This window comes from Aquipuribacter sp. SD81 (genome assembly GCF_037153975.1).
GTDB lineage: Bacteria > Actinomycetota > Actinomycetes > Actinomycetales > JBBAYJ01 > Aquipuribacter.
Genome location: NZ_JBBAYJ010000015.1, coordinates 57,154 through 102,427 on the forward strand (window position 1 = coordinate 57,154; position 45,274 = coordinate 102,427).

The following is a 45,274-nucleotide window of genomic DNA, read 5'->3' on the forward strand; positions in this document are numbered from 1 at the left end:
TGAAGACGACCACGGGCACCCCGAGCGCCACGGCCCTCGTCGTCGGCCGCGAGGCCCTCCGGCCCGGCGCCCTCCTGGACGCCCTCGCCGGCTACCGGAAGGACGACGCGTGAGCGAGCACAGAGCCGCACCCGAGCTCGACCTCAAGGCCATGCGCCGCGGCGTCGTCACAGCCGCCGGCTACGACGAGGACGTCGCCCGTTGGGTCCGCGGCTCCACTCCCGACGAGGTGGAGGCCGACCTCGCCGCGTTCGTGGCCGCGTCGGGCCTGCTCCGCGACGTCGGACCGGAGGACTCCGGCCAGGGCTCTCGCCGGCCGCCGCAGATGCGGCGCCTGCCGGGCCTCGGCGACGCCCTCCGAGGCCTGGCCTCCGACGGCGGCCGCAACCGCGAGGTGACGGCGGGGGTCCGCCGATGAGCGCCCTCGACCCCTCCGACCCGCACACCTTCTGGCGCGCCGTCCGCGTCCTCGCGCGCTACGCCGATGTCCGACTCCGACTCGACACGTCCGGCTTCAGATGCCAGGGCGACACCGCCAGTTCGCCAGCTTCTCCACTGCCTGTCGGTCGTTCTTCAACCCTAGACGCCTCAAGTAGCCGGCAGGACCGCTCGTCATGCCCCAGATGTCCCTCATCGAGTGCGGGCGCTTACTAGCCTTCCACCATGGCAACCGTGAGCGACCTCGCCCCTGGGTACAACCTGTCCCGAGCGTGGATGAAGCGCTTGAGCGTCCTTGACTGGGTCTACGACAGAGGCGGCGACGCTCCAGGTACGTTCGTGCCACTTGCGGACCTCCTTGGCGGGGAGCCGAAGGCGGCGCAAGCACTCGCTATGGAGATTGAGGAACTCGGGCGCCGAGGTTGGCTGACGGTTGCCGCCACGTACGATCTGCCAGACTGGTCGTGCGCGCTGACCGTCGCGGGACTGGAATTCCTGGAAGAGGTGCGCAAGCGTCGCGGCGACGTGATTCCTCGTCGTCGCAGCGCTAGGGATGCACTTCTTCACTGGTTGTTCGCCATCAGATGCCAGGCCGCGCCAACTCCCGCCAACGTGAGGGAGTTCGCAACGAGTCCATATGGTTCATATTACGGGCACGCCTTCAACGAGACCGAGATAACTCAGGCCATCGAGTACCTCATGAAATCGGGTTACGTCATGGCCACCAGGGCCATGCGAGGCGACATCCTCCATCCCTCTATCACCGCCCAAGGTGAGCAGTTGCTCGAGCAGGGGCTATCGGTCAACGCGGTCCCGCCGAAGGACGCTGCTGACGACGCGCCACCTCCGCTCCACATACACGTCAACGGTTCGAACAACAACGTGGCCGCCTTCAGCCCCGGCGCCTCTCAGTCCGTCAGATTGAGCCAGGAGAATCAGCGCCAGATTCTCGCCGTAGCGGACGCTCTCACTGACACCATAGAGCTTCTCGGCCTCAAGGACGAGCAGCGCGATGAGGCACAGCGCGTCTCAGACTCCCTGAGAGGGGAGATTGCTTCGGCCGCCCCCGCGGTCAGTCGATTGCGGCAACTCCTGTCGAAGGCGCAGGACGTCGCGGTCTCGGGAACGGGCACCGCTGTTGGACAAGCTGTAGTGGCATTAGCGCAGCAGGCACTTGACGGTATGACTAACGTATGACCTCTTCAACCTCGCGCGCCCAATGGTGGGGCATATCTGGCATTGCCCTCCTTGGCCTACTGGTGGCCGTCAGCGCCATGGCAGACAACGCACCCGCACGCTTCCTAACAGCCCTTCTCCTCATCGTCGCTTGCGGACTAGCGTTGCTGGCGCGACGGATGACCAATTGGCCACGGTATGCGCTTGGCATAGTTGCCAGCGTCATCGCGGTGGCCGGAATAGTGGTCGGCGTCAGCGGGTGGCCGAACTCGGAAGAGGATGGATCCGGCAACGCACTAACTGAGGCAGTGCCTCCGCCTGAGATCATCACAGCGGCCGCGCCCGACGAGGGACCAGAGGAGTCAATCGGCGTTGAGACGCCCGCCGAGAGTATGCCGGGAGAAGTGACGATAGGCCTGGCCGCTGAGGAGTTCACCATTGAGGCCGGCGGCACCCATACGTTCTTGGATGGTGCTGTCGTTGTTGGCGCGCCCAATGTCTTCTCCAACTGGAGCCAGATCCGAGCGACCACGAACGTCGAGGAGTGCCCGAAGCAGAATATGGATGCAGGGCAGAGCTCCGTGCTCGAAGCGGAATCTGAGGGGATCAGGTTCTGGGCACGCGTTACGGTCCTCGACATCGCCACCAACACGGCCGTCGCCGTGCGAGTCGAGGAGGACACCGTCTGGGATCTCGTGGTGGGGCGTTGCTGACCTGCCTGGTCCGGTGTTGTGCATAGCAGACCAGCCCTCTCGCCCCGCAGCAGCCCAAAAGGTCCAGCTAGCCAAACGTCGCCGTTCAGCGCCTAGATGGCGTTTACAGCCGCGCACGAGCCACGACACGTTGCGCCCACAGTGTGCATGTCTCAGAGGCCACGGGTTGTGTTCAGGCCCCGAGGTCGTTTCGGCCCCACGAGACCATGGCGAAACCCACGCTGCTCAGGACGCTCGCCAGCATCCATGGGGACCATGCGGGTCCTGCGACGTCAAGGACCTGATCGATGAAGAGCGTCAGTCCGGCACCACCGAGCGTTCCCCCGAGCAGAAAACGCCTCTGGGCAGAACCTGCCGGCGTCAGTCGCTCGAGCGATTCGGCCACGCGGTAATGAACCGCCGTGGGGTCGTCGGCGCCTACTCGCTTGGCGATGCGGCGGGCTGCGCGTCCCAGTCGACGCTCGAAGGCCGCAACAGCCTGTGCGCGATACTCATCCCCGGTCACTCAGTCTCCCCTAGCGTTCGAAACGGATAACGGACAAGGCTCCGCCTTGGGAGCCTGTGTCCCCGTCGCTCTCGGGGAGTGGTGCGGTCGATCAACATGAGTGGAACTGCGTTGCGGGAAGAACACTAGTTGCAGCCGCACCTCCGGTCAAGCCCGAGCCTGTACCGCTGAAGGGTCTTCGTTGGCGGGCCGAGCATGAGCAGGTGGTGCCCGCCGGCCGCGACGACCTCCAGCGCGCGCCGGCCCATCGGCTGCCCCACCACGTCGCACAGGTCCCCGCCGGGGACGGGCCCGGAGCCGGTCGGCGCGACCAGTTGTGGCGCCGGTGGAGGCGGGGGCCGCTCCTCGCCGCGGTGCAGGGCGACGGCGTCGCGCAGGGTCGTCACCCCGTGCACCCGGACCCCGGGCACGAGGGCCGCCTCGGCGGCGGCGGACGCGGGCACGACGACGTCGCGCACCCCGGCCCGCCGCAGGCCGAGGACGGCCGGCAGGACGCCCGGGGTGCGGCGCACGCCGCCGTCCAGCCCGAGCTCGCCGACGTGGCCCATACGGGCGACGTGCTCCGGCACCTCGCCCATCGCGCCGAGCACGGCGACGGCCACGCCCAGGTCGAACGCCGTGCCGCTCTTGGGCAGGCCCGCGGGCGACAGGTTGACGGTGAGCCGCTGCTGCGGCGCCGTCCAGCCGCTCGCGGTGAGGGCCGCGCGCACGCGGTCACGGGCCTCGAGGACCCCCGCGTCGGGCAGGCCGGTTACGATCCACTGCACGAGGCCCTGGCTCACCTGCGCCTCGACCTCGACCGGGTGCCCGTCCAGGCCCAGCAGCGCCGCGCAGACCGTCCGGCCCAGGCGCGTGCCGCTCACCCCACACCCCGCACGTGCTCGACGTCGGCCTGCCCGTCGGGACCGAGCTGCACCGCGACGACGTCGACCCGGACGCCGCCGGCGTGCCGGACCCGGTCGGCGGGGCTCTGCTCGCCCCACCACACCCCGAACAGCCGGCGCAGCCGGCGCACCTTGCCCGGGCCGACGGACTCCAGCGCGCTGCCGCAGCGCCCGCCGCGCCGGGTGCGCACCTCGACGACCACGACGTCACCGTCCGGGTCGAGCGCGACGACGTCGAGCTCACCCGGGCAGTCGCGGGCGCGGCTGCGCCAGTTCGCGTCGAGCACCCGCCAGCCCGCCGCGACCAGCCGGTCGCGGACGAGCTCCTCCCCCAGCCGGCCCGTCGCCGCCTTGTCCGCCTGCGTCGTCATACGGGCAGCCTCGCCCGCTCGGGCCCCGCCTGGGCGGGACGGCGGCGGCCGCTGTGGACGGCCGGGCACCCGGTGGGCTGTGAGGACGTCGCCGGAGCGTCGGCACGTCCGAAGCCGAGGTCCGGGGCCCAGGGCCCAGGACCCGGGGCTCAGGACCCGAAGTCGCCCTTCGGCACCTGCAGGTCCGACTTCGCCATCTCCTCGACGTTCACGTCGCGGAAGGTGACGACACGGACGTCCTTGACGAAGCGCGCGGGGCGGTACAGGTCCCACACCCACGCGTCGGCGAGGTGCACCTCGAACCACACCTCGCCCTCCGCGCCCCGCGGGGTCACCTCGACCCAGTTGGCCAGGTAGAAGCGGCGCTCGGTCTCCACCACGTAGCTGAACAGCCCCACGACGTCGCGGTACTCGCGGTACAGCTGCAGCTCGAGCTCGGCCTCGTACTTCTCCAGGTCCTCCGCGCTCACGGGCCCATCGTGGCACCGCGAGCGCCCCCGCCCGTCCCCGGCGCGACCGAGCCGACGTCGAGGGGGCCGTTCAGACTGCTCAGTCGCGTCGCTGCTCCACCCAGTGCTCCTCGAGCCAGTCGCTCTCCTCGGGCGTGAACAGCCGCGAGCGGATGAGGAACCGCACCCCGCGCGGCGCCTCGAGGCTGAAGCCGGCCCCGCGACCCGGCACGACGTCGATCGTGAGGTGGGTGTGCTTCCAGTACTCGAACTGCGGGCGCGACATCCACACGTCCACGGGCCGCTCCACGCCGACCTCGACCGTTCCGAGGTGGACGTCCGACGGCCCGGTGAGGAAGTCGCCGTCGGGGTAGCACATGGGCGAGCTGCCGTCGCAGCAGCCGCCGGACTGGTGGAACATCAGCGGGCCGTGCTCCTCGGTGAGCTCGCGCAGCAGCGCGGCCGCCTCGTCGGTGACCGCGACCCGCTCGACCGTCGTGCTCTCCACGGGACCTCCTCGTCGTGGTGGGGGCGGTGCCCCGACGCCGCCGCACGGGCGGCGGCGCCGGGACGCCGGTGGACCGGGGCCGGCCGGTGCCGGCCGGTGGGACGCGACCGTCAGAAGAAGCCGAGCTTGTTGGGCCGGTAGCTCACGAGCAGGTTCTTCGTCTGCTGGTAGTGGTCGAGCATCATCGCGTGGTTCTCGCGGCCGATGCCGGACTGCTTGTAGCCGCCGAACGCCGCGTGCGCGGGGTAGTCGTGGTAGCAGTTCGTCCACACCCGGCCGGCCTTGATGTCGCGCCCGGCCCGGTAGGCGGTGTTGATGTCGCGGGACCACACGCCGGCCCCGAGGCCGTAGAGGGTGTCGTTGGCGATCTCCATGGCGTGGTCGTAGTCGCGGAACGACGTCACCGACACGACCGGGCCGAAGATCTCCTCCTGGAAGATCCGCATGTCGTTGCGGCCCTCGAAGATCGTCGGCGTCACGTAGTAGCCGTCGGTGAGGTCGCCGCCGAGGTCGGCGCGCTCGCCGCCGGTGACGACGCGGGCGCCCTCGGCCTTGCCGATCTCGATGTAGGACAGGATCTTCTCGAGCTGGTCGTTGCTCGCCTGCGCGCCCATCATCGTGTCGGTGTCGAGCGGGTTGCCCTGCTGCACGTGCTTGGTGCGCTCCGTCGCGTCGGCGAGGAACTTGTCGTAGATCGACTCCTGGATGAGGCCGCGCGAGGGGCATGTGCACACCTCGCCCTGGTTGAGGGCGAACATCGTGAAGCCCTCGAGGCACTTGTCGTAGAACTCGTCGTCGGAGCGGGCGACGTCCTCGAAGAACACGTTGGGGCTCTTGCCGCCGAGCTCGAGGGTGACGGGGATGAGGTTGTTCGAGGCGTACTGCATGATCAGCCGGCCGGTCGTCGTCTCGCCCGTGAAGGCGATCTTGGCGATCCGGCTGCTGGACGCCAGCGGCTTGCCGGCCTCGACGCCGAAGCCGTTGACGATGTTGAGGACGCCCTCGGGGAGCAGGTCGCCGACGAGCGTGACCCACTCCATGATCGAGGCGGGCGTCTGCTCGGCGGGCTTGAGCACGACGGCGTTGCCCGCGGCCAGCGCCGGGGCGAGCTTCCACGTCGCCATGAGGATCGGGAAGTTCCACGGGATGATCTGCCCGACGACGCCGAGCGGCTCCTTGAAGTGGTAGGCGACCGTGTCGGCGTCGATCTGCGACAGGTGCCCCTCCTGGGCACGGAGCACACCCGCGAAGTACCGGAAGTGGTCGACCGCGAGCGGCAGGTCGGCGGCGAGGGTCTCGCGGACGGCCTTGCCGTTGTCCCACGTCTCGAGGACGGCGAGGCGCTCGAGGTTCTCCTCCATGCGGTCCGCGATCCGGTTGAGGACGACCGAGCGCTCCGCGAGCGACGTCCGGCCCCACGCCGGTGCGGCCTTGTGCGCGGCGTCGAGGGCGAGGTCGATGTCCTCGTGGGTGCTCTGCGCGACCTCCGTGAACGCCTTGCCCGTGACCGGGCTCGGGTTCTCGAAGTAGCGCCCGCGGACCGGCGCGACGAACTGCCCGCCGATCCAGTTGTCGTAGCGGCTGTCGTAGGCCGCGATGCTGCCCTCGGTGCCGGGGGCGCTGTAGACGGTCATGGCTGCGTGCCTCCCTGTGGTGGTCGGCGCCCTCGCCGACCTCGTCACGGACGCTAGGTCGGGGACGGTTGCACGACCGTTGCACGGGCTGCGGGCCTGCTCCGGACGGGTGAGGCTCCCGGGTCGGCCCGTCCCGCGGCCCAGGACCCGGGGCTCAGAACCCGCGGCGCAGCGCGTCGAGCCGCGCGACGGCCTGCGACCGGCGCGGCGAGGCGTACGGCAGCTCGCGCACCAGCCGCTGCCACGCCTCGACGTCGTCGCGGCCGCCACCGGAGGCCCACCGCCACAGCGTCTCGGTCGAGCCCGAGCGCAGGACGGTGCCGCGCAGGCCGGCCTCCAGCTCGTGCCGGGCCCGCAGCGCGACGGGTGCCTCGCTGCCCGGCAGCAGCGGCCCGGCGTACAGGTCGAGGGCGCGGCGGTGCGCCCCGCGCGCGAGGGCGCTCGCGACGGCCTCGGCGTCGGTGCGGACCGGCAGCAGCAGGCGGTAGGGCCGGGCGGCGACCGCGTCGCGACCGAGCACGCGACGCAGCACCGCCCGCAGCCGCGACACCTCCGCGCGGACCGTCACCGGGGACAGCAGCTGCTCGCTGAGCGACTCCGCGAGGACGTCGCCGGTGACGCCGGCGGGCGCGGCGGCGAGGACGAGGAGGATCTCCGCGTGCCGCGGGGTCAGCGTCACGGACTCCTCGCCGACGTGCAGCGTCGGCGTGTCGGTGCCGAGCACCTCCAGCCAGGCCCGCGGCCGGGCGGGGCTCGCGCGGACGGGCCGCTCGCCGCCCGCGAGGCTCTGCTCGACCGCCGCGACGGCCGCCCGGACGAGCGCGAGGGCGTACGGGGAGGCGACCTCGGGGCCGCCGGTCACGTCGACGGCGCCGACCACGCCGCCGGCGGCGTCGTGCACGGGCGCGGCCGAGCACGTCCACGGGTGCACCGGCAGCGCCCAGTGCTCGCCGGAGACCACCTGGACCGGCTGGTCGAGGGCGAGCGCGGTGCCCGGGGCGTTCGTGCCGGCGTGCGACTCGTCCCACAGGGCGCCGGGGGTGAACCCGAGCGTGTCGAGGTCGCGCCGCACCCGGCCGTCGCCCACGACGTGCAGCAGGCGGCCGTCGGCGTCGGACACCGCCAGCACGTGCCCCGCGTCGGCGACGTCGACGAGCAGGCGCTCGAGCAGCGGCATGGCCGCCGACAGCGGGTGCTCGCGCCGCAGCTCGGCGAGCGTGCCGTCGTCGATGTCGACGTCGAGGGCGGGCCGCTCGGGGTCGACCCCCGCGGCGCGGCTGCGCCGCCACGACGCCTCCACGAGCGGCCGGACGGCTCCCGGGGCAGGCGGAGCACCGCGCTGGTCGGGCGGGGCGCTGGGCCCGGCCCGGTGGGCGGCGTCGTGCACCTGGCCTCCGCTCCGGCGGGGAGACGACCGGCGTGGGCGCCGGGTGGGACCTGTCGAGGACTGGCCGGCTCAGTCTCGCACGGCGGGTGCGAGCCCGTCAGGGGTCCGCGGACCCGGGGCACCCGGCCGGGCGCCCTCGGCGAGGACCCTGAGGTTCCACGAGCGCCGGTGGTGCCCGCACGGCCCGTGCAGGCGCAGGGCGGCCAGGTGCTCCGGCGCGCTGTAGCCCTTGTTGTGCTGCCAGCCCCAGCGCGGGTCGCGGTCGCCGAGCTCGCTCATGAGGCGGTCGCGCGTCACCTTCGCCAGCACCGAGGCCGCCGCGACGGCCGCGCAGCGGCGGTCGGCCTTCGGCATGAGGTCGACGGGCGGGCCGGCCGGGGCGGCCAGGCCCGACAGCTCCCACGGCACCTCGGGGACGTGCGGCGCCCGGATGCGGCGCGGCCCGGCGTCCACGCCGTCGGACGGCTCGTCGAGCCCGTCGAGCAGGTCCCCCTGGACGTCCGTCGGCTGCGGCCGGTGCAGCCAGTCGTAGGTCCCGTCGAGCAGGAGCCGCTCGGGTGGCACCGGGAGCGAGGCCAGCGCCCGGAGCCCGGCCACGCGCAGGGCGAGCAGGATCCCCCAGGCGTCGATCTCGTCGTTGTCGGCGTGACCGACGGCCCAGGCGGGCGCCCAGCGCTGCAGGCGGGGCACGAGCCGCTCCCGCTGCAGCGGGGTGAGCCGCTTGGAGTCGTCGAGGCCGGGCGGGGCGGAGCGGGTGGCGGGGTCGACGACGACGACCCCGACGGTGACGGGCCCGGCGAGCGCGCCGCGGCCGACCTCGTCCATGCCGCCGACCCACGCGAGCCGGTGCTCGCGCATGGCCGCGCGCGCGAGGCGCAGCGACGGGCGGGACGTCGGGGCGAGGGGTCGGGGGCTCATCGCGCCCAGGATGTCAGGAGACGCCCTCGAGGCCGCCGACGCCGTCGAAGACCTCCTCGGGTGTCGGGAGGGTGCCGAAGCGGTCGAAGGGCCACATGACGAGGACGGCGCGCCCGACGACGTTCTCCAGCGGGACCATGCCGCCCCCGGGCTGCCCGAGCTGGTAGCGGGAGTCCTCCGACACCGAGCGGTGGTCCCCCTGCACCCACAGGCGCCCCTCGGGCACCTCGACGGCGAACTCGAGCGTCGACGGCTCGTCGCCGGGGAACAGGTAGGGCTCCTCGATCGGCTCGCCGTTGACGAGCAGGCGCCCCTCGTCGTCGCAGCACTCGACGGTGTCGCCGGGCAGCCCGATGACGCGCTTGATGAGGTGCTCGCCGGAGTTCGCGGGCAGCAGCCCGACGAAGGTGAGCGCCCGCACGTGCGGGGGCGGCTCCTCCGCCAGCGGCGGCAGCCACCCGCCGGGGTCGACGAACACGACGACGTCACCGCGCTCCAGCGTGCCGGGTCCGGGCTCGAGCTTGCTCACGAGCACCCGGTCGCCGACGAGGAGGGTCTCCTCCATCGACTCCGAGGGGATGTAGAACGGCTGCACGAGGAACGTCTTGACGACGACCGCGATGGCGAGGGCGACGACGACGGTGCCGCCGACCTCGGCGAGGTCACGTCGGACCCGTGCCCACCCCCTGGGCTGCTCCCTCACGCCGTCCTCCGGCTCGGTCCCGTCGCCGCTCCCCCGCGGAGCGTCGTCCTGGCCGCCCACCAGGTCGTCCCACCCCGGTTCGGGCGTACCGGCGTCGCCCGAGGGCGCCGCCGGGTAGGGAGGCTCCTGTCGCGGCACGCCCGGTCGGCTCAGGCCGAGGGCGTGGTCTCGCGGCGCTCGCGGATGCGCGCGGCCTTGCCGCGACGCTCGCGCAGGTAGTACAGCTTCGCGCGGCGGACGATGCCGCGGCTGGCGACCTCGACGTGGTCGATGACCGGGGAGTGCAGCGGGAACGTGCGCTCCACGCCGACCCCGAAGCTCACCTTGCGGACCGTGAAGGTCTCCCGCACGCCGCCGCCCTGGCGGCGGATGACGACACCGGTGAAGACCTGGATGCGCGAGCGCGTGCCCTCGACGACCTTGACGTGCACCTTGACGGTGTCGCCGGCGCGGAACTCGGGGACGTCGCTTCGCAGCTGGGCGCTGTCGAGGGAGTCGAGGGTGTGCATCGGGTGCCTTCCCGGTCGGTGCCGCAGGCCACCGGCCTCGCCGGGCAGAGCCCGGCCTACGAGGTGCTGACGAGTGTGGGACGGGCTGGTGCGCCCGGACGTGCGCGGTCTCCCCCTGCGGCAGGTGGACCGGCCCGCAGAAGGATGCCACAGCCCGCGCCCGCGACGTGAATCCCGACCGACGGCCCGGTGGCGCTCAGGTGCCCGCGCGGGCGAGGACGCCGTCGCGGGGCACCCAGCCGAGCGCCGCGAGCGTGGCGAGGTCGTGACGGTCCAGGTCGTCGACACCGCGGCCGGCGAGCAGGTCGGGGCGGCGCTCCGCGGTGCGCCGCAGCGAGGAGTCGCGCCGCCAGCGCGCCACCCGGGCGTGGTCGCCGCTGGTGAGGACCGCGGGCACGTCGAGCCCGCGCCACGAGGCGGGGCGGGTGTACGCGGGGGCCTCGAGCAGGCCCGCGCTGTGGCTCTCCTCCACGACGCTCGCGGCGTTGCCGAGCACGCCGGGCAGCAGCCGGCCGACGGCCTCGACGACGACGAGGGCGGCCGCCTCACCGCCGGCGAGCACGTAGTCGCCGATGCTGAGCGGGGTGACGCGGTGGTGCCGGGCGGCGTCGTCGAGCACGCGCTCGTCGATGCCCTCGTAGCGCCCGCACGCGAGCACGAGCCACGGCTCGGTGGCGAGGGCGGCGGCGCGCGCCTGGTCGAAGCGCTCCCCGGCGGGGCTCATGACGAGCAGGTGCGGGACGGCGTCGTCGCCCAGCTCGGCGCGGCCGTCGGCGCGGACGGCGTCGAGGGCCTCGCCCCACGGCGGCGGGGTCATGAGCATCCCGGCGCCCCCGCCGAAGGGGGCGTCGTCGACGGTGCGGTGCACGTCGTGGGTGAAGGTGCGCAGGTCGTGCACGTGCAGGCCGATCTGCCCGCGCTCGACCGCGCGCCCGACCAGCGACAGGCGCAGGGGGGCGAGGTACTCGGGGAAGACGGTGAGGACGTCGAGTCGCACCGCTCAGCCGTCCCCGGCCGGGTCCTCGAAGAGCCCGCCCGGCGGGTCGAGCGTGACCGTGCCGCCCGCGACGTCGACCTCGGGCACGAGCGCGGTGACGAAGGGCACCCGGACGGCGGGGCCGCCCGCCGCGGGGCGCACGACGAGGAGGTCCTGGGCCGGGCCGTGCTCGAGGCCGGTGACGGTGCCGAGTCGGTGCCCGCCGATGGAGACCGCCCGCAGCCCGACGAGGTCGGCCACGTGCCAGGCGTCCGGCTCGGGCGCGTCGTCGGTGGCGTCGACGAGCAGCTCGACGTCGCGCAGCGCCTCGGCGGCGTCGCGGTCGGCGACGCCCTCGAGCGCGAGCAGCCAGCGGCCCTGGTGGGTGCGGGCGCCCGCCACGACGAGGTCGCCGACGTCGGGGTCGGTGGCGAGGACGGCGCCGGGCGCGAGCCGGCGCTCGGGGTCGTCGGTGCGCAGCAGGACCGTCACCTCACCGCGCAGGCCGTGGGCACGCCCAAGGCGGCCGACCACGAGCCAGCGCGGCTCGTCGTCGGCCGCCTCGGGGGTGGGGCCGGTCGTGCTCAGGGTCGGCTCAGCGGCCGTCGAGGTCGACGATGTCGACGCGGACGGGCCCATCCTCGCTCAGGGCGTTGACGACCGTGCGGATGGCCGTCGCGGTGCGCCCGGCGCGGCCGATCACGCGGCCGATGTCGTCGGGGTGCACGCGCACCTGCACGAGCGGGCCGCGGCGGGTGCCGCGCTCGACGACCTGCACGTCCTCCGGGTGGGAGACGATGCCGGTGACGAGGTGCTCGACGGCGTCCGCCAGCACGTCAGGCGCCCTCGGTGGAGGCCTGCCCGCCCTCGGCCGGGGTCTCGGCCGGGGTGTCGGCCGGGGTCTCGGCGGTCGCCTCGGCCGCGGGCTCCTCGGCCTTGGCGGCGGCCTTGCGGCGCGGCGTCGTGGCCTCGCGGGCGTCGCCGCCGTCGGCCTTGGCGTCGCGCATGGCGGCCTCGTACGCCACCTTCTTGTCCGCCTTGGGGGCGGCGACCTTGAGCGTGCCCTCGGCGCCGGGCTCGCCCTTGAAGGTCTGCCAGTCGCCGGTGATCTTCAGCAGGTTGAGGACCTGCTCGGTCGGCTGGGCGCCGACGGACAGCCAGTGCTGCGCGCGCTCGCTGTCGATCTCGATGAGCGAGGGCTCCTCGGTCGGGTGGTACTTGCCGATCTCCTCGATCGCCCGGCCGTCACGGCGGGTACGGGAGTCGGCGACGACGACGCGGTAGAACGGCGCGCGGATCTTGCCCATGCGCTTGAGACGGATCTTGACTGCCACGAGCTGGTGGTCTCCTGAGTCTGGTGTGGGCGCGGGCCCGGCGACCGCGGGTGGGGACCGGGTCGAGGCACGCAGGTGGACACGCACCGGACGGGTAGAGGGCCGTGGCGGCGCGGGTACAGCCGCCTAGTGTGCCACGACGGCGGGGCCGCGCGGGTCCGGCGGCTCGGCCCCGCCGCCGCGCACGAGGCGGCCCCGGAGCACGACCGCCCGCGGGTGGGCGAGCACGCCCGGCTCGGTGACGGGGTCGGCGTCGTGCACGACGAGGTCGGCGGACGCGCCCTCGGCGAGCCCGTCGCGCCCGAGCCAGCGCCTCGCGGCCCACGAGCCCGCGCCGACGGCCACGAGCGGCGGCAGTCCCGCGCCGACCAGCTCGGCGACCTCCTGCGCGACCAGGCCGTGCGGCAGCGAGCCGCCGGCGTCGGTGCCGACGAAGAGCGGCACGCCCGCCTCGTGCAGGTCGCGGACGTTCTGCAGCCGACGGGCGTGCAGCGCGCGCATGTGCGCGGCCCAGCGGGGGAACTTGTCCTCACCGCGCGCGGCGAGCTGCGGGAACGTCGCGATGTTGACGAGCGTCGGCACGACGGCGACCCGCTGGTCGGCGGCCGCGGCGACGGTGGCGGGGCCGAACCCGGTGCCGTGCTCGATGCCGTCGATGCCCGCGGCGAGCAGGTCGGGCAGGGCGTCCTCGGAGAAGCAGTGCGCCGTCACGCGGGCGCCCTCGGTGTGCGCGGCGTCGATCGCGGCCGCGACCACGTCGGCCGGCCAGAGCGGCGCGAGGTCGCCGAGGTCGCGGTCGATCCAGTCCCCCACGAGCTTGACCCAGCCGTCGCCGCGGCGGGCCTGGTGGCGGACCTCGGCGACGAGGGCGTCGGGCTCGACCTCGGCGGCGTAGTTGCGGATGTAGCGCCGCGGCCGCGCGACGTGCCGGCCGGCGCGGACCACGCGCGGCAGGTCGGGGCGGTCGTCGAGCCAGCGGGTGTCGGCGGGCGAGCCCGCGTCGCGCGCGAGCAGGGTGCCGGCGTCGCGGTCGGTGAGGGCCTGCCGCTCGGTGGTCTCCCGGTCGACGGCGCCGTGGGCGTCCAGGCCGATGTGGCAGTGGGCGTCGACGAGACCGGGCAGGACCCAGCCGTCGACCGTGACGACGTCGGTCCCGGCGGGCAGGTCGGGGCGCTCGAAGGTGACGCTGCCGCCGTGCACCCACGCCTGGCCGCGCACGTCGTCGGCGTCGACGCGGACCGGTCCGGTGAGGTGGAGGACGGGGGCGTCCCCGCCCGCGCCGCCGCTAACCGGACCGGCCACGTCACCTGCCCCGGAAGGCGTCGGGCAGCGACGCGGGGTCGAACGACTGCCCGCCCTGCTCCGAGAGGCCGAAGGCCGCTCCCGAGCCCGAGCCGGCCGCGGCGCCGCCGCGCTGGCCGAGGCCCGCCTCCTCCGCGGCGCGCTTGGCCGGGTTGCCGGAGCGCGAGCCCTTGCGCGCCGCGGCCTTGCCCTTCTTCTGCTTGCCGCGCTTGCCGGGCCCGACCATGCCGGGCACGCCGCCCGGCATACCGCCGCCCGGCATGCCCGGCAGGCCCGGCATCCCGCCGCCGCGGCGCATCTGCCGCATCATCTTCTGCGCCTGCGTGAAGCGCTCGACGAGGCCGTTGACGTCGCTCACCTGCGTGCCGGACCCGCGCGCGATGCGCGCCCGGCGCGAGCCGTTGAGGATCTTGAGGTCGTCGCGCTCGGCGGGCGTCATGGACCGGACGATCGCCTCGACGCGGTCGAGCTCGCGCTCGTCGAACTGCTCGAGCTGCTCCTTCATGTCGCCCATGCCGGGGAGCATCTTCAGCATGTTCTTGAGCGGGCCCATGCGCCGCACGGCCTGCATCTGCTCGAGGAAGTCCGAGAGCGTGAAGTCCTCGCCGCGCTCGACCTTGCCGGCCATCTTCGCGGTCTGCTCGGCGTCGAAGGCGCGCTCGGCCTGCTCGATGAGGGTGAGGACGTCGCCCATGTCGAGGATGCGCCCGGCCATGCGGTCGGGGTGGAACACCTCGAAGTCGGTGAGCTTCTCGCCGGTGGAGGCGAAGAGGATCGGCGAGCCCGTCACCGTCACCACCGACAGCGCCGCGCCGCCGCGGGCGTCGCCGTCGAGCTTCGTCATGACGACGCCGGTGAGGGAGACGCCCTCGTCGAACTGCTTCGCGGTCTCCACCGCGGACTGCCCGATCATCGCGTCGAGGACGAACAGCACCTCGTCGGGCTGCACGGCGTCGCGGATGTCGGCGGCCTGCTGCATGAGGTCGGCGTCGACGCCGAGGCGGCCGGCGGTGTCGACGACGACGACGTCGTGGCCGCGCGAGCGCGCGAGCTCCACGCCGCGCCGGGCGACGTCGACCGGGTCGCCGACCCCGTTGCCCGGCTCGGGCGCGAAGACCGCGACGCCGGCGCGCTCGCCGTTGACCTGCAGCTGCGTGACGGCGTTGGGCCGCTGCAGGTCGGCGGCGACGAGGACGGGGCTGTGCCCCTGCTCCTTGAGCCAGTGCCCGAGCTTGCCGGCGAGCGTCGTCTTACCGGCGCCCTGCAGGCCCGCGAGCATGATGACGGTCGGCGGGTTCTTGGCCAGCCGCAGCCGTCGGGTCTCCCCGCCGAGGATCGCGACGAGCTCCTCGTTGACGATCTTGACGACCTGCTGGCCGGGGTTGAGGGCCTTGCTGACCTCCTCCCCCAGCGCGCGCTCGCGGACGCTCGCGGTGAACTGGCGGACCACCGGCAGCGACACGTCGGCGTCGAGCAGGGCGAGGCGGATCTGCCGGACGGTCGCGTCGACGTCGGCCGGGGAGAGCCGGCCCTTGCCCCGCAGGGACTTGAACGTCGAGGTGAGGCGGTCGGAGAGCGAGGCGAACAAGCGGGTCCCCATCGGTGGGAGCTGGTGGACGGCGGTGCCCCAGGGTAGCCGCCCGGCGCGAGGGCGCGGCGGCTACGTGCTCGCGGCGCGCTCGGGGTCCGCCGCCTCGACGAGCGCGGCGACGAGCTCGGCGACGCGCGGCGGCGCGAGCGGCCCGCCCGCCGCGGCACCACCCGTCCCGGCGGCCCCGCCCGCCTCGGCGACGTAGAGCACGTCGACGGCCTGACCGGCGTGGGTGGCGACGTGGGCGGAGCGGACGTCGGCGCCGCGGTCGGTGAGCGCCCGCCCGAGCGAGGCGAGCAGGCCGGGCCGGTCCCGCGAGCGGACCTCGAGCACGGTCGCGGTGGTGCTGGCGCCGGGCGCGACGACGACGACCGGGCGCTCGTCCTCCCGCCCGGGCCGGCGCAGCCGCGCCGAGGCGTCGCGGCGCTCGAGCCGCGCCAGCAGCGCGGTGTCGCCGTCGGCGAGGCGCTGCAGGTCGGTGCGGAGCACGGCGGGGTCGGGGACCTCGCCACCCGGCTCCACCCACCACGTGTCGACGGCGGTGCCGCCGACGGTCCGCACGAGGGCGGAGCGGACCGCGAGACGGTGGACCGCGAGGACGCCGGCGATGTCGGCGAACAGCCCCGGCCGGTCCGGCGCGACGACCGTGACGGTCGTCAGGCCCTCCACCGGTGCGAGCGCGATGCGGCTGCCGCCGTCGCGGGCGACCTCGGCGACCAGCGCCTCCTCCCCCGGCGTGAGGGGGGCTGGCCCGAGCGGGTCCTCCCCGCGCATGACGGCCCTCGCGCGGCGCACGAGGTCGTCGACGAGCCGGGCGCGCCACGGGCTCCACGCCGCCGGCCCGGCCGCGAGCGCGTCGGCCTCGGTGAGCGCGCGCAGCAGGGTGAGGACGTCGCCCCGGCCGCCCACCGCGGCGACGAGGTCCTCGACCGTGCGGGGGTCGTCGGGGTCGCGCCGGGTCGCGAGGTCGACGAGCGTGAGGTGCTCGGCGACGAGCCGCTCCACCACGTCGCAGTCGGGTGCGGCCAGCCCCACGCGCTCGGCGACCCGACGCGCCAGCGGCGCCCCGGTGCGGGCGTGGTCGTGCGCGCCCGGCAGCTTGCCGAGGTCGTGCAGCAGGCACGTGAGCAGCAGCAGGTCGGGCCGGGAGACGTCGCGCAGCAGCCGAGCCGCCTCCACGCACGCCTGCACCTGGTGCCGGTCGACCGTCCAGCGGTGGACGGCGTTGCGCTGGGGCCGGTTGCGCACGCCCTCCCACTCCGGCAGCCAGCGGACGACGAGGCCCTCGAGGTCGAGCGCCTCCCACACGCCGGGCAGGTGCTCGCCGGCGCCGAGCAGCTCGACGAGCGCGTCGCGCGCGTGCGTCGGCCACGGCTGCGGCAGCTCCGTCGTCGCGGAGGCGAGGTGCTGCACCGTGACGGGGCTGAGCGGCAGCCCCGCGCGGGACGCGGTCGCGGCCGCGCGGAGCGCGAGGGCGGGGTCGCGCTCCGGGCTCGTGCCCGTGCCGAGCACGACCTCACCGTCGTGCTCGACGAGCCCGTGCCCCAGCGGGCGCAGCCGCGGCCGCCGGGGGCCGGGCCGCCAGCGCCGCTGCGGCAGCGCCTGTCGCGCCCGCCTCACCGTGACGTCGACGGCGTAGGCGACCCCGCGCCCGGCGTCGGCGAGGTGCGCGAGCAGGCGGTCGGCGTCGTCCTCCCCCACGACCGCGGCGACGGCGTCGTGCTCGGGCAGCACGAGCCGGTCCCCGGGCCGGCCCGTGACGACGTGCAGGGCGTCCCGCACGTCGAGGAGGTACGTGTGGGCGGCGTCGATCGCGCGGCCGTGCGGCCGGTCGGTGAGCCACGACGCCGCGAGGGCCCGCAGCGTCGTGACGTCGCGCAGGCCGCCGCGGGACTCCTTGAGGTCCGGCTCGAGCAGGTGGGCGAGGTCGCCGTGTCGCTCCTTGCGCTCGGCGAGCGCGTCGAGCACCTGCGGCAGCCGGCGGCGCGCCCCCTGCCGCCAGTCGGTGAGGAGCACCGTGCGCACGTGCTGCACGAGCGCGGCGTCCCCGGCGACGGGGGTGAGGTCGAGGAGGCCGACGGCGGCGGCGAGGTCGGCCGCGGCGACGTCCCGGCACTGCGCGGTGGTGCGGACCGAGTGGTCCAGTCGCAGCCCCGCGTCCCACAGCGGGTACCACAGCGCGTCGGCGAGGGCGGCGAGCCGCTCGGTCGGCAGCCGCCTGCCCTCGTGGAGCAGGAGCAGGTCGAGGTCGCTGACCGGGCCCGCGTCACCTCGGGCGAGGCTGCCGACGGCCGCGAGCGCGACCCCGCCGGGCGGGTCGGCCGCGAGGCCCGTCGCCTCCAGTGCGTCGTCCCACACCTCGCGCAGCCGGCCGAGGAGCAGGTCGGTGTGCGCACGACGCCGGGCCGGGCCGGCGAGCTCGGACCGGACGGCGAGCTGCAGCAGCTCCCGGCCCAGGCCGCGGGTGCGTGAGCGGGTGACGTCCACGGGTCCTCCCTCCAGGGACTCGGGCGGGCGTGCAGCGCCCCCGGACCCGGCGACGTGCCGGGGCCGGGGGCGCGTGGTGCTCAGAGCGCGTCGGGGCCGCGCTCGCCGGTGCGGACGCGGACGACGTCGTCGACCGGGCTCGCCCACACCTTGCCGTCGCCGATGCGACCGGTCTGCGAGGCCTTGACGATGACGTCGACGACGTCGGCCGCCCCCGTCTCGTCGACGAGCACCTCGATGCGGACCTTGGGCACGAGGTCGGAGGTGTACTCCGCCCCGCGGTACACCTCGGTGTGGCCGCGCTGCCGGCCGTAGCCGGACGCCTCGGACACCGTCATGCCCTGGATGCCGAACGCCTCGAGGGCGTTCTTCACGTCGTCGAGCTTGTGCGGCTTGATGACCGCGGTGACGAGCTTCATGCGGAGACCTCCGTCTTGGACGTCGTCGGGGCCTTCGGGCTGAAGCCCCCGGTGCCGATGCCGCTGAAGGTGTACGCGGACTCGGCGTGCTCGGTCGAGTCGATGCCCTCGGCCTCGGCGTCGTCGCTGATCCGGAAGCCGATCGTCTTCTCGATCGCGAAGCCGATGATGTAGGCGAGGACGAAGGAGTACGCGAGCACCGCGAACGCACCGAGCGCCTGACGCGGCAGCAGCTCCAGGCCGCCGCCGTAGAAGAGCCCGGCGGGGTAGCCGTCGTAGGCGGCCGCCGCGGACGGGGCGGCGAACAGGACGATGAGCAGCGTGCCGACGAGGCCGCCGACGAGGTGGACGCCGACGACGTCGAGGGAGTCGTCGAAGCCCAGCTTGTACTTCAGCCCGACGGCGAAGGCGCAGACGACACCGGCGATGAGGCCGATGAAGATGGCGCCGACCGGGGTCACCGCGCCGCAGGCGGGGGTGATGGCGACGAGGCCCGCCACGACGCCGGAGGCGGCCCCGAGGGACGTGGAGGCGCCGTCGCGGAGCTTCTCCACCAGGAGCCAGCCGAGGACCGCGGCACCGGTGGCGACGAACGTGTTCACCCACACGTACGCGGCGATGCCGTCGGAGGTGAGGAAGCTCGCGCCGTTGAAGCCGAACCAGCCGAACCACAGCAGGCCCGCGCCGAGCATGACGAGCGGGAGGTTGTTCGGTCGCATGGGCTCCTTGCCGAAGCCCCGGCGCTTGCCGAGCACCAGCGCGAGCGCGAGGGCCGCCGCGCCCGCGTTGATGTGCACGGCGGTCCCGCCTGCGAGGTCGATCGCCTCGATGCCGTCGGCGATCCAGCCGCCCTCGCCGTCCTGGAACGCGAAGACCCAGTGCGCCACGGGGAAGTACACGACGGTCGCCCAGATGCCGGCGAAGACCATCCAGGAGGAGAACTTCGCGCGGTCGGCGATCGCGCCGGAGATGAGGGCGACGGTGATGACGGCGAAGACGCCCTGGAATGCCGCGAAGGCGATGTCTGGGTAGGAGCCGGACGCGACGTCGCCGATGGCCTCGGCCTGCAGCTGGTCGCTGCCGGGCATGAGGCCGGCGAAGCCCCAGTACTCCGTGAAGTTGCCGATGAGCCCGGCGTTGCTGGTGCCGAACGCGACGGAGTAGCCGTACAGCACCCACAGCACGCTGATGAGCCCGAGGGCACCGAAGCTCATCATCATCATGTTGAGGACGCCGCGGTGGCGGTTCATGCCGCCGTAGAACATCGCGAGGCCGGGGGTCATGAGCAGCACGAGGGTCGCGCTGATCAGGATCCAGGCGGTTGTGCCTGTGTCCACCATGTGGTTGTCACCTTCCGAGTCGCGGGACGGGGCAGGTCCGTCCCGTGCCGATCAGTGGGGCAACCGTGGTCCGCGGGTGTTTCGGCGTCGCGCGCCGTCCGTTACAGGCACGTGACGAGCGGGGCCGTCGTGTGAAAGGTGTGTGTCGGACCGCGCGGTCGGGAACTCAGCGCGGCGCGTGCTCCTCGAGGAACTCGTACACCTCGGTGTCGTCCACGCCCGGGAACGTGCCGGGCGGCAGCGTGGCGAGCAGGTGGGAGTGCGCGCGGGCGCTCGGCCACGCGTGGCCCTCCCACCGCTGGGCGAGCTCGGCGGGCGGGCGACGGCAGCACGTGGGGTCGGGGCAGCGCGAGCGGGAGCGCTCGGTGGTCTCCCGACCCCGGAACCACCTGACGTGGGCGTACGGCACGCCCACGGCGACGGAGAAGTCGCCGTCGGCCGCACCGGGGCCGAAGGGGCCGGGCCGGCGGTCGAGGTGGGCGGTGCACCAGTACGTGCCGGTCGGGGTGTCGGTGTACTGCCGGTACGGCGCGGAGCCGTCGCTCGCGCCGAAGACGACGCGGACCGTCCAGTGCCGGCAGACGGTCTGGCCCTCGATCGCGCCCGTCGCGTCCGTGGGGAAGCGGACGCCGTCGTTCTCGTACGCCTTGTGCACGACGCCGCTGCGGTGCACCCGCATGAAGTGCACGGGCAGCCCGAGGTGGCGGGTCGCGAGGTTGGTGAAGCGGTGGGCCGCCGTCTCCTGCGAGACGGCGTAGGAGTCCCGCAGGTCCTCGACGTCCAGCTCGCGCCGGGCCTTCGCGCGCTGCAGCAGGGGCACGGCGGTGCGCTGCGGCACCATGAGCGCCGCGGCGAAGTAGTTGACCTCGACCCGCTGCCGCAGGAAGTCCGCGTAGCTCGTGGGCTCGGTGTGCCCGAGCACCTGGTGCCCGATCGTCTGCAGCACGACGGTGCGCGCGTCGTGCCCGGCGACCGAGCCGTCGAGCGGGACGTAGAAGCGCCGGTGGCGCATGTCGGTGACCGAGCGCACCGAGCGCGGCATGTCGTCGACGCGGTGCACGCTGAAGCCGAGGTGCTCGGCGAGCTCGCCGATGACGCGCTGCGACAGCGGTCCCGCGGTGTGCCCCACCGCGGTGAGCAGCCCGTCGGCGGCGGCCTCGATGTCGGGGTAGTAGTTGTCGCGGCGCCGCATGTCCTCGCGCAGCTCCCGGTTGGCCCGGCGGGCCTCCTCCGGCGTCGCCGCGGTCTCGGTCGCGCGCCGCACGACCTCGCCGTGCAGCCCGAGCAGCGCCTCGAGCACCTCCGTCGGCGTGCGGGGGCCGACGCGCACCTCCGGCAGCCGCAGCGAGGCGTACAGCGGGCTGCGCTGCACGCGCTCCCACGCGATCTCCAGCGCCGCGCGCCGGGTCGGCGGCTCCGCGCCGACGAGGTCGGCCACCTCGACGCCGAGCGCCTCGGCGAGCGCGCGCAGCAGCGACAGCTTGGGCTCGCGCCGCCCGTTCTCCACGAGCGACAGCTGCGACCCGGCCCGCCCGACGCGCCGGCCGAGGTCGTCGAGGGTGAGGCCCTGCTCCCGCCGCAGGTGTCGGATGCGCCGGCCCACCGCGATGGCGTCCGGGGCGTCGGCTGTGTCGGGCGTCACGTCGAAGGCGACCACTCACGTGACGATAGCGAAAGAAACGCACTTCTTGCCACGAAGGAGCGGTGGTTCCTCGGTGCGGTCGGCGCCCACAGTCGTCCTCACCGACGGGCAGGGCGCCCGCCGGGAGACCGAGGAGACGGCCATGACGACGACCATCCCCACCCCGACCGACCCCCGCACCGCGGCCGCCGTCGCGGTGCGGGACGTCACCCGCCCCGCCGCGGGCTCCGACCTCCCCGACGCCCGGCAGCTGGCCGAGCAGTGGGCGACCGACCCGCGCTGGGCAGGGGTCGAGCGCACCTACACCGCGGACGACGTCGTCCGCCTGCGCGGCCGCGTGGTCGAGGAGCACACGCTCGCCCGCCGCGGCGCCGAGCGGCTGTGGGAGCTGCTGCACAGCCGCACCCACGTGCCGGCCCTCGGCGCGCTCACCGGCAACCAGGCCGTCCAGATGGTCCGGGCGGGGCTCGAGGCGATCTACCTGTCGGGCTGGCAGGTGGCCGCCGACGCCAACCTGTCCGGCCAGACGTACCCCGACCAGTCGCTGTACCCGGCGAACTCGGTGCCGGCGGTCGTCCGCCGCATCAACAACGCGCTGCTGCGGGCGGACCAGATCGAGCACTCCGCCGGCACCGCGGGCGGCCCCGAGGAGTGGCTCGTGCCGATCGTCGCCGACGCCGAGGCGGGCTTCGGCGGCCCGCTCAACGCCTTCGAGCTCATGAAGCAGATGATCGGCGCCGGGGCGGCGGGCGTGCACTGGGAGGACCAGCTCGCCAGTGAGAAGAAGTGCGGCCACCTGGGCGGCAAGGTGCTCGTGCCGACGCAGCAGCACATCCGCACCCTCAACGCGGCGCGCCTCGCCGCCGACGTGTCAGGCACCCGCACCCTCGTCGTCGCCCGGACCGACGCGCTCGCCGCCGACCTGCTCACGAGCGACGTCGACGAGCGCGACCGGGAGTTCTGCACCGGGGAGCGGACGGCGGAGGGCTTCTTCCGGGTCCGGAACGGCACGGCCCCGGTGCTCCGCCGCGTGCTCGCCTACGCCCCCTACGCCGACCTCATCTGGGTCGAGACGGGCACGCCCGACCTCGACCAGGCCCGCGAGGTCGCCGAGGCCGTCAAGGCCCGCTACCCGGACAAGCTGCTCGCCTACAACTGCTCGCCGAGCTTCAACTGGAAGGCGTACCTCGACGACGACACCATCGCGCGGTTCCAGCGCGAGCTCGCCGCCATGGGCTACGCGTTCCAGTTCATCACCCTCGCCGGCTTCCACGCGCTGAACGCCTCGATGTTCGAGCTCGCGCACGGGTACGCCCGGCGCGGCATGAGCGCCTACGTCGAGCTGCAGCAGGCCGAGTTCGCCGCCGCCGAACGCGGCTACACCGCCGTCCGGCACCAGGCGGAGGTCGGCACCGGCTACTTCGACGCGGTCGCGACCGCCCTCAACCCGGCCGGGTCGACGCTCGCGCTCAGCGGGTCGACCGAGCACGAGCAGTTCCGCTGACGGCCCGGCCCGAGCAGGAGGAGACGACGATGACACCGTTCCGCACCCCCGCCAGTCCCGCCGACGCCGACGCCGACGCCGACGCGGGCGCCACCCGGGTGACCCTGGGCAGCACGCGCACCGGCTCCACCGCCGAGGTGCAGGTGCTCGGACCGCTGCGCCCTGGCTACGAGCGCGTCCTCACCCCCGAGGCGCTCGCCTTCGTCGGACGGCTCGACCAGGCCTTCGCCGAACGCCGCTGCGAGCTGCTCGCCGCCCGCGCGCGACGCAGGGAGGAGGTCGCCGCCGGCGCCGACCTCGGCTTCCGCACCGCGACGCGCTGGATCCGCACCGACCCGACGTGGAAGGTCGCGCCCGCCGCCCCGGGCCTCGTCGACCGCCGCGTCGAGATCACCGGCCCCACCGACCGCAAGATGGCGATCAACGCCCTGAACTCCGGGGCGAGGGTGTGGCTCGCGGACCAGGAGGACGCGACGAGCCCGACGTGGGACAACGTCGTCGGCGGTCAGCTCACGCTGCTCGACGCGAGCCTCGGCGAGCTCACGTGGACCTCGCCGGAGGGCCGCGAGTACCGGGTCACGGGCGACGCCGACGGGGCCACCCCGACCGTCGTGGTGCGGCCGCGCGGCTGGCACCTGCCGGAGAAGCACCTGCGGGTCGACGGGCGGCCGGTGGCGGGCGCGCTCGTCGACTTCGGGCTGTACCTCTTCCACTGCGCGCGGCTGCAGCTGGACGCCGGGCGGGGACCGTACTTCTACCTGCCGAAGCTCGAGAGCCACCTCGAGGCCCGGCTGTGGAACGACGTCTTCGTCCGCGCGCAGCAGATGCTGGGGCTGCCGCGCGGGACGATCCGGGCGACCGTCCTCATCGAGACGCTGCCCGCGGCCTTCGAGATGGAGGAGATCCTCTACGAGCTGCGCGAGCACGCGGCGGGCCTCAACGCCGGGCGCTGGGACTACGTGTTCAGCGCGATCAAGACCTACGGCGCGCGCGGGCACGACTACCTGCTGCCCGACCGCGCCGAGGTGACGATGACGGCGCCGTTCATGCGCGCCTACACCGAGCTGCTCGTCGCGACGTGCCACCGGCGCGGCGCGCACGCGATCGGCGGCATGGCCGCGGCGATCCCCGACCGGCGCGACCCGGAGCGCACGGCGCAGGCCGTCGCGAAGGTGCGGGCGGACAAGGAGCGGGAGGCCGCCGACGGCTTCGACGGCTCGTGGGTCGCGCACCCGGGTCTCGTCGACACGTGCCGGGAGGTCTTCGACGGTGTGCTCGGCGCGCGTCCCAACCAGGTGCACCGGCACCGCCCGGAGGTGGCGGTCACGGCCGCGGACCTGCTCGACCTCGCCTCGACCGGCGGGGAGGTGACCGCCGCGGGCCTGCGGACCAACGTGTCGGTGGCGCTGCACTACCTGCAGGCGTGGCTGGCCGGGCGGGGGGCGGTCGCGCTGCACGGGCTCATGGAGGACGCGGCGACCGCCGAGATCTCCCGGTCGCAGGTGTGGCAGTGGTGCCGCGAGGGGGTGCACCTGGCGGACGGCCCCGTCGTGACGCCCGCGCTGGTCGCGCAGGTGCTCGAGGAGGAGCTGGCGGAGGCACGGCGGCAGTCGCCGGACGAGGACACCCGGCAGCGCTTCGGCGACGCCGCCGAGCTCCTCGCCGAGGCGCTGCTGGCCGAGCGGATGCCGTCGTTCCTCACGACCCGGGCCTACGCACGGCACCTCGTCACGCTCGCCGAGCCCGTCGAGCGGGTGGGCGTGGCGGCCGAGGCGGACGTGGCGGACCTCACCGGCTGCGCGCAGCCGGCTCCGGCCGCCTGAGGCACGGCACCACCCGGCGACGGCGCGGCCCCGTCACCCGACGGGGCCGCGCCGCTGCCGGTGCAGCAGGCGCAGCACGCGCCAGCCGACCGTCAGCACGAGCGCCGCCACCCCGGTCGCGACCCGAAGGACGCCCCACCACGGCACGCCCGCGGCGAGCAGGGCCGCCCCGAGCACGAGCCACAGCCCGCCGCTGACGAGGAACAGGCGGACCATGAGCCGGCGCGGCGCACCGCCGAGGCGGGGCTCGACCCGCGAGCCGACGACCTCCCCGGCGACCCGGCGGGGCTCCGGCGGGCGGTCGGGTGGGTCGGGTGGGTCGAGTGGGTCGCCGGCCGCGGGCACGCTCAGCCCGCCGGCTCCAGCAGCGCGTCGACGAAGGCCTCGGGCTCGAAGGGGGCGAGGTCGTCGGCGCCCTCCCCCAGGCCGACGAGCTTGACGGGAACGCCGAGCTCGCGCTGGACGGCGACGACGATGCCGCCCTTCGCGGTGCCGTCGAGCTTCGTGAGCACGATGCCCGTGATGTTCACCGCCTCGGCGAACACACGCGCCTGGCTGAGCCCGTTCTGCCCCGTCGTGGCGTCGAGGACGAGGAGCACCTCGTCGACGGGGCCGTGCCGCTCGACGACGCGCTTCACCTTGCCGAGCTCGTCCATGAGGTCGCGCTTGTTCTGCAGCCGGCCCGCGGTGTCGACGAGCACGACGTCGGCCTCGAGGTCGGCGCCTGCCTTGACGGCGTCGAAGGCGACCGAGGCGGGGTCGGCGCCCTCGACCTGGGAGCGGACCGTCGGCACGCCGACGCGCTCGCCCCACGTCGTCAGCTGCTCGGCGGCCGCGGCGCGGAAGGTGTCGGCGGCACCGAGGACGACGTCCTTGTCCTCCGCGACGAGCACGCGGGCGAGCTTGCCGACCGTCGTCGTCTTGCCCACCCCGTTGACGCCGACGACGAGGACGACGGCGGGACGGTGGACGCCGCCGTCGGCGTCCGCGGGCGTCGGCTGCACGGCGAGCGAGCGGTCCATGTCCGGCCCGACGATGCGCAGCAGCTCCTCCCGCAGCACGGTCCGCGGGTCGCCGCCCTCCGCGACGACCCGCTCGCGCAGCCGCTCGACGACCTCCAGGGCCGGGCCGGTGCCGAGGTCGGCGCCGATGAGCGTGTCCTCGATCTCCTCCCACGTCGCATCGTCGAGGCGGTCGCGGCCGAGCAGCTCCAGCAGCCCGCGCCCGAGGGCGCCGGAGCGGGCGAGCCTCGCGCGCAGCCGCTGCAGGCGGCCCCGGACGGGGTCGGGCCGTTCGACGGTCGGGGTGGCCGGCACCTCCTCGACGCTCGGCGGCTCGGTGAGGGAGTCCGGCAGCGGCAGCGTGTCGACGCCGCGGACCGGCGTGTCGCGCGGCTCCTCGGCGTCGTCACCGACCCCGGGGCGGTAGTCGACGCCCGGGCGGCGCTGCTCCGGCGGGGCGGCGGTGTCCGTGCGCCCGTGCCGCCCGCGGCGCACGAGCCCGACGACGAGCCCGATGAGGATCGGCACGCCCAGCGCACCGCCCACGACCACCCACGTGGTCTCGTCGGGCGACAGCGCCGAGAGCGCGAGGACGGCGTCGGGGTCGCCGGCGGCGGCCGCGGCGAGCAGGTAGGCGGTGAGGTCGGAGGTCGGCGTCACCGGGCCAGTCTGTCGTGCCCGCGGGGGTGCGCACGAACCCCGGGGACGGCGACGGCCCGACCCCCGGAGGGGTCGGGCCGTCGCGGACGCCTCGGACGCCTCAGGCGTCCCGGGCGCCGGTGAGGTGCGGCTTGGCGAGCAGGAGCAGGCCGAGCGTCGTGTAGCCGAGCAGGAGGTGGACGGCGCCGATGACGTCGGCGTGCAGCCCGGCGCCGAAGACGATGAAGACCGGCACGCACACCGGCGCCCAGCTCTCGGCGACCGCCGGCCACGCCCGGACCGGTCCGCGCCAGCGGCCCGCGACGGCGATCTTCACCCCGAGCACGGCCATGCCGAGCATGGACAGCGGCCACGAGAGATCGAGGGCCGCGAGCCACGCCTCGTCGCGCAGGGACGGCGCCAGCCCGTGGATGAGCGACCAGGCCGTGGCGAGCGAGAGCAGGAAGAACTCCACGTACATGAAGCCGACGACGCCACGGCCCAGCCCGGCGGCCCTCGTGCGCAGCTGGAGCGCGAGGAGGGCGAACAGCCCGGCCTGGAACGGGACGGCCATGAGGTCGCCGACGGTCTGCCCGACCTCCGTCTCGGAGTGCCCGCCGACGAGCAGGAAGCTCGTCGCCCAGGAGAGCGCGCCGACGGCGACGAGGCCGCCCGTGAGACGTGCGGTACGGGTGGGGACCGCGGGCAGGGCCGCGGCACGCGCCGCCATGACCTCGCGGCGCCGGGCGCGGCGGGCCTCGCGGCCGCCGGCCTCGGGACGGTCGTCGCGGGCCCGGGCCGCGACGGAGCCGGTGGTGGTGGTGAGGGTCGTGCTCATGGTCGTCCTCCTGGACGTCTGGTCGGTCTCGTGCACCGGTCGGTGCTGACGGGGAGGACGGTGCCGTCCTCGCGTCCCGGGCCGGCAGGGTCCGGCGTCCCGTCCGCCGTCCCGTGTGCAGTCCCTGCTCGTGCCCCGTGTCCCGTCCCGCCGTGCGTCCCCACGGGCCGGGACGGACCCGGGACACGACCCGGGACAGCGGTCCCTGCCCCCGCGGCGCGCGAGCCGTCACACTCCTCCCGTGCCCACGTCCCCGACCGACCCGCCCGCGGCGACGACCCGTGCAGTCGCGGCGGGCGCCCTCGTCGTCTCGGTCGCGGTGACCGCCGTCACGGTCGCCCTCGACGCGGGCAACGACCCCGTGCTCGTCCGGACCGTCGCGGGGGACGTGGGGTGGACGGCGGGGGTCTCGGGCACGCTGCTCGCCGGCGCGGGCGCGCTCGTCCTGCGGACGTCGTGGCGGCACACGCTCGGCTGGGTGCTGCTCGTGATGGGCGTGCACTGGGCCGTGGACGGGCTCGCCGCGGCGTGGCTCGTGCACGCCGTGGAGCCCGCGGCCACCGGGGGCGAGCCGCTGCCCGGCGCGGGGCTCGCGTACTGGGTCTACCAGCGGCTCGGTGCCTCCCTCCTGCTCACGCTGCCGCTCGTCCTCCTCCTGTTCCCCGACGGGCGGCTGCCCGAGGGGCACCGCTGGCGGACCGCGTCGCTCGTCAGCCTCGGCCTGACGGCGCTGCTGCCCCTCACGCTGCTCCTCGTGCCGGCGCGGGTCGCGGAGGCGGGGGCGGGCGGCTTCCCCGCTGCTCTCGCCGCCGTCGACCTCGACCCCACGACCCTCGCGGGCGTCCCGGACGACGTGTGGGAGGCGCTGCTGCGCGTGGCCTTCGCGGCCGTGCCGCTCAGCCTGCTCGTCCCGCTCGCGTCGCTGGTCCGGCGCTACCGCCGCGGCGACCCGGAGCAGCGCCGCCGGCTGCGGTGGCTGCTGTGGGCGGGCACGGTCGCCGCGGTCGTCATGCTCGTCGGCCGGGCGCTGCCGGAGGCGCTGATGTCGGCGGGTCTCGTGGCGTCCGTCGGCGTGTGCGCGCTCGCGGTCGCGGCCGGGGTGACCCGGCCCCGGGTCGTCGACATCGACGCGCTGCTGCCGGGCACGCTCGTCTACGCGGTCCTCGCGGCGGTGCTGCTCGGCACGGACCTGCTCGTCCTCGCCCTGGCGGGCTCCCTCCTCGGGGGCGGTCTGGGCGAGCGCGAGGCGGCGCTGCTGGCGCTCGGGCTCGTCGCCGCCCTGTACCTGCCGCTGCGGGACCGGGCCTTCCGGCTCGCCCGACGGCTGGTGCTCGGTGAGCGCGACGACCCGTACCGCGTCGTGTCGCGGCTCGCGGAGCGCGTCGAGGCCGCCCCCGGGACCGAGGAGGAGCTCGCCGCGGTCGCCCGGTCCGTGGCCGACGCGTTCCGGCTGCCCTACGTCGGGGTCGCCGTCGACCAGCCGGACGGCTCGACGGTACTCGCCGAGCACGGAACGGCTCCCGAGGCCGTCACCGCGCACCCGCTGACGTACCGCGAGGAGACCATCGGCCGCCTGCTGCTGCCCGCAGGCGCGCGCGGGCCGGGCGCGGGCGGGCGGGACGCCCGGCTGCTCGCCGACGTCGCCCGGCAGGCCGCGGCGGCCGCGCGCGCCGCGCACCTCGCCGCGCAGCTGCAGCGGCACCGGGAGCTGCTCGTGCTCGCGCGGGAGGAGGAGCGGCGCCGGCTGCGCCGGGACCTGCACGACGGTCTCGGCCCGCTGCTCGGCGCGGTCGTCCTCCGCATCGACACCGCTCGGCGGCTCGCGGGCGCCGGGCGCGTCGAGGAGTCCGACGCCACGCTGCGCGAGGTGCGCGACGACGTCGCGGGCGGGCTGCAGGAGGTGCGGCGGCTCGTGCACGACCTCCGTCCGCCTGCCCTCGACGACGTCGGGCTCGTCGGGGCGCTGCGACAGCAGGCGCGCCGCCTCGGCACCGACGGCCTCCGCGTCGACGTCGAGGTCGTGGGCGACGACGACGCGCTCGGCGACCTGCCGGCGGCCGTCGAGGTGGCCGCGCTGCGCGTCGTGAGCGAGGCGGTCCTCAACGTGCACCGGCACGCGGGTGCAACCCGGTGCAACGTCACGCTCCGGCGCGACGACAACGCGCTGCACGTGGCCGTCGTCGACGACGGCACGGGCATCGCCGCCGACGCCCCCGCCGGGGTCGGGCTGCTGTCGGTCCGCGAGCGGGCCGCGGAGCTCGGCGGCACCGCGCACGTGTCGTGCCCGCCGGACGGCGGCACCGTGCTGCGCGCGACCCTGCCGCTCGGGCGCCCGGCGGTGCCCCGGCAGCCCGCCCCGGGGGTGAGCGCGTGAGCACCGCCGAGCCCGTCCTGCGCGTCCTCGTCGTCGACGACCACCCCGTCTACCGCGACGGTCTCGCCGCGCTGCTCGGCACGGTGGCCGACGTCGAGGTCGTCGGCACCGCCGCCGACGGCGCCGCGGCGGTCGAGCAGGCCCGTGACCTCGCGCCCGACGTCGTCGTCATGGACGTGCAGATGCCGGTGCTCGACGGCGTCGAGGCCACGCGGCGCATCACGGGCGACAGCCCGTCGGTCGCCGTCGTCGTCCTCACGATGTCCGAGGACGACGACACGGTGTTCGCCGCGCTGCGCGCGGGCGCGCGCGGCTACCTGCTCAAGGGCGCCGACGCCGACGAGGTGGTGCAGGCGCTGCGGACCGTCGCCGCGGGCGGTGCGGTGTTCGGCGCCTCGCTCGCGGTCCGGATCGCGCAGTACTTCGCGGGCCGGGCGCCGCTGCCCGCGGGCGACGCGCCGGCCGACGCCGACCCCTTCCCGCAGCTGACCGCGCGCGAGCGCGAGGTGCTCGACCTCGTCGCGGCGGGTCGGAGCAACCCGCAGATCGCCGAGCTGCTGTTCCTCAGCCCGAAGACCGTCCGCAACTGCGTGTCGAACGTCTTCGCGAAGCTGCACGTGGCCGACCGGGCCGAAGCGATCGTGCGGGCCCGCGACGCGGGCCTCGGCCGCTGACGTCGGGCGGCTCGCTAGTGCCGGCTCGAGCGGCTCAGCCCACCTCGCGCAGCCGCTGGCTCACGACCGTGCTCACGCCGTCACCGCGCATCGTGACGCCGTAGAGCGCGTCCGCGGCCTCCATCGTCCGCTTCTGGTGCGTGACGACGAGGAGCTGGCTGGACTGCCGCAGCTCCTCCATGAGGACGAGCAGCCGGCCGAGGTTCGCGTCGTCGAGCGCGGCCTCTATCTCGTCGAGCACGTAGAACGGGCTCGGGCGGGCCTTGAACAGCGCGACGAGGAAGGCGAGCGCGACGAGGGTCCGCTCGCCGCCGCTCAGCAGGCTCATCCGCTTGACGGTCTTGCCGGCCGGTCGGGCCTCGACCTCGATGCCCGTCGTCAGCATGTCGTCGGGCTCGGTGAGGACGAGCCGGCCGGTCCCGCCGGGGAACAGCCGCGGGATGATCTGCTCGAACTCGCGCGCGGTGTCGGCGAAGGCGGCGGTCACGACCTGCTCCACGCGCGTGTCGACGTCGCGGATGATCCCGAGCAGGTCCCTCTTGCTGCTCGTGAGGTCCTGCTGCTGCTGCAGCAGGAAGCGGTGCCGCTCCTCCAGGGCCGTGTACTCCTCCATCGCGAGCGGGTTGACCGTGCCGAGGTCCGCCAGCGCCCGCTCGGCCGCGCGGAGCCGCCGGGTCTGTCGCGCGCGGTCGTACGGCTCGGTGACGGGTGGCGCCGGCTGCGCGTCGTCGGCCGTCGGGGTCCCGGTGTCCTGCTCGGGGTCGGTCGCCGCCGCCTGCTGGTCGTCGTCCTGCGGCACGGGCACGGGCACGTCCGGCCCGTACGCCTCGAGCAGGGCCTCGACGTCGAAGCCGTGCTCGTCGCGGGCGAGCTCGACGAGCTGCTCCAGCCGCAGCCGCTGCTCGGTGCGGGCCAGCTCCTCGGCGTGCGAGGCCTCGACGAGCCGCGCGTGCTCGGCGGACAGCGCCTGCTCGGCGGCGACCGCGTCGCGGGCCGCCGCCTGCGCGGTGTCGCGCGCCCGCCGGGCGTGCTGCTCGGCCTCGACGACCTGCGAGAGGACGCGCTCGGCCGAGCCGACGGCGGTCGTCGCGTCCGCGAGCACGTCGCGCGCCTCCTGCACCGCCGCCGCGCGCTGGGCCCGGCGGGTGGCTGCCGCCTCGAGGTCGCGACGGGTCCGCTCGAGCGCCGCCGCCGCCGCACGGGCCCGGTCCCCTGCCGCGCGGGCCCGCTCCTCGTCGGTGCGGACGGCGAGGCGCGCCTCGGTCTCGGCCTGACGCGCGAGCCGTGCCGCGTCGGCGAGGGCCGCGAGGTCGGTCGGTGCGCCCGGGCCGGCGTGGTCGCCGGCCGTGCCGCTGCCCCTGCCGCCGTCCGTGCCGCCGTCCGTGCCGCCGTCCGTGCCGCCGGTGCCGTCGCCACCCGCGTCGGCCTCGGCGGCGGCGAGGGCCTGCTCGGCCTCGGCGAGCTCGGCGGCGTACGCGTCGCGCCGGGCGAGGACCTGCTCGTGCTGGGCGCGCGCCCGGTCGGCCTCGTCGCCGGCCGCGCGCACCTGCGCCGCCACCGACCCGAGCTGCTCGGCGAGCGCGCTCATCCGCGCGTCCAGGGCGCTGCGGGCCGCCTCGGCGTCGTCGAGGACCGCCTTCGCCCCGGCGACCCGCTCGCGCACGGCCGCGACCTCGTCGCGGGCCCCGGCGAGCACCCGCTCGGCGTCGCGCAGGCCGCGTTCGGCGTCGTCGAGGACGGCCTGCCGCTCGATGAGCGACGGCGCGGCGCCGGAACCGCCGCGCAGCGCGTCGACGGTCAGGACGTCGCCGAGCAGCGTGACGACGACCAGCGCGTCCCCGCCGGGCCCGACCCGCTCCAGCAGCTGCCGGCCGGCGGCGAGGTCGTCGACCACGACGGTGCGGGCGAGGCGGTGCCGGGCCCACTCGACGACCGGCCCGTCGCCGAGGACGAGGCCGGCGGCGGGCCGCGCCGCGGGCGGCAGGTCGAGGCCCTCGAGCTGGCCGAGCCCGGGCAGCGTGCGCTCGTGGGCGTGCGGGGTGGCGCCGGGCACCACGACGGCGACCCGTCCGCCGTCGCTGTCGTGCAGCCGCTCGACCGCCGCAGACGCGGCCTCCAGCGACGTCATCGCCACCGCGTCCGCGTCGGCGCCGAGCGCCGCGGCGACCGCGTGCTCGTGGCCGGGCTCGACACCGAGCATCGTCGAGAGCAGGCCGAGCACGCCGTCGCCGCGCTCGAGCACGGCGGCGGTCGCGTCGACCGGGACGGTCGTGGAGGCCAGCGCGTCGCGGCGTGCGAGCAGCGCCGCCCGCTCCCGCTCGGCGACCCGCTCACGGCCCTCGCTCTCCCGCAGCTCCTCGACCACGGCGGCGTGCGCGCCGAGGGCCTCCTCGTGCGCCGCCACCGCGGCCGCGGCCGGGTCCTCGGGGCCGTCGCCCGCCGGCGTGGCGCCCGCCGGTCCCGTCCGACCCGGGTTGCCCGTGCCGCCCGCGCCCTCGCGTCGCAGCCGGTCGAGCTCGGCGGCGGCCTCGGCGCGACGGGCGGTCGCGGCCGCCAGCCCGGCGGCGACCCGTTCCGCCTCGGCCTCGGCCGCCTCGTGACGGCCGCGAAGCGCCGCCACCTGCCCGCGTCGGCGGGCGACCGCCTCCGAGCGGCGGGCGCGCTCGGCCGCCAGCTCGCGGGCGGTGCGGTCCGCGGCCTCGTGGCGCTCCTCGGCGTCCGCGCGCGCCGCGCTCGCGGCCGCCAGCCGGTCCTGGCCCTCGGCGACGGCGGCCTCGACCCGCCGCACCTCCCCCTCCGCCTCCCGCTGCGCCTGCGCGAGGGCGTCGAGGTCGGCGTCGGGCCCGTCGACGGGCTCGGCGAGCAGCCGCGCGCGCTCGTCGGCGACGCGCGCGATGCCGCGCAGCCGGTCCGAGACGGCCCGCGCGCGGCCGAGCTGCTCCGCCCACGCCGTCGCCCGCGGCCGGACCCGGGACAGGTCCTGCTCCGCGCGGGCACGCGCCGCGCCCGCGTGCTGCAGCGACGCCGTGACCTCGGTGAGGCGGCGCGCCGCGGGGCCCGGGCCGTCGTGCCCGCCCAGGGCGGCGCGGGCGGTGGCGACGTCGTCGGCCAGCAGCCTCAGGCGCGCGTCACGCGCGTCGGCGGCGATCTGCCGGGCCCGGCGCGCCGTCCTCGCCTGCCGGCCGAGCGGCTTGAGCTGGCGGGAGATCTCGCTGGTGAGGTCGGCGAGGCGGACGAGGTTGCCGTCCATCGCCGCGAGCTTCCGCAGCGCCTTCTCCTTGCGCTTGCGGTGCTTGAGGACGCCGGCGGCCTCCTCGACGAAGGCCCGGCGGTCCTCGGGCGTCGCCTGCAGGACGGCGTCGACCCGGCCCTGACCGACGACCACGTGGAGCTCGCGGCCGATCCCGGCGTCGCCGAGCATCTCCTGCACGTCGAGCAGGCGGCACGCGCGTCCGTTGATCGCGTACTCGCTGCCGCCGGTGCGGAACATGGTGCGGGTCACGGACACCTCGGCGGTGCCCTCGCCGATCGCCCCGTCGGAGTTGTCGAAGGTGAGCACGACCTCGGCCCGCCCCAGCGGAGCGCGCGTGGACGTGCCGGCGAAGATGACGTCGGCCATGCTCCCGCCGCGCAGCGAGCGGGCCCCCTGCTCCCCGAGGACCCACGCGATGGCGTCGACGACGTTGGACTTGCCGGAGCCGTTGGGCCCGACCACGCACGTGATGCCCGGCTCCAGGCGCAGGGTCGTCGACGACGCGAACGACTTGAAGCCGCGCAGGGTCAGGGACGACAGGTACACCGGTCGCAGGCTATCGCTGCACCGCGGCGGAGCCGTGCAGGCGCGGGAGCGTCGTGCGGGGGCGCGACCTGCGGCGTGACACCGGCACGGAGCCGCCCCCGGCGCCTACCCTTCGCACGTGGTCAACGACGAGCTCGTCCGCGTCGTGTCGCAGATCGCCGAGGGCCTGGACCTCCCGGTGGTCCTCGACCGGCTCATCGCGGCCGCGCGCGAGACGACGGGCGCCGCGTACGCGGCGATGGGCGTCCTCGGCCCCGACGGGCTGCACGAGGAGTTCCGCCACGTCGGGCTGTCGGCCGAGCAGGTCGCCCGGATGGGGTCGCTGCCGCGCGGGCACGGCGTCCTCGGCCTCATCACGCGCGAGCGGACCGCGGTCGTCACCGACGACATCTCCGCGCACCCGGTGTCGGTCGGCTTCCCCGCCGGGCACCCGCCGATGACGACCTTCCTCGGGGTGCCGCTGCGGATCCGCGGCACGGTGTTCGGCAACCTCTACCTCACCGACAAGGAGGGCGGCTTCACCGACGAGGACCAGCAGACCGTCGAGGCCCTCGCGGCGGCCGCGTCGGTCGCGGTCGACAACGCGCGCCTGTACCGCGCCGCGCGCCAGCGGGAGGAGTGGGCCGAGGCCGCGGGCGCCGTGACGAGCGCCCTGCTGCGCGGCCTGGACGAGGAGGACGCCCTGGAGGCCGTCGCCCGTCACGCCCGGGAGGTGTCCGGCGCCGACGCCGCCGTGGTCGCGCTGCCCGGCATGGCGGGTGAGCCCGTCGTCGAGGTCGTCGACGGCGACGTCGGCGGGCACGACATGGTCGGCCTCGGTCTGGCCTCGGTCCGCGCGCTCGGCGACACGCTGTCGTGCCCGCTCGCGGACGGCGACGGGGAGCCGGGCGTCCTCGTGCTCGTGCGGGCGGACGGCTCGGGCCGGTTCGGACCGGACGACGTGGCGGGGGCGGAGGGCTTCGCCGCGCAGGCGTCCCTGTCGTTGCGGCTCGCGGCGGAGCGGCGGCGAGGGGAGGGCCGGGTGCTGCTCGACGAGCGCGCCCGCATCGCCCGGGACCTGCACGACCTCGCGGTGCAGCAGCTGTTCGCGGTCGGCATCGAGCTCGGCCGCCTCAAGGAGCGGGACGACCTGGCCGAGCCGGTCGTCGCGCACGTCGACTCGGCCCTCGACGGGCTCGACACGGCCGTCGACCACATCCGCGCGACGCTGCGCCCGCTTCGGCCGGCCCCGCGGCCCGCGACACCCTCCGAGCAGGTCGCGAGGACCGTGCGCGAGGCGTCGGTCACGCTGGGGTTCACGCCCTCGCTCGTCGACACGACCGACGCGGCCGAGGCGGCGACGTGGGACGCGAACCTCGTCCACGACCTGCTCGCGGCGCTCGGCGAGGCGCTGGCGAACGTGTCCCGGCACGCCGCGGCGTCGTCGGTGCACGTGCGGCTGTCCTCGCACGACGGCCGGCTGCACCTGGTGGTCGAGGACGACGGGCGTGGGGTGCCCGCCCGACCCGCACGCTCGTCGGGGCTGTCGAACATGCGCGCGCGGGCGGTGCTGCACGGCGGGACGTGCAGCGTGTCGCCGGGGCAGGACGCGGGCACGCGCGTGGAGTGGGTCGTGCCGCTCCGCTGATCAGCGCCGCTGCTGCGAGGCGACCCACGCCGCGACCTGCGTGCGCCGCTTGAAGCCGAGCTTCGCCATGACGGCGGTGACGTGGTTCTTCACCGTCTTCTCGCTCACCCCGAGCCGCTCCCCGCTCTCGCGGTTGCTGAGGCCGTCGCCGATGCACTCCAGCACGAGGCGCTCGGTCGGCGTGAGGACCGCCAGCGGGTCGTCGTGGGAGTCCCGCCGGCGCTGCAGGACGCGGTCGTCGAGCAGCACCTTGCCGTGGGCGACGGCGTGCACCGTGTCGGCGATGTGGCTGCCGCGCACCGTCTTGAGCACGAACGCCGCCGCGCCCACCTCGAGCGCCGCCTCGGCGTAGTCGTCGTCGTCGAAGCTCGTGAGGACGACGAAGCGCGTGGCCGGGGTGGCTTCGGCCAGGCCGCGCATGAGGTCGATGCCCGTGCCGTCGGGCAGGTGCAGGTCGACGAGCGCGACGTCCGGGCGGACGGCGGCGGCCCGGCGCAGTCCCTCGGCGACGCTCGCGGCCTCCGCGACCACGTCCAGGCGCGCGTCGGCGTGGCACACGTCGACGACACCACGTCGCACGACCTCGTGGTCGTCGATGACCATGACCCGGACCGGGGCGTCACCAGGTGCGTCCACGTCGGCCTCCCTCGCGCGCTCGCGGCTGCGACGCGCGCCACCCTAGCGAGGCCGCCGCCTGACCTGGTCTCAGAACGGTGGCGGGTCGGGGTCGTCCGGGCACGCGGGTGCCGCGCGGTCCCCGCCCGCCGGCACGTCCCGGGCGCGGCCCCAGCACGCCGGGGACCGCGTGTGCCTCGCCCCGGTCGGGGTCGTCCACGTGACGGTGCCGTCCGGTGCCATCTCGACGCGGAACCGACCGCCGGCGTGGTCGGCGTGCTTGGCGAGGTGGTCCGACCGGCAGGCGTCGTGCAGGTTCGTGTGGTGGGTCGGACCGTGCGGCCACGGCACCACGTGGTCGGCGTCCAGCCGTGAGGACAGCGTCTGCCCGCACGTCGACAGCCCGCACCCGCCGTCACGCGACCTCACGAAGCGGGCGAGCGCCGCCGGACGGTACGTCGTGCTGCTCACGCCGGTGAGGTGGCCGGTGCACGGGTCGGTCACCCATCGTCGCCACCGCGCGTCGGCCGCGAGCTCCCGGACCACCGGTCCCGGCAGCGGCAGCGGGCCGCCCGTGAGGCCGAGCAGGAGCCCCGGCTCCTCGAACGGGTCGACCGGCTCCCCGGCCGCTCGACCGGAGGCGAGCACCGTGGCCGCCGGCGCGACGACCGCCAGCTCGACGCGGACGCGACCGGAGGCGACGAGGGAGTCCGGGTCGCCGAGGAGCACCCCGACGAGGGCGTCGGCGCGCGCCTGGTCGAGCGTGCGGCGCCGTGGTGTCCCGCCGCGCGCCGGCGCCCGGGCGTCGTCCCCGACGTCCTCCCCGACCTCGTCTGCGACGTCGGTCCCGTCGAGGGCGTCGGTCCCGCCGTCCGTGCGGCGGAGCCGGCGTGCCGTGCTGTCCAGCACCTGCCACGCCGCGTGGAGCTGCGGCGCGGCGCCGACGACCTGCAGCAGGGCCATGCCGTCCTCGAGCGGCCGCAGCGTGCAGCGTCTGCGGGTGAGGGCCGCCTCGTGCCGGGCGGCGGCGCCCGCGGCGTCCGCGCGCGCGACGAGCCTGCCCAACCGCGAGCGCAGCTGCTGCACGCTCACGCGTCCGGCCGCCGGACCCGGCGTCGCGTCGGCGAGCACGGGTACCGAGCCCGGGCGCAGTGCCTCGGCCTCCACCGCGGAGGGCAGGTCGCGGTGGCCACCGAGCGGTCCCACGTGCTCTTCCGGCACCGGACCCGGCGGGAGCCGGCGGACCGCGTCGCACACCACCCGCGCCCTGGAGACGTCGATCCGTCCCTCCTGCAGCGCGGCGAGCGTGGCGGGGCGTCGGTGCACCAGCTCCTCGGCGAGGACGAGGCGGGCGCGCGCGACACCGGGCGACAGGCACAGCTGCAGCGACACCTCGACCGCGACCGACGCCTCGACCTGCTCGAGGTCGGCGTGGGGGTCCTCGGCGAGGGCCTGCTCCCTCCGGGCCCCCACCAGCGTCGCGAGCGCCTGCAGCTCGGTGGCCTCGATGACCGCGCGGGCCGCCGCCGACGCGGACGCCGTCGACAGCGCCGAGGCGGCCAGCGGGTCCAGCGGGTCCGGCGGGCGAGGCGCGACGGGAGGGTGGGCCCGGTCGGGCCCCGAGGTTCCGGCGTCGTCCTCGTGGACCGTCACGTGCCCCTCCTCCCCGCGGCGGCCGAGCCCACCCCGACCGTGTCGAGGACGCTAGGGAGGCCTCCGGACACAACCCGGGAGGAGGGACGTCCGGCAGCCGCGAGGGTCGCGCCGTGCGCCCGGCTAGGGCCTCGCGCGACGCGGCCGCGGCTGGCAGCGCGGGCACGTGAACGACGACCGGTTCGTCCACGCGTCGCGGCGCACGGGCGTCCCGCAGCGCAGGCACGGGTCCCCCTCCCGGCCGTACACGGCCAGGTCCCGGCCGTAGTAGCCGGACTCGCCGTTGACGTCGACGTACAGCGCGTCGAAGGAGGTCCCGCCCGCGGCCATGGACTCGGTCATGACGTCGCGCACGTGCCCGAGCAGCTCCGAGGCCGCGCGCCGCGGCATCGTCTCGGTCGGCCGGGCGCCGTGCAGCCGCGCCCGCCACAGCGCCTCGTCGGCGTAGATGTTGCCGATCCCCGAGGCGAGCGTCTGGTCGAGCAGCGCACGCTTGAGACCGGTGCGGCGGCGCCGCAGCCGCTCGACCCATACGGTGTCGTCGAAGTGCGGGTCGAGGGGGTCCCGACCGATGTGGACGGCGAGCGAGGGGACGGTGTCCCCGAGGACGTCGACGGTCGGCACGAGCTCGTCGACCTCCAGCCGCCCGAACATGCGCATGTCGACGAACCGCAGCTCCGCGCCGTCGTCGAGGGCCGCGACGACCCGGGTGTGGGGGTGCACCGGCTCCGCCGCCGGCACGACACGCACCTGCCCGGACATGCCGAGGTGGACGACGAGCGCCTCACCCGGCCGGGCCGAGCCGTCCGACGCGACCGGGTCGTCCGGCGCCGCCGGGCCGTCCGGCGCCGCCGGGCCGTCCGACGCGGCGGGGCGGGTCAGCGGAAGCCACAGGAACTTGCCGCGGCGGCGCGGCTCGGCCAGCCGTGCCCCCCGCAGCAGCGCCGCGAAGCCGTCCGGACCCTCCTGCTGCCGCCGGACCAGCCGCGGGTGCAGCACCGTGACGTCCTCGACCCGGCGGCCGGCGACGAGGTCGGCGAGGCCGCGCCGGACGCTCTCGACCTCGGGCAGCTCCGGCACTCAGACCTCGGCGCGCAGCAGCGTGACGGCGGCGGCCGCGGCGTGCTGCTCGGCCACCTTCTTGCTCCGGCCCTCGCCCGTGCCGAGCGGCTCCTCGCTGTCGCCGCAGCGGACCTCGGCCCGGAAGCGGGGGTCGTGCGGCGGTCCCTCCTGCTCCAGCGAGTAGCGCGGCGGTGCCAGCCCCCGCTCGGCGGCGAGGACCTGCAGGGTGGTCTTGTGGTCGTGCTCGACGCCGACGTCGTGGGCGGTGTCGAGCAGCGGCGCCATGACCCGCAGCACGAGCTCGCGGGCGACGTCGCGGCCGTGCTCGAGGTGGACGACTCCGATGATCGCCTCGACGGTGTCGGCGAGGAGGGAGTCGCGGTCGCGACCGCCCGTCATCTCCTCGCCGCGGCCGAGCAGCATCGCCTCGCCGACCCCGAGGGCCCGGGCGACCGAGGCGAGCGCGGGCCGGCTGACGACGGCGATGCGCATGCGGGACAGCAGCCCCTCGTCGGCCTCGGGGTGGCGGACGTACAGCTCCTCGGTGACGGCGAGCTGCAGCACCGCGTCGCCGAGGAACTCCAGGCGCTCGTTGGTCCCGGCGGGGCCGTTCTCGTACGCCCACGACCGGTGCACGAGGGCGCGGCGCAGGCCGACCGGGCTCACGTCGACCCCGAGCGCCTCGCGCAGCGCCACCTGGCCCGCGGACAGCTGCCCGGGGACGCCGACGCCGCCCGCGTCCTCGCGCGCCGCGCCGTCGGGCGCGTCGCGGCTCGCAGGACGGGACGGCATCAGGGGGTCCGTGTCCGGGTCGACCGGGCCCGGCGGGTCAGGCCTGCTCGGACTCGCCGCGCAGCGCCTCGGTGTAGCGGCGCTGGTCGTACGCGCCGCACGTCGGGCACGCCTGGTGCGGACGACGCGCCGACCGGCACTGCGGGCACGTGGTCAGCGTGATCGGAGCGGCCTTCCAGTTGGCCCGGCGCGAGCGGGTGTTGCTGCGGGACATCTTGCGCTTCGGGACGGCCATGTCAGCTCTTCTCTTCCTCGGGGCGGGTCCCGTCGGCCGAGGGGGCCGCCGGGGTGTCGTCCTGGGCGACGGCGCCGCCCAGCTGGTCGGACAGCCCGCTGAGCGCGGACCAGCGGGGGTCCGTCTCCTCGTGGCTGTGGTCGGGGTCGTCCTTGAGCCGTGCGCCGCAGCGCGAGCACAGGCCGGGGCAGTCCGGCTCGCAGACGGGCTGGAACGGCAGCGACGGGACGAGCGCGTCGCGCACGGTCGGCTCGAGGTCGATCAGGTCGCCGTCCAGCAGCGGCTGCTCGTTGTCCTCGTCCTGCTCCTCGGGCGGGTCGTGGAGGAACAGCTCCTGGACGTCGACGTCGACGCGCTCGGTGACCGGGTCCAGGCACCGCACGCACTCGCCCTCGGCGGTCGCGGTGACGGTCCCGGACACGAGGACGCCGTCCATGACGGCCTCCAGGCGCAGGTCGAGCTCCATGTCCGTGCCGACGGGCACGCCGATCACGCCGTTGCCGAGGTCGTCCGGCGCGGGGACGGTGCGCCGGACCTCGCGCATGGTGCCGGGGCGTCGCCCGAGCTCGTGCGTGTCGAGGACCAGCGGCGCGCGCGGGTCGAGCCGCGGCTGCCGCACCGTCGATGTCACTGTGGTGCCTTCCTGGGACGGGTGCGGGTGCAGGGTCGGCCGCGTCCGGCGCGGTCGGGGTCGACCCGCGCCCGGTTCCGGCGGAGGTCCAGCCGCCAAAGGTACCGCCCGGCGCGGGGTGCGCCCAAACCGGCGCCTCAGGCACCCAGTGCCCGGCGCAGCGGGCCCAGCACGGCGGGCGGCACCAGGTCGGTGACGTCGCCCCCGTGACGGGCCACCTCCTTCACCAGCGAGGAGGAGATGTGCTCGAAGCGCGGCTCGCCGGGCAGGAAGACCGTCTCCAGGCCGCTGAGGTGCCGGTTCATGAGCGCCATGGGCAGCTCGTAGCTGAAGTCAGTCCCGCTGCGCAGGCCCTTGAGGACGACCCCGGCGCCGACGCGGCGGCAGTAGTCGACGAGCAGGCCGCCGTCGACGACGTCCACCCGGACCCCGGCCGTCGCGGGGTCCGCGGCGAGCACCTCGCGCAGCAGCCCGGCGCGCTCGTCGGGTGCCAGCAGGCCGCGCTTGCCGGGGTTGTGCACCACGGCCGCGACGACTGTGGGGAACATGCGGGTGGCCCGGGCGATGACGTCGGTGTGCCCGAGCGTGACGGGGTCGTAGCTGCCGGGGCAGACGGCGGTGACGTCGGTCATGACGGCCACGCTACGGGGGCGGTTCCCGGTCCCCGGTCGCGTCGGTCGCGTCGGCGAACCACACGCGGGTCTCGCCGTAGTCCCGCGACCCTCCCGCGGCCAGGCCCGTCGGCCACCCCGGCTCCGGGGACCGCCTCGAGCGCTCGACGACGACGACGGCCCCGGGTGCGGCGAGCCGGGCCACCTCGTTGAGCAGGCCGGCGAGGGCGTCCTCCGCGACGGCGTAGGGCGGGTCGAGCAGGACGAGCCCGTACCCGCCGTCCGGCGCGGCCGCGGACCAGCGGGCGGCGTCGGCCCGGTGGACGGTCAGCGGCAGCCGCAGGTCGGTGGCGTTGCGACGGGCGACGTCGGCTGCCCGCCGGTCCTGCTCGACGCCGTCGGCGCGCACCGCGCCGCGGCTGAGCGCCTCCAGCGCGAGCGCGCCCGACCCGCAGAACAGGTCGAGGACGACGGCCCCCTCCACGGCCCCCCACGCCTCCAGGCGGGAGAACAGCGCCTCGCGCACCCGGTCGCTCGTCGGACGCGTGCCCTGGCCCGGTGGGACGGCGAGACGCCGCCCGCCCGCGGTCCCGGCGACGACCCTCACGCGACGACCCTCACGCGCGGGCCAGCCAGGCGTCGCGCCCGCCCGCGAGCGCCACCTCGACGGCCTCGAGGAGGACAGGGTGCTCCTGCAGCTCGGGGTCGGCGTCCAGGACGGCGGCGGCGTCCTGGCGGGCGGCGGCGATGACGTCGCCGTCGTCGACGACCCGCAGCAGCCGCAGCGACGAGCGCGCCCCGGACTGCGCCGAGCCGAGGACGTCACCCTCCCGCCGCGTGCGCAGGTCGAAGCGCGCGAGGGCGAAGCCGTCGGTGCTCGAGGCGACGGCGTCGAGCCGCTCGCGGGCCTCCGACGGGGCGGGGACGCCCGTCACGAGCAGGCACAGGGCCGGGTGGCCGCCGCGGCCGACCCGGCCCCGCAGCTGGTGCAGCTGGCTCACCCCGAAGCGGTCGGCGTCCATCACGACCATGACGGACGCGTTCGGCACGTCGACACCCACCTCCACGACGGTCGTGGCGACGAGCACGTGCACGTCGCCGGCGAGCACGTCGGCCATGACGGCCTCCTTCTCCTCGGGCGTCATGCGGCCGTGCAGCACCTCCACGCGCAGGCCGGCCAGGGCGGGCTCGGCCCGCAGCGCGTCGAGCACGTCGAGCACCGCGGCCGCGGGCGGGCGGCCCCCCGGCGGCTCGAGGTCGTTCTCGAGCTCGGCGAGCACGGACTCCTCGTCGTCGACGTCGACCCCGATGCGCTGGCACACGACGAAGGCCTGCCGTCCGGCGTCGACCTCCTCCCGCACCCGCTGCCACACCCTCGGCAGCCAGCCCGGGCGCTCCGGCAGCCCGACGACGTGCGTGCTGATCGGCTGGCGGCCCGCGGGCAGCTCGTCGAGCACGCTCGTGTCGAGGTCGCCGAAGACGGTCATGGCGACGGTGCGCGGGATGGGCGTCGCCGTCATGACGAGCGTGTGCACGGCCACCCCGCGGGAGCGGAGCGCGTCGCGCTGCTCGACCCCGAAGCGGTGCTGCTCGTCGACGACGACGAGCCCCAGGTCGGCGAACTCGACGGACTGCTGCAGCAGCGCGTGGGTGCCGACGACGAGCCCCGCCTCGCCCGTGACGATCTGCAGCAGGGCGCGGCGCCGGGCCGCGGCGGGCATCGACCCGGTGAGCAGCGCGACGCGAGTGCCCTCGGCGTCGCCGTCGAGCGTGCCGGCCCGACCGAGCGGGCCCAGCAGCTGCTCGAGGGAGCGCAGGTGCTGGGCGGCGAGCACCTCGGTGGGCGCGAGCAGCGCGGCCTGCCCGCCCGCCCCGACGACGGCGAGCATGGCCCGCAGAGCGACGAGGGTCTTGCCCGAGCCGACGTCGCCCTGCAGGAGCCGCTGCATGGGCGTGCCGGACGCGAGCTCGCGCTGGAGCTCCTCCCCGACCGAGCGCTGCCCGTCGGTCAGCGTGAACGGCAGCGCGGCGTCGAAGCGCTCGAGCAGGTCCCCGGGCCGGCGCTCGTAGCGGGTCGCGGGGACGAGCCGGGCGCGGGTGCGCGCGCGCAGCAGGCCGGTCTGCAGCACGAACGCCTCCGCGTAGCGCAGGCTGTGGGTGGCGGCGTCGCGCTCGGCCTCGTCGGCGGGGCGGTGCAGCCCCCGCAGCGCCTCCAGCCGCGGCAGCAGCCCGTGGCGCTCGCGCAGGTCGTCGGGCACCGGGTCGGGCACGTCGGCGACGACGAGGGTGTCGAGCACCTGCCGGACCGCGGCGGCGACGTGCCAGGTCTGCGCCCTCGCGCTCGCGGGGTAGACCGGTGTGAGGCTGCCGGCGAAGTCCTCGGCGACCTCGGCCTGCTCGTCGGGGCCCGGCACGAGCGACAGCCCGCCGCGGGCGTGTCGGCCCTGCTGCAGGAGCATGTCCGGCTGCAGCAGCTGCAGCTGCCGGCCGCGGCGGCTCACCTTGCCGGAGAAGAACCCGACGGTGCCGGGGACCAGCTGCCCCTCGCGGAAGCGCTGGTTGAAGAAGACGAGGTCGATGCGCCGCCCGTCGCCGTCGGCGACGACGACCTCGGTGATCGTGCCCCTGCGCTGCTTCATGCGGCGCGAGGACGCGGACACCACCGTCGCCTGCACGGTGACGTGCTCGCCCTCGCGGAGCCCGTCGAACGACGTGAGGTCGCCGCGCCGGGTCCAGCGCCGCGGGTAGTGCTCGAGCAGGTCCCCGACGCTGGCCAGGCCGAGGCTCGCGAGCCGCTCGGCGGTCCGGGGCCCGACCTCGCGGTCCAGGGGGGTGTCGAGGCGCGAGCGCGGCGGCTCGGGTGCGGCGGGACGCTGGTCGCTCACTCGGCCCCCACCTGCAGCCGCGGGCTCGGCTGGCCGCCGCCGAGCACCTGGACGGTGAGCAGGGGGTGCCGCGCCCGCAGGTCCGCCGCCACCGCCTCGGCGAGCGCCCCGCCGCCGGCACCCGGCACGAGCGTGACGATCTCCGGGGGCGCCCCGCCGAGCCAGTCCGCCACCGACCGGACGGCGGCCGCGGCACCGGCAGGGTCACCGCCGCCCTCGGGAGAGCCGCCGCCGTCGTCCACGTCGCCCGAGTCGCCCGCGTCGTCCCCGTGGTCCCCGTCGTCCCCGTCGTCCCCGTCGTGCACGTCGTGCACGCGGCACGCGCCCGCCGCGGTGCACGCCTCCTCCAGGAGCGCCTCGACCTCGGTGGCGTCGGACAGCTCCAGCGCCCGCAGCGCGGCGAGCACCTGCACGGGCGACGACGACGGCGCCACGACGACCCGCCCCCCGTCCTGCCCGGCGACGGCGCGTGCGGCGCGGGCGGCGGCCGCCTCCCCGGGGAGGACGAGGACGGGCCCGGCGCCCGCCCCGGCGACGGCGGCCGCCAGGCCGTCGGTGTCGACGACGACCGCCCCGGCCTCGCGGCACAGCGACGCCGTCGCCGTCCCGCTCACGCACACGACGAGGTCGGGCCGAGCCGGGCGGGCGGGCGGCTCGGCGGACGCCCCGGACCCGGCGGCGGGCGGCTCGGCCGGCGCGTCCGGCGCGGTCGCGGCGAGGAAGTGCGTGAGGCGGATGTCGCGGGGGCGCCCGAGCTCGACGCCGCGCTCCACCGCGGCGCCGGGGTCGTCGGTGTGGACGTGCGCGTGCCAGAGCCCCCCGCCCCCCACGACGACGACGCTGTCGCCGAGTCCCGCGAGCGCGTCGCGCAGCCGGTCGCCAGCGTCCTCTCCGCCCTCGAGGAGGTACATGACCTCGTACGCGGGACCGTCCGGGTCGAGGTCGAGACCCGCGTCGCCGTGGGCGACGGGGCCGGGACCGGTCGACGCAGCCGCCGTCCCGCCCGGCCCGTCCGGTGCACCGTCCGCCGCCGCGGGCGGGACGCCGTCGCGGCCGTCGGCCAGCACGTCGGCGAGCGCCTCGAGGGCGAGGACGAGCGCTGACCCGCCTGAGTCGACGACGCCCGCGGCGGCGAGCACCGGCAGCTGCGCCGGGGTGCGGGCGAGCGCGTCGCGGCCCGCGGCCACGGCGGCGGCCACGACCTCGGCCGTGGCGGCCCCGGCCC

42 protein-coding genes and 1 pseudogene (1 of these 43 cut by a window edge) are annotated in these 45,274 nt (G+C 75.8%); 9 read left to right on the forward strand and 34 right to left on the reverse strand.

What is annotated here, in order from left to right:
• The 4 genes from WAA21_RS10675 to WAA21_RS10690 form a co-directional block, all read left to right on the forward strand.
• On the forward strand, window positions 1–113 hold the end of the coding sequence (locus WAA21_RS10675) for a hypothetical protein (protein ID WP_336922775.1). It extends 568 nt beyond the left edge of the window; 113 of the gene's 681 nt are visible here — the last part of the coding sequence; its start codon lies off the left edge, out of view; its stop codon occupies window positions 111–113.
• Window positions 110–418, forward strand: a complete 309-nt coding sequence (locus tag WAA21_RS10680; protein WP_336922776.1) for a hypothetical protein — start codon at window positions 110–112, stop codon at window positions 416–418. Before WAA21_RS10675 ends, WAA21_RS10680 begins: the two co-directional genes overlap by 4 nt.
• Before the next feature lie 254 nt (window positions 419–672).
• Entirely contained in the window at window positions 673–1,635 is a 963-nt protein-coding gene (locus WAA21_RS10685; RefSeq protein WP_336922777.1) for a hypothetical protein, read from the forward strand.
• Between the two features lie 62 nt (window positions 1,636–1,697).
• Window positions 1,698–2,327, forward strand: a complete 630-nt coding sequence (locus WAA21_RS10690) for a hypothetical protein (RefSeq protein ID WP_336922779.1) — start codon at window positions 1,698–1,700, stop codon at window positions 2,325–2,327.
• 172 nt (window positions 2,328–2,499) lie between these two features.
• Here WAA21_RS10690 and WAA21_RS10695 read toward each other — a convergent pair whose 3' ends face one another.
• From WAA21_RS10695 to WAA21_RS10790, 20 genes are all read right to left on the reverse strand, one after another.
• Window positions 2,500–2,832, reverse strand: coding sequence for a hypothetical protein (locus WAA21_RS10695; RefSeq protein ID WP_336922780.1), 333 nt, complete (start codon window positions 2,830–2,832; stop codon window positions 2,500–2,502).
• A 125-nt stretch (window positions 2,833–2,957) separates the two neighbouring features.
• On the reverse strand, window positions 2,958–3,695 hold the full coding sequence (locus WAA21_RS10700; protein WP_336922781.1) for a magnesium chelatase domain-containing protein: 738 nt from the start codon (window positions 3,693–3,695) through the stop codon (window positions 2,958–2,960).
• Window positions 3,692–4,087: a YraN family protein gene (locus tag WAA21_RS10705; RefSeq protein ID WP_336922782.1), complete on the reverse strand. Its 396-nt coding sequence runs from the start codon at window positions 4,085–4,087 to the stop codon at window positions 3,692–3,694. Before WAA21_RS10705 ends, WAA21_RS10700 begins: the two co-directional genes overlap by 4 nt.
• A 149-nt stretch (window positions 4,088–4,236) precedes the next feature.
• Complete coding sequence (locus WAA21_RS10710; protein WP_336922783.1) at window positions 4,237–4,557, reverse strand: DUF2469 domain-containing protein; 321 nt, start codon at window positions 4,555–4,557, stop codon at window positions 4,237–4,239.
• A 79-nt stretch (window positions 4,558–4,636) separates the two neighbouring features.
• Window positions 4,637–5,044 carry a DUF779 domain-containing protein gene (locus WAA21_RS10715; RefSeq protein WP_336922784.1) on the reverse strand — a complete coding sequence of 136 codons (408 nt, stop codon included), beginning with the start codon at window positions 5,042–5,044 and terminating at the stop codon, window positions 4,637–4,639.
• A 110-nt stretch (window positions 5,045–5,154) separates the two neighbouring features.
• Window positions 5,155–6,678: an aldehyde dehydrogenase gene (adh, locus tag WAA21_RS10720; RefSeq protein ID WP_336922785.1), complete on the reverse strand. Its 1,524-nt coding sequence runs from the start codon at window positions 6,676–6,678 to the stop codon at window positions 5,155–5,157.
• A gap of 154 nt (window positions 6,679–6,832) precedes the next feature.
• Window positions 6,833–8,065, reverse strand: coding sequence for a GAF domain-containing protein (locus WAA21_RS10725; protein WP_336922786.1), 1,233 nt, complete (start codon window positions 8,063–8,065; stop codon window positions 6,833–6,835).
• A 69-nt stretch (window positions 8,066–8,134) separates the two neighbouring features.
• Window positions 8,135–8,983, reverse strand: coding sequence for a ribonuclease HII (locus WAA21_RS10730; RefSeq protein ID WP_336922787.1), 849 nt, complete (start codon window positions 8,981–8,983; stop codon window positions 8,135–8,137).
• 13 nt (window positions 8,984–8,996) lie between these two features.
• Window positions 8,997–9,686: a signal peptidase I gene (gene lepB / locus WAA21_RS10735; RefSeq protein ID WP_336922788.1), complete on the reverse strand. Its 690-nt coding sequence runs from the start codon at window positions 9,684–9,686 to the stop codon at window positions 8,997–8,999.
• 149 nt (window positions 9,687–9,835) lie between these two features.
• Entirely contained in the window at window positions 9,836–10,195 is a 360-nt protein-coding gene (rplS, locus tag WAA21_RS10740; protein ID WP_336922789.1) for a 50S ribosomal protein L19, read from the reverse strand.
• 196 nt (window positions 10,196–10,391) lie between these two features.
• The gene (trmD, locus tag WAA21_RS10745; protein ID WP_336922790.1) at window positions 10,392–11,192 is read right to left on the reverse strand and encodes a tRNA (guanosine(37)-N1)-methyltransferase TrmD; all 801 of its coding nucleotides are present in this window, start codon (window positions 11,190–11,192) and stop codon (window positions 10,392–10,394) included.
• A gap of 3 nt (window positions 11,193–11,195) precedes the next feature.
• Complete coding sequence (rimM, locus tag WAA21_RS10750) at window positions 11,196–11,810, reverse strand: ribosome maturation factor RimM (protein ID WP_336922791.1); 615 nt, start codon at window positions 11,808–11,810, stop codon at window positions 11,196–11,198.
• On the reverse strand, window positions 11,767–12,006 hold the full coding sequence (locus WAA21_RS10755; RefSeq protein WP_336922792.1) for an RNA-binding protein: 240 nt from the start codon (window positions 12,004–12,006) through the stop codon (window positions 11,767–11,769). The genes rimM and WAA21_RS10755 overlap by 44 nt, the downstream gene beginning before the upstream one ends.
• Window position 12,007: 1 nt before the next feature.
• Window positions 12,008–12,505 (reverse strand): 30S ribosomal protein S16, encoded by a 498-nt coding sequence (rpsP, locus tag WAA21_RS10760; protein WP_336922793.1) that lies wholly within the window; start codon window positions 12,503–12,505, stop codon window positions 12,008–12,010.
• Between the two features lie 126 nt (window positions 12,506–12,631).
• Window positions 12,632–13,807 carry an amidohydrolase family protein gene (locus tag WAA21_RS10765; protein ID WP_336922794.1) on the reverse strand — a complete coding sequence of 392 codons (1,176 nt, stop codon included), beginning with the start codon at window positions 13,805–13,807 and terminating at the stop codon, window positions 12,632–12,634.
• Between the two features lies 1 nt (window position 13,808).
• The gene (gene ffh / locus WAA21_RS10770) at window positions 13,809–15,395 is read right to left on the reverse strand and encodes a signal recognition particle protein (RefSeq protein WP_336922821.1); all 1,587 of its coding nucleotides are present in this window, start codon (window positions 15,393–15,395) and stop codon (window positions 13,809–13,811) included.
• Window positions 15,396–15,467: 72 nt separating this feature from the next.
• Window positions 15,468–17,885, reverse strand: coding sequence for a [protein-PII] uridylyltransferase (locus WAA21_RS10775; protein WP_336922795.1), 2,418 nt, complete (start codon window positions 17,883–17,885; stop codon window positions 15,468–15,470).
• 80 nt (window positions 17,886–17,965) lie between these two features.
• Window positions 17,966–18,304 carry a P-II family nitrogen regulator gene (locus WAA21_RS10780; RefSeq protein ID WP_336922796.1) on the reverse strand — a complete coding sequence of 113 codons (339 nt, stop codon included), beginning with the start codon at window positions 18,302–18,304 and terminating at the stop codon, window positions 17,966–17,968.
• The gene (locus tag WAA21_RS10785; RefSeq protein WP_336922797.1) at window positions 18,301–19,641 is read right to left on the reverse strand and encodes an ammonium transporter; all 1,341 of its coding nucleotides are present in this window, start codon (window positions 19,639–19,641) and stop codon (window positions 18,301–18,303) included. The genes WAA21_RS10780 and WAA21_RS10785 overlap by 4 nt, the downstream gene beginning before the upstream one ends.
• A gap of 169 nt (window positions 19,642–19,810) precedes the next feature.
• Window positions 19,811–21,301, reverse strand: coding sequence for a helix-turn-helix domain-containing protein (locus tag WAA21_RS10790; protein WP_336922798.1), 1,491 nt, complete (start codon window positions 21,299–21,301; stop codon window positions 19,811–19,813).
• A gap of 127 nt (window positions 21,302–21,428) precedes the next feature.
• Between WAA21_RS10790 and aceA the strand changes: the two genes are divergently transcribed.
• Both aceA and aceB read left to right on the forward strand, forming a co-directional pair.
• Window positions 21,429–22,790, forward strand: coding sequence for an isocitrate lyase (gene aceA, locus WAA21_RS10795; RefSeq protein WP_336922799.1), 1,362 nt, complete (start codon window positions 21,429–21,431; stop codon window positions 22,788–22,790).
• A 29-nt stretch (window positions 22,791–22,819) separates the two neighbouring features.
• On the forward strand, window positions 22,820–24,613 hold the full coding sequence (aceB, locus tag WAA21_RS10800; protein ID WP_336922800.1) for a malate synthase A: 1,794 nt from the start codon (window positions 22,820–22,822) through the stop codon (window positions 24,611–24,613).
• Between the two features lie 33 nt (window positions 24,614–24,646).
• Here the strand turns inward: aceB and WAA21_RS10805 are convergent, their stop codons facing one another.
• From WAA21_RS10805 to WAA21_RS10815, 3 genes are all read right to left on the reverse strand, one after another.
• Entirely contained in the window at window positions 24,647–24,958 is a 312-nt protein-coding gene (locus WAA21_RS10805; RefSeq protein WP_336922801.1) for a hypothetical protein, read from the reverse strand.
• Between the two features lie 2 nt (window positions 24,959–24,960).
• Window positions 24,961–26,190, reverse strand: a complete 1,230-nt coding sequence (ftsY, locus tag WAA21_RS10810; RefSeq protein WP_336922822.1) for a signal recognition particle-docking protein FtsY — start codon at window positions 26,188–26,190, stop codon at window positions 24,961–24,963.
• A 184-nt stretch (window positions 26,191–26,374) separates the two neighbouring features.
• Complete coding sequence (locus WAA21_RS10815) at window positions 26,375–27,091, reverse strand: hypothetical protein (RefSeq protein ID WP_336922802.1); 717 nt, start codon at window positions 27,089–27,091, stop codon at window positions 26,375–26,377.
• A 241-nt stretch (window positions 27,092–27,332) separates the two neighbouring features.
• On the opposite strand from WAA21_RS10815, the gene WAA21_RS10820 reads away from it, so the two are divergent.
• Both WAA21_RS10820 and WAA21_RS10825 read left to right on the forward strand, forming a co-directional pair.
• Window positions 27,333–29,465 carry a sensor histidine kinase gene (locus WAA21_RS10820; protein WP_336922803.1) on the forward strand — a complete coding sequence of 711 codons (2,133 nt, stop codon included), beginning with the start codon at window positions 27,333–27,335 and terminating at the stop codon, window positions 29,463–29,465.
• Window positions 29,462–30,139, forward strand: coding sequence for a response regulator transcription factor (locus WAA21_RS10825; RefSeq protein ID WP_336922804.1), 678 nt, complete (start codon window positions 29,462–29,464; stop codon window positions 30,137–30,139). Before WAA21_RS10820 ends, WAA21_RS10825 begins: the two co-directional genes overlap by 4 nt.
• Before the next feature lie 34 nt (window positions 30,140–30,173).
• On the opposite strand, the gene WAA21_RS10830 is transcribed toward WAA21_RS10825, so the two are convergent.
• Entirely contained in the window at window positions 30,174–33,938 is a 3,765-nt protein-coding gene (locus WAA21_RS10830) for a chromosome segregation SMC family protein (RefSeq protein WP_336922805.1), read from the reverse strand.
• A gap of 118 nt (window positions 33,939–34,056) precedes the next feature.
• Here WAA21_RS10830 and WAA21_RS10835 point away from each other — a divergent pair, with 118 nt between their 5' ends.
• Window positions 34,057–35,565 carry a GAF domain-containing sensor histidine kinase gene (locus WAA21_RS10835; RefSeq protein WP_336922806.1) on the forward strand — a complete coding sequence of 503 codons (1,509 nt, stop codon included), beginning with the start codon at window positions 34,057–34,059 and terminating at the stop codon, window positions 35,563–35,565.
• Here WAA21_RS10835 and WAA21_RS10840 read toward each other — a convergent pair whose 3' ends face one another.
• From WAA21_RS10840 to WAA21_RS10885, 10 genes and pseudogenes are all read right to left on the reverse strand, one after another.
• Window positions 35,566–36,201 carry a response regulator gene (locus WAA21_RS10840; RefSeq protein ID WP_442893267.1) on the reverse strand — a complete coding sequence of 212 codons (636 nt, stop codon included), beginning with the start codon at window positions 36,199–36,201 and terminating at the stop codon, window positions 35,566–35,568.
• 69 nt (window positions 36,202–36,270) lie between these two features.
• Complete coding sequence (locus WAA21_RS10845) at window positions 36,271–37,833, reverse strand: HNH endonuclease (RefSeq protein ID WP_336922807.1); 1,563 nt, start codon at window positions 37,831–37,833, stop codon at window positions 36,271–36,273.
• A gap of 123 nt (window positions 37,834–37,956) precedes the next feature.
• On the reverse strand, window positions 37,957–38,913 hold the full coding sequence (gene mutM / locus WAA21_RS10850) for a bifunctional DNA-formamidopyrimidine glycosylase/DNA-(apurinic or apyrimidinic site) lyase (RefSeq protein WP_336922808.1): 957 nt from the start codon (window positions 38,911–38,913) through the stop codon (window positions 37,957–37,959).
• Complete coding sequence (gene rnc / locus WAA21_RS10855; RefSeq protein WP_336922809.1) at window positions 38,914–39,687, reverse strand: ribonuclease III; 774 nt, start codon at window positions 39,685–39,687, stop codon at window positions 38,914–38,916.
• A gap of 37 nt (window positions 39,688–39,724) precedes the next feature.
• Entirely contained in the window at window positions 39,725–39,922 is a 198-nt protein-coding gene (gene rpmF, locus WAA21_RS10860; RefSeq protein ID WP_336922810.1) for a 50S ribosomal protein L32, read from the reverse strand.
• A gap of 1 nt (window position 39,923) precedes the next feature.
• The gene (locus tag WAA21_RS10865) at window positions 39,924–40,466 is read right to left on the reverse strand and encodes a YceD family protein (protein WP_336922824.1); all 543 of its coding nucleotides are present in this window, start codon (window positions 40,464–40,466) and stop codon (window positions 39,924–39,926) included.
• Window positions 40,467–40,690: 224 nt separating this feature from the next.
• A complete protein-coding gene (gene coaD, locus WAA21_RS10870) occupies window positions 40,691–41,185 on the reverse strand; it encodes a pantetheine-phosphate adenylyltransferase (RefSeq protein ID WP_336922811.1) in 495 nt (164 codons plus the stop codon).
• A 10-nt stretch (window positions 41,186–41,195) separates the two neighbouring features.
• Window positions 41,196–41,771, reverse strand: a complete 576-nt coding sequence (rsmD, locus tag WAA21_RS10875) for a 16S rRNA (guanine(966)-N(2))-methyltransferase RsmD (protein WP_336922812.1) — start codon at window positions 41,769–41,771, stop codon at window positions 41,196–41,198.
• A gap of 10 nt (window positions 41,772–41,781) precedes the next feature.
• On the reverse strand, window positions 41,782–44,049 hold the full coding sequence (locus WAA21_RS10880) for an ATP-dependent DNA helicase RecG (RefSeq protein ID WP_336922813.1): 2,268 nt from the start codon (window positions 44,047–44,049) through the stop codon (window positions 41,782–41,784).
• A pseudogene (locus WAA21_RS10885) lies at window positions 44,046–45,274 on the reverse strand (hypothetical protein); the annotation flags it as partial. The pseudogene WAA21_RS10885 and the gene WAA21_RS10880, both read right to left, overlap by 4 nt.

What these genes read in the sequence shown, in the direction of transcription:
- aceB (WP_336922800.1), top strand. Translation starts at nt 22,820, where the DNA reads ATGACACCGTTCCGCACCCCCGCCAGTCCCGCCGACGCCGACGCCGAC.
- rplS (WP_336922789.1), bottom strand. Translation starts at nt 10,195, where the DNA reads ATGCACACCCTCGACTCCCTCGACAGCGCCCAGCTGCGAAGCGACGTC.
- aceA (WP_336922799.1), top strand. Translation starts at nt 21,429, where the DNA reads ATGACGACGACCATCCCCACCCCGACCGACCCCCGCACCGCGGCCGCC.
- WAA21_RS10705 (WP_336922782.1), bottom strand. Translation starts at nt 4,087, where the DNA reads ATGACGACGCAGGCGGACAAGGCGGCGACGGGCCGGCTGGGGGAGGAG.
- coaD (WP_336922811.1), bottom strand. Translation starts at nt 41,185, where the DNA reads ATGACCGACGTCACCGCCGTCTGCCCCGGCAGCTACGACCCCGTCACG.
- WAA21_RS10730 (WP_336922787.1), bottom strand. Translation starts at nt 8,983, where the DNA reads ATGAGCCCCCGACCCCTCGCCCCGACGTCCCGCCCGTCGCTGCGCCTC.
- rimM (WP_336922791.1), bottom strand. Translation starts at nt 11,810, where the DNA reads ATGGGCCCGTCCGCGTCGACATCGTCGACCTCGACGGCCGCTGAGCCG.
- WAA21_RS10780 (WP_336922796.1), bottom strand. Translation starts at nt 18,304, where the DNA reads ATGAAGCTCGTCACCGCGGTCATCAAGCCGCACAAGCTCGACGACGTG.
- adh (WP_336922785.1), bottom strand. Translation starts at nt 6,678, where the DNA reads ATGACCGTCTACAGCGCCCCCGGCACCGAGGGCAGCATCGCGGCCTAC.
- WAA21_RS10865 (WP_336922824.1), bottom strand. Translation starts at nt 40,466, where the DNA reads ATGCGCGAGGTCCGGCGCACCGTCCCCGCGCCGGACGACCTCGGCAAC.
- rnc (WP_336922809.1), bottom strand. Translation starts at nt 39,687, where the DNA reads ATGCCGTCCCGTCCTGCGAGCCGCGACGCGCCCGACGGCGCGGCGCGC.
- WAA21_RS10815 (WP_336922802.1), bottom strand. Translation starts at nt 27,091, where the DNA reads ATGAGCACGACCCTCACCACCACCACCGGCTCCGTCGCGGCCCGGGCC.
- rpmF (WP_336922810.1), bottom strand. Translation starts at nt 39,922, where the DNA reads ATGGCCGTCCCGAAGCGCAAGATGTCCCGCAGCAACACCCGCTCGCGC.